The 57,671-nt window shown below is 48.7% G+C and carries 49 protein-coding genes and 2 pseudogenes (1 of these 51 running past the window's edge); 40 read left to right on the top strand and 11 right to left on the bottom strand.

The genetic code is table 11. The features are described from left to right. Positions 1-1,706 carry the 3' portion of an FAD/NAD(P)-binding protein gene (locus H6G21_RS26355; RefSeq protein WP_190575438.1) on the top strand. Its footprint begins 649 nt before the window's first position, so only the last 1,706 of its 2,355 coding nucleotides appear in the window; the start codon falls outside the window, past its left edge; its stop codon occupies positions 1,704-1,706. A 33-nt stretch (positions 1,707-1,739) separates the two neighbouring features. Here H6G21_RS26355 and H6G21_RS20625 read toward each other — a convergent pair whose 3' ends face one another. The 3 genes from H6G21_RS20625 to H6G21_RS20615 form a co-directional block, all read right to left on the bottom strand. After that, on the bottom strand, positions 1,740-2,213 hold the full coding sequence (locus H6G21_RS20625) for a MarR family transcriptional regulator (protein ID WP_190575436.1): 474 nt from the start codon (positions 2,211-2,213) through the stop codon (positions 1,740-1,742). A 239-nt stretch (positions 2,214-2,452) separates the two neighbouring features. Continuing rightward, positions 2,453-3,307: an ABC transporter permease gene (locus tag H6G21_RS20620; RefSeq protein ID WP_190575433.1), complete on the bottom strand. Its 855-nt coding sequence runs from the start codon at positions 3,305-3,307 to the stop codon at positions 2,453-2,455. Further along, positions 3,264-4,145 (bottom strand): ATP-binding cassette domain-containing protein, encoded by an 882-nt coding sequence (locus H6G21_RS20615; RefSeq protein ID WP_190575431.1) that lies wholly within the window; start codon positions 4,143-4,145, stop codon positions 3,264-3,266. Before H6G21_RS20615 ends, H6G21_RS20620 begins: the two co-directional genes overlap by 44 nt. A gap of 602 nt (positions 4,146-4,747) precedes the next feature. Here H6G21_RS20615 and H6G21_RS20610 point away from each other — a divergent pair. From H6G21_RS20610 to H6G21_RS20580, 7 genes are all read left to right on the top strand, one after another. Further along, positions 4,748-5,593: an NADPH-dependent oxidoreductase gene (locus H6G21_RS20610; RefSeq protein WP_190575429.1), complete on the top strand. Its 846-nt coding sequence runs from the start codon at positions 4,748-4,750 to the stop codon at positions 5,591-5,593. A 29-nt stretch (positions 5,594-5,622) separates the two neighbouring features. After that, positions 5,623-6,840 carry an aryl-sulfate sulfotransferase gene (locus tag H6G21_RS20605; protein WP_190575427.1) on the top strand — a complete coding sequence of 406 codons (1,218 nt, stop codon included), beginning with the start codon at positions 5,623-5,625 and terminating at the stop codon, positions 6,838-6,840. Between the two features lie 107 nt (positions 6,841-6,947). After that, positions 6,948-7,631, top strand: coding sequence for a glutathione S-transferase family protein (locus H6G21_RS20600; protein ID WP_190575425.1), 684 nt, complete (start codon positions 6,948-6,950; stop codon positions 7,629-7,631). A 640-nt stretch (positions 7,632-8,271) separates the two neighbouring features. After that, on the top strand, positions 8,272-9,045 hold the full coding sequence (locus H6G21_RS20595) for an ATP-binding cassette domain-containing protein (RefSeq protein ID WP_190575423.1): 774 nt from the start codon (positions 8,272-8,274) through the stop codon (positions 9,043-9,045). 141 nt (positions 9,046-9,186) lie between these two features. Continuing rightward, complete coding sequence (locus H6G21_RS20590) at positions 9,187-10,023, top strand: ABC transporter permease subunit (RefSeq protein WP_190575421.1); 837 nt, start codon at positions 9,187-9,189, stop codon at positions 10,021-10,023. A gap of 513 nt (positions 10,024-10,536) precedes the next feature. Beyond that, positions 10,537-11,901 (top strand): LLM class flavin-dependent oxidoreductase, encoded by a 1,365-nt coding sequence (locus H6G21_RS20585; RefSeq protein WP_190575419.1) that lies wholly within the window; start codon positions 10,537-10,539, stop codon positions 11,899-11,901. Positions 11,902-12,160: 259 nt separating this feature from the next. Then, entirely contained in the window at positions 12,161-13,699 is a 1,539-nt protein-coding gene (locus tag H6G21_RS20580; protein ID WP_190575417.1) for an amidohydrolase family protein, read from the top strand. A 20-nt stretch (positions 13,700-13,719) separates the two neighbouring features. On the opposite strand, the gene H6G21_RS20575 is transcribed toward H6G21_RS20580, so the two are convergent. Beyond that, positions 13,720-13,887: a hypothetical protein gene (locus tag H6G21_RS20575; protein WP_190575415.1), complete on the bottom strand. Its 168-nt coding sequence runs from the start codon at positions 13,885-13,887 to the stop codon at positions 13,720-13,722. Positions 13,888-13,921: 34 nt separating this feature from the next. Between H6G21_RS20575 and H6G21_RS20570 the strand changes: the two genes are divergently transcribed. Genes H6G21_RS20570 through H6G21_RS20560 form a run of 3 tightly spaced genes read left to right on the top strand, consistent with a single transcriptional unit; the run spans position 13,922 to position 17,499 of the window. Next, positions 13,922-14,920 (top strand): aldo/keto reductase, encoded by a 999-nt coding sequence (locus H6G21_RS20570; protein ID WP_190575413.1) that lies wholly within the window; start codon positions 13,922-13,924, stop codon positions 14,918-14,920. Then, positions 14,921-15,601, top strand: a complete 681-nt coding sequence (locus tag H6G21_RS20565) for an HAD-IA family hydrolase (protein ID WP_190575411.1) — start codon at positions 14,921-14,923, stop codon at positions 15,599-15,601. 29 nt (positions 15,602-15,630) lie between these two features. Next, complete coding sequence (locus H6G21_RS20560) at positions 15,631-17,499, top strand: ABC transporter ATP-binding protein (RefSeq protein ID WP_199307351.1); 1,869 nt, start codon at positions 15,631-15,633, stop codon at positions 17,497-17,499. A gap of 292 nt (positions 17,500-17,791) precedes the next feature. Here H6G21_RS20560 and H6G21_RS20555 read toward each other — a convergent pair whose 3' ends face one another. Both H6G21_RS20555 and H6G21_RS20550 read right to left on the bottom strand, forming a co-directional pair. After that, positions 17,792-19,633 carry an iron uptake porin gene (locus H6G21_RS20555; RefSeq protein ID WP_190575409.1) on the bottom strand — a complete coding sequence of 614 codons (1,842 nt, stop codon included), beginning with the start codon at positions 19,631-19,633 and terminating at the stop codon, positions 17,792-17,794. A gap of 1,641 nt (positions 19,634-21,274) precedes the next feature. Next, complete coding sequence (locus tag H6G21_RS20550; protein ID WP_190575407.1) at positions 21,275-21,625, bottom strand: hypothetical protein; 351 nt, start codon at positions 21,623-21,625, stop codon at positions 21,275-21,277. Between the two features lie 261 nt (positions 21,626-21,886). Here H6G21_RS20550 and H6G21_RS20545 point away from each other — a divergent pair, with 261 nt between their 5' ends. The 19 genes from H6G21_RS20545 (at position 21,887) to H6G21_RS20455 (ending at position 42,888) form a co-directional block, all read left to right on the top strand. Continuing rightward, a complete protein-coding gene (locus tag H6G21_RS20545; protein WP_190575405.1) occupies positions 21,887-22,699 on the top strand; it encodes an SDR family oxidoreductase in 813 nt (270 codons plus the stop codon). 387 nt (positions 22,700-23,086) lie between these two features. Further along, the gene (locus tag H6G21_RS20540) at positions 23,087-24,115 is read left to right on the top strand and encodes an aliphatic sulfonate ABC transporter substrate-binding protein (RefSeq protein WP_190575403.1); all 1,029 of its coding nucleotides are present in this window, start codon (positions 23,087-23,089) and stop codon (positions 24,113-24,115) included. A gap of 122 nt (positions 24,116-24,237) precedes the next feature. Beyond that, entirely contained in the window at positions 24,238-25,410 is a 1,173-nt protein-coding gene (locus H6G21_RS20535; RefSeq protein WP_190575401.1) for a hypothetical protein, read from the top strand. Between the two features lie 41 nt (positions 25,411-25,451). Then, positions 25,452-26,891 (top strand): amidase, encoded by a 1,440-nt coding sequence (locus H6G21_RS20530; RefSeq protein WP_190575399.1) that lies wholly within the window; start codon positions 25,452-25,454, stop codon positions 26,889-26,891. A gap of 2 nt (positions 26,892-26,893) precedes the next feature. Then, on the top strand, positions 26,894-27,724 hold the full coding sequence (locus H6G21_RS20525) for an ABC transporter permease subunit (protein ID WP_190575397.1): 831 nt from the start codon (positions 26,894-26,896) through the stop codon (positions 27,722-27,724). A 32-nt stretch (positions 27,725-27,756) separates the two neighbouring features. Further along, positions 27,757-28,827, top strand: coding sequence for an ABC transporter substrate-binding protein (locus tag H6G21_RS20520; RefSeq protein WP_190575395.1), 1,071 nt, complete (start codon positions 27,757-27,759; stop codon positions 28,825-28,827). 59 nt (positions 28,828-28,886) lie between these two features. Next, the gene (locus H6G21_RS20515; RefSeq protein ID WP_190575392.1) at positions 28,887-29,708 is read left to right on the top strand and encodes an ABC transporter ATP-binding protein; all 822 of its coding nucleotides are present in this window, start codon (positions 28,887-28,889) and stop codon (positions 29,706-29,708) included. A gap of 236 nt (positions 29,709-29,944) precedes the next feature. Continuing rightward, positions 29,945-31,666 (top strand): FAD-binding protein, encoded by a 1,722-nt coding sequence (locus H6G21_RS20510; RefSeq protein ID WP_190575466.1) that lies wholly within the window; start codon positions 29,945-29,947, stop codon positions 31,664-31,666. Continuing rightward, positions 31,663-32,010: a ferredoxin family protein gene (locus H6G21_RS20505; protein WP_190575390.1), complete on the top strand. Its 348-nt coding sequence runs from the start codon at positions 31,663-31,665 to the stop codon at positions 32,008-32,010. Before H6G21_RS20510 ends, H6G21_RS20505 begins: the two co-directional genes overlap by 4 nt. A gap of 9 nt (positions 32,011-32,019) precedes the next feature. Continuing rightward, on the top strand, positions 32,020-32,691 hold the full coding sequence (locus H6G21_RS20500; protein ID WP_190575388.1) for a GNAT family N-acetyltransferase: 672 nt from the start codon (positions 32,020-32,022) through the stop codon (positions 32,689-32,691). Positions 32,692-32,854: 163 nt separating this feature from the next. Further along, entirely contained in the window at positions 32,855-33,844 is a 990-nt protein-coding gene (locus H6G21_RS20495; protein ID WP_347278051.1) for a formylglycine-generating enzyme family protein, read from the top strand. Positions 33,845-33,994: 150 nt separating this feature from the next. Next, positions 33,995-36,328: an arylsulfatase gene (locus tag H6G21_RS20490; protein ID WP_347278050.1), complete on the top strand. Its 2,334-nt coding sequence runs from the start codon at positions 33,995-33,997 to the stop codon at positions 36,326-36,328. A gap of 153 nt (positions 36,329-36,481) precedes the next feature. Further along, positions 36,482-37,147 carry a class I SAM-dependent methyltransferase family protein gene (locus H6G21_RS20485; RefSeq protein WP_190575386.1) on the top strand — a complete coding sequence of 222 codons (666 nt, stop codon included), beginning with the start codon at positions 36,482-36,484 and terminating at the stop codon, positions 37,145-37,147. 7 nt (positions 37,148-37,154) lie between these two features. Then, positions 37,155-38,078 carry a bile acid:sodium symporter gene (locus H6G21_RS20480; protein ID WP_199307349.1) on the top strand — a complete coding sequence of 308 codons (924 nt, stop codon included), beginning with the start codon at positions 37,155-37,157 and terminating at the stop codon, positions 38,076-38,078. Positions 38,079-38,177: 99 nt separating this feature from the next. After that, the gene (locus H6G21_RS20475; RefSeq protein ID WP_190575384.1) at positions 38,178-38,729 is read left to right on the top strand and encodes a cupin domain-containing protein; all 552 of its coding nucleotides are present in this window, start codon (positions 38,178-38,180) and stop codon (positions 38,727-38,729) included. A 106-nt stretch (positions 38,730-38,835) separates the two neighbouring features. Continuing rightward, the gene (locus tag H6G21_RS20470) at positions 38,836-39,915 is read left to right on the top strand and encodes a sulfonate ABC transporter substrate-binding protein (protein WP_190575382.1); all 1,080 of its coding nucleotides are present in this window, start codon (positions 38,836-38,838) and stop codon (positions 39,913-39,915) included. A gap of 41 nt (positions 39,916-39,956) precedes the next feature. Beyond that, positions 39,957-41,660, top strand: a complete 1,704-nt coding sequence (locus H6G21_RS20465) for a fumarate reductase/succinate dehydrogenase flavoprotein subunit (protein ID WP_190575459.1) — start codon at positions 39,957-39,959, stop codon at positions 41,658-41,660. Positions 41,661-41,666: 6 nt separating this feature from the next. Next, entirely contained in the window at positions 41,667-41,894 is a 228-nt protein-coding gene (locus tag H6G21_RS20460) for a ferredoxin family protein (protein ID WP_190575380.1), read from the top strand. A gap of 7 nt (positions 41,895-41,901) precedes the next feature. Then, on the top strand, positions 41,902-42,888 hold the full coding sequence (locus H6G21_RS20455) for a HEAT repeat domain-containing protein (RefSeq protein ID WP_190575378.1): 987 nt from the start codon (positions 41,902-41,904) through the stop codon (positions 42,886-42,888). Positions 42,889-43,404: 516 nt separating this feature from the next. On the opposite strand, the gene H6G21_RS20450 is transcribed toward H6G21_RS20455, so the two are convergent. Together H6G21_RS20450 and H6G21_RS20445 are read right to left on the bottom strand one after the other, a co-directional pair. Further along, positions 43,405-43,851: a sulfur transferase domain-containing protein gene (locus H6G21_RS20450; RefSeq protein ID WP_190575376.1), complete on the bottom strand. Its 447-nt coding sequence runs from the start codon at positions 43,849-43,851 to the stop codon at positions 43,405-43,407. Positions 43,852-43,913: 62 nt separating this feature from the next. Then, complete coding sequence (locus tag H6G21_RS20445) at positions 43,914-44,957, bottom strand: aldo/keto reductase (protein ID WP_190575374.1); 1,044 nt, start codon at positions 44,955-44,957, stop codon at positions 43,914-43,916. Between the two features lie 987 nt (positions 44,958-45,944). Here H6G21_RS20445 and H6G21_RS20440 point away from each other — a divergent pair. After that, a complete protein-coding gene (locus tag H6G21_RS20440) occupies positions 45,945-46,811 on the top strand; it encodes a TauD/TfdA family dioxygenase (protein ID WP_190575372.1) in 867 nt (288 codons plus the stop codon). Positions 46,812-47,060: 249 nt separating this feature from the next. On the opposite strand, the gene H6G21_RS20435 is transcribed toward H6G21_RS20440, so the two are convergent. Together H6G21_RS20435 and H6G21_RS20430 are read right to left on the bottom strand one after the other, a co-directional pair. After that, on the bottom strand, positions 47,061-47,915 hold the full coding sequence (locus tag H6G21_RS20435; protein WP_190575370.1) for a dienelactone hydrolase family protein: 855 nt from the start codon (positions 47,913-47,915) through the stop codon (positions 47,061-47,063). A gap of 225 nt (positions 47,916-48,140) precedes the next feature. Further along, positions 48,141-48,833, bottom strand: a complete 693-nt coding sequence (locus H6G21_RS20430; protein ID WP_190575368.1) for a glutathione S-transferase family protein — start codon at positions 48,831-48,833, stop codon at positions 48,141-48,143. Positions 48,834-49,225: 392 nt separating this feature from the next. Here H6G21_RS20430 and H6G21_RS20425 point away from each other — a divergent pair, with 392 nt between their 5' ends. The 9 genes and pseudogenes from H6G21_RS20425 to H6G21_RS20385 form a co-directional block, all read left to right on the top strand. Beyond that, positions 49,226-49,849: an MBL fold metallo-hydrolase gene (locus tag H6G21_RS20425; RefSeq protein ID WP_190575366.1), complete on the top strand. Its 624-nt coding sequence runs from the start codon at positions 49,226-49,228 to the stop codon at positions 49,847-49,849. Between the two features lie 254 nt (positions 49,850-50,103). Then, complete coding sequence (locus H6G21_RS20420) at positions 50,104-50,634, top strand: DUF4242 domain-containing protein (protein WP_190575364.1); 531 nt, start codon at positions 50,104-50,106, stop codon at positions 50,632-50,634. 47 nt (positions 50,635-50,681) lie between these two features. Continuing rightward, positions 50,682-51,776 (top strand): acyl-CoA dehydrogenase family protein, encoded by a 1,095-nt coding sequence (locus H6G21_RS20415; RefSeq protein ID WP_190575362.1) that lies wholly within the window; start codon positions 50,682-50,684, stop codon positions 51,774-51,776. A gap of 109 nt (positions 51,777-51,885) precedes the next feature. Then, positions 51,886-52,746 (top strand): ABC transporter ATP-binding protein, encoded by an 861-nt coding sequence (locus H6G21_RS20410; RefSeq protein WP_242041968.1) that lies wholly within the window; start codon positions 51,886-51,888, stop codon positions 52,744-52,746. Further along, positions 52,746-54,005: an ABC transporter substrate-binding protein gene (locus H6G21_RS20405; RefSeq protein WP_190575360.1), complete on the top strand. Its 1,260-nt coding sequence runs from the start codon at positions 52,746-52,748 to the stop codon at positions 54,003-54,005. Before H6G21_RS20410 ends, H6G21_RS20405 begins: the two co-directional genes overlap by 1 nt. A gap of 93 nt (positions 54,006-54,098) precedes the next feature. Continuing rightward, complete coding sequence (locus tag H6G21_RS20400) at positions 54,099-54,680, top strand: carbonic anhydrase (protein ID WP_190575358.1); 582 nt, start codon at positions 54,099-54,101, stop codon at positions 54,678-54,680. Between the two features lie 38 nt (positions 54,681-54,718). Continuing rightward, complete coding sequence (locus H6G21_RS20395; protein ID WP_190575356.1) at positions 54,719-55,531, top strand: ABC transporter permease; 813 nt, start codon at positions 54,719-54,721, stop codon at positions 55,529-55,531. A gap of 552 nt (positions 55,532-56,083) precedes the next feature. Then, the gene (gene ssuD, locus H6G21_RS20390) at positions 56,084-57,268 is read left to right on the top strand and encodes an FMNH2-dependent alkanesulfonate monooxygenase (protein ID WP_190575354.1); all 1,185 of its coding nucleotides are present in this window, start codon (positions 56,084-56,086) and stop codon (positions 57,266-57,268) included. 127 nt (positions 57,269-57,395) lie between these two features. Continuing rightward, positions 57,396-57,545: pseudogene (locus H6G21_RS20385) on the top strand (NAD(P)H-dependent oxidoreductase); the annotation flags it as partial. Positions 57,546-57,561: 16 nt separating this feature from the next. On the opposite strand, the pseudogene H6G21_RS25820 reads toward H6G21_RS20385, so the two are convergent. Beyond that, positions 57,562-57,671: pseudogene (locus tag H6G21_RS25820) on the bottom strand (transposase); the annotation flags it as partial.

Raw genomic sequence — 57,671 nt, 5'->3', positions numbered from 1 at the left:
TGGTGGATATGGTGGTATCCCTCCACGAACGCCAACATCGTGGCAAAATTTATGCAGTCTCGCGCCGAGGGCTATTGCCGCTAGCCCATCAATCGACCAAACCCTATCCAACTTTCATCACCCAAGATAATGCTGCAAAAAGCATTCGCGGTCTATGGCAACAGGTTTGCGTCGAAATCACATCAGCCAAAACGCAGGATTACGATTGGCGATCGGTCATTGACTCTCTGCGTCCGATCACGCAACAACTTTGGCAACAATTGCCGCCGACAGAACAGCAACGCTTTTTGCGCCATGTCGTTCCCTATTGGGATGTGCATCGCCACCGCATTGCCCCGGAAATCGGTCAGCGGGTGCAAGCCATGCTGGATTCTGGGCAATTGACCATCGCAGCAGGTCGAATTCAGGACTATCAACGCAATCAGGATGGCATCGCAGTTACAATACGACCACGTTTCCAAACTAAGAATTGGATTTTGTCCGTTCAGCGGGTAGTGAATTGTACCGGGATTCAAACGGATTACCAACGATCGTTGCACCCCCTGATGATCAGTTTGCGTCAGCAGGGACTCATTGCCCCCAATCCCATGGGTTTAGGCTTAGAAACAGCGGATGACGGCGCAATACTAGACGCTCAGGGGCGATCCTCGCGCACCCTTTATACGTTAGGCACGCCACGCAAAGGAAATTTATGGGAAACGATAGCGGTTCCAGAGTTGCGAGAGCAGGCTCAGGCATTAGCCGCAACGGTTTTACAATCTCTCCCTGTACGTGTGCTTCCCGTTACACCTTATGTGTACGATGTGTACACGCCTATAGCAGAGCCAACCACTGCGGTGATTTCCAATCAAGCAGTAGCGACAACTTCAGCAAGACTCCCATCGACATTACTATCGACATTACTATTTCGCCAGTTCCTTGATCCAGAAACGAGTACCTACACTTACCTGATTGCCGACAGTCAAACTAAGGATGCAATTTTGGTCGATCCGGTTTTGGAACAAGTTGAGCGAGATTTAGAAACCCTCCATGATCTCGGGTTAAGTCTTCGCTACTGCTTGGAAACACATATTCACGCTGATCATATCACTGGAGCCGGAAGGCTACGACAGCAAACCGGGTGTCGCGTAATGGTCCCGCAAAACGCGACTGCTCAATCCGCAGATCACACTCTGGCCGATCGTGAGGTTTTGCTGGTGGGATCAATCCAAGTAGAAGCGATCGCTACACCGGGTCATACCCATAGCCATCTGGCTTATTTAGTCAATAATAACCATTTGTTAACGGGAGATGCTTTATTAATTCGGGGATGTGGGCGAACTGACCTGCAAGGAGGGGATGCCGGAAAACTCTATGATGCAGTCACGCAAAGACTATTCACCCTACCGGAGCCAACCCTAGTCTATCCCGGCCATGATTACAAAGGACGTTCAGTTTCGACGATCGGAGAAGAAAAGCGATTCAATCCAAGATTTGCCGATCGTAGCCGCGAACAATTCATTACAATCATGAGCCATTTAGGACTCAGTTATCCTAAAAAAATGAATGAAGCGATTCCAGCCAATGAGTCTTGTGGCGATTTTCTTTCCAACCACCAAGAGATCGATAGGACTGATCTTGCGATCGACTCCGATCATGAACAAGTAGAACTGACGCTATCAACCAATGCAGAGATCTACGAGAGTTATTTCGCCATGTATATTTAACTCACGGTATATCAGGAGTTTATCCCTAAAATCTTACTTTGTCCCTGGCTGTTGTTCAAAAACATCTCGCAGTAGAGTCAACCCCTCATCAATGGCCAAAATTTGTTCCTCTGTTAAGGAACTCAATAGATTCGCAATATATTTACGAGTCTGTTCACGATTCGCTTGGAGATGTTCCCGGCCAGCAGTCGTTAGCTTTAAGACCACCCGACGACGTTCTTCAGGATGATCACAACGATCGATGAATTGCCGTTGTACCAGCCTCTCAGTATTGGCAGAGGCTGTGGCTCGCGTTACTCCCAAATGTTCCGCTAATTCTGAAAGAGAAGCCCCTGGATTGCGATCGAGAAACGCGAGTGTACGAAACTGTGGTACCGATAGTTCCTCATAGGAACCTCGTGCACGCATATCCGCGCGGATAAAGCGCATCACCATTGGAACGGTTTCCATGACCTTGGCAGCACAGTTATTAGATACAGTTTTCTGAGCTGTTTTTCGCAATCCCATTGGCTAATAACGGTTCTAAAAACCCGTAAGAAGGTAGAGAAACTCCCAACCTATCCATAATTGGATCCGCCAATTTGTTAAATTAGGAGCTTACCTTATTGTCGTCGCAGAGGGATACTTTTGTGTAGGTATTCTTCTGGGTGCAGCCTTCTCGCTCGGAAAGTCGTTCTACCGGGAATCAGTGCCCTTAATAGACACCAAGATTCTGGAGGATACTAGGATTTAGCGGCTAGCCCAGACTATCTGCCTACATTCGGATACAGCCGCGCACAGATCACCGTCAACACCGCCACCGCAAAAAATAGGACTGCACAGTCCAACCCCAAGCCATAGGTGGTCTGACCGTTTGCCAGCATGACTCCCCGTAAAGCATCCACCTGATAGGTCAGCGGATTGAGGTGGGAGATAAACTGTAACCAGGGGGGCATGAGGCTGATGGGATAAATGGCATTGCTCGCGAAAAAGAGCGGCATGGTCATCAGTTGCCCCATCCCATTAAACCGTTCCCGCGACTTAACCAAGCAGGCAACAATCAGCGAAAAGATGGAAAAACAAGCGGCTCCCAGCAGAACGATTAAAATCACACCCGCGATCGCGAAGGGATGAAAATTCAACTTCACCCCCAACAGGAGCGAAAGGCCATAAATCACAATCACTTGGGATAGACTGCGAATCCCCGACGCCAAAGCCTTACCCAAAACCATCGCCGATCGGGGCGTGGGACTGACCAAAAACTTGTGAACAATCCCCAAGTCCCGTTCCCAAATAATAGTCATTCCGCCGTTAAAAATTGCCACAAATAGGACACTCTGGGCTAGGATTCCAGCGGCCATGAAATCCAAATAGGGTAAATTGCCCGTGGGGATGCCTCGCAGTCGGGTAAAGACTTGCCCAAAGATCAGTAACCAAAGGGTAGGTTGAGCAGCCCGTAGGAACAGATCACTGGGATCATGGCGCAGCTTCCGAATTTCCAGCTCATTAATCACCAGGGTTTTACGAACTAATTCCGCGATCGCCCGCCACCAAGTCTCTGGATGGCGTAAGGAAGGGTTAACCCAAGCGTTGTGCGGTTCGCCGAGTTCTTGAAGTTTCATGATAATTGACTCCTGAAGTCATTTGATTCCCGGTGTAGTGAATAAAAACGTCATCCAACGTGGCATTTGGCTGATCGAGGGATGCTTTCAAATCCGTTGGGGAACCCGTCACAATTACTTGCCCGCCATGCATGATCGCGACCCTTTGGCAGAGATGATCGGCTTCCTCCAGGAAGTGAGTGGTGAGAAAAATCGTTGTGCCATACTCCGCGCAGAGCTGGCGAACCAAGGCCCACACATAGCTACGAGCTAAGGGATCCAGTCCTACGGTAGGTTCATCCAGAAACAGCAACTTAGGACGATGCAAAATTGATTGCGCAACTTCTAAACGACGGATCATTCCCCCAGAATAGGTTCTAACTAAGCGATGGGCCGCGTCCTGTAGCCCCATAAAGGCCAACACATCATCAATGCGGTGTCGTTGCTGGGCGGTTGGAATATCGTACAACTTGGCAAAAATCAGCAGGTTTTCATAACCTGTTAGCGTGCCATCGGCGGAAAGGGCTTGAGGAACGTACCCAATTAACCGACGCACAGCTGATGCTTGGTGTACCACATCAAATCCGGCGATCGTTGCGCGACCTCTACTAGGTGGCAGTAACGTCGTGAGCATTTTAATGGCGGTACTTTTGCCTGCACCATTGGGGCCTAGCAAACCGAAGACTTCGCCAGGAGCAACTCTGATATTTAAATCATTGACGGCTGTTAAGGAGCCAAACTGGCGACTTAGGTTGTGAGTGGTCAAAATCGCCCCTGACAGGTGGTTATCCAAGGTTGTACTCTCCAAAGTTGTCGGTTCTGAGGCATCTTGCTTAAGCGATTGTCTGCGGTTGTTCATCCCTCTTGTTTATTAAGTCCTTGTCTATTGAGTCAATGTATCTTGGCTGTGGCGGAAAGTCAGATAGAAGGCGCTTGAGCTTTGAGCCAATCCCCGGCAACCAGTCATCATCAGAAAACTGCTGAAGCTAATTTACGTGACCTAAATTAAATGACTGTCAAAAATTAAATGACTGTCAAAAATTAAATGACTGGCAAGCTGTTGGAGCAGTGCCCAAGTTAGTTTCTATTAAGCTCCTAATCGACTCCTATATTTATTTGTAGCATATAGTTAGATATTCTAACTATACGATCAGCAGATAATTTGGTAACTCGATATACATGAGCTTGCAGATCATCTGTGCAAGACTGACACTATTCAATCTATTTGACTAACCTATTTGACTAAAAAAGCTTGTGGGTAATTGTGGGGATAGGCCAGTCAGCGGGCAATTAGTGGAATGGGAAGGTGGCTAGAATCCCACCTACACACATCTTGTTCTGCGTTGGCCCAGTGATAGCGGAATTAGCTACAGTACCCATTTTGCTGAAGATGGATCAGAATTATACGCTTCATTTTTGCAAGTTTTGCGCTCCTCTCCTTTGTAACGCCGATTGCCACCTATGACCTCAATTGCAGAGATGCCTTATCTCCAAGAAACATTGCTGAACCAGCGGTATGGGTATGCCCTAGACCTTGTGTTTGATGAGGCTTGGAATACGAGCCTTACTACTCTGTTGTCTCACTCTTCTGTGAGAGCCTATCTCAGTAAACCTTTACCTGTGGGAACCTTGGAGGTTCTCATTGCAGCAGCACAGTCCGCCGCAACGTCTTCTAACCTTCAGACTTGGAGTGTCATTGCAGTGGAAGATCCCGATCGCAAAGATCGGTTAGCCCAGCTCGCCAATGGTCAGGCCCATATTCGCCAAGTTCCCCTATTTTTAGTCTGGTTAGCGGATCTGGCTCGCCTCAATTCCATTGCTGAACAGCGAGGCTTACCCCATGAGGGATTAGACTACTTCGAAATGTTTTTAATGTCTGCGATCGATGCAAGCTTAGCGGCACAAAATGCGGCTATTGCGGCAGAATCCCTCGGGCTAGGAACTGTTTATATTGGTGCACTGCGCAATAGTGTTCAAGCAGTAGCTGACGAGCTTGGCCTTCCCCCTAAGGTGTTTCCTGTGTTTGGGCTATGTATTGGTTATCCCGATCCCAGCCAACCAACGGCCATTAAACCTCGCCTGCCTCAGTCCGTTGTGTTGCACCGAGAGCAATATAGTTTAGCCATCCAGGAATCTGCCATCAAAACCTACGATGAAATTATGCAGAAGTTTTACGCTGAACAGAATATGACCGCCCAAGGAGATTGGTCAGAACATTCGAGCGATCGAATTGCCACTGCCGACGCCCTCCGCAATCGCGCTCATTTACGAGACACCCTCAATGCTTTGGGTTTTAAACTCCGCTAACATCCTCTCTTAATCTTCTGACGTTTCCTATGACCCTTGGATTGCAACTCACCGTTCCATCAACCGTTCCACTGAGCATTCATCCCTCTTTTTCCACCGCTGATCAAAATACGATTCGTCGTCGTGGTGCTGGCCTACGGGCCTTCGATCACTACCGCCTATGTCCGGGTTATACCCTGTTTACCCCCGCTGGGTCGGCACAGGAGGTCTACTTAATTGATCTCAAAGGTCGGATGATTCAGGAATGGCAGCTTCCCTATCCGCCGATTTCCTGCGCCTCTCTCCTCCCCAATGGAAACCTTTTCTACAATGGGACCGTTAGGGCAGATAGAAACGTTGCAGCAGATGAGCTGCCAACCCCCAATTCCTCCGACTTGCAGGGGAGTCTAGGGGTGGAAAACAGTCGGTCTGAAGGGGTCGTTGCTGAAATCGATCGTAGGGGAAATGTTGTTTGGGAATATCGCCATCCCAATCATCACTATGATGCCTGTTGTTTACGCAACGGGAACTTTCTCATATTTTGCATTGAGAAATTACCACCTACCGTCAAGCTACCAAGCCAGGAGCAAGACACCTCCATCGCCGATGAAGCAATCTATGGGCATGTCCTGCACGAAGTCACACCGGAGGGGCATCGGGTCTGGAGTTGGTATGCCTATGAGCACCTTGATTCGGGCAGGGATTGGCTTCATAGTCACCAGGATTGTTTAGAATGGGTCGCTGGTAATTCTGTCCAGGAATTATCCGATGGCCATATTCTGATCAGCTCGGGTCAGCATTCTACGATGGCGATTATCGATCGCGCCACAGGTCAAGTGGTTTGGCAATTGGGGCAAGCAGTTTTGACCCACCAACAGCGCCCCCAGGAGCTACCCAATGGTCATTTCTTAATTCTTGATCATTGCATCCAAAACCAGTTTCCATTCCAGCATTATTCCCGGGTGATTGAAGTCGATCGCCTAACGCAAACCATTGTCTGGGAATATCACGATCGACGGCCCTCTTCCTTTTTTAGTCCTAATTTTGCTGGGGTTCAGCGCCTATCCAACGGCAATACACTCATTACGGAAGGAGATTGCGGTCGATTCTTTGAAATCACACCCGAGGGGGATATCGTTTGGGAGTATATTAACCCGCACTTTCACCCGCGATCGACGGCTGAAGGCGACCCACCCCACTCGGGAGATGAAGAGAATACCGTTTTTGGTGCCCTGCGCTATCTTCGGGAAGAAATTACTTGGTTATAACCTGGGCTGTTTGCACGAGGCGGTGTCTTAATGCTGCTTTTTAAATCAGACTGCTTCTTAACGGAGCCGTCTTTACCCCCATCCCACAACTTTAACCCCATCACACCATGAGCAAAGTTCATCTGTATAGTGCCACTGCTTGCCCCTACGCCCACCGAACTCGCTTAGTGCTCTTAGAAAAGCAGATTCCCTTTGAGTTAACTGAGATCGATCTTCAAAATAAGCCAGCTTGGTTTTCCCAAATTTCCCGCTATGGAAAGGTTCCGGCCCTTCAACACGGGGATGCAGAAATCTATGAATCTGCCATCATTAACGAGTACTTAGAGGAGGTTTTTCCAGAACCCCCATTACTCCCGAGTCATCCTAGTCAGCGGGCGATCGCTCGCATCTGGATTGATTATGCCAATACCCATTTCACCAGCGCCTTTGGCAAGTTACTCCGTGGTAAGGATACAGAGGAACAAGAGCAAGGCAGACAAGCATTAACTGAAGCATTACTCTCCATCGAATCTGAAGTCTTTGGGAAACGATCGGGGGATGGAACTTACTGGCTTGGGGATCAGCTTACTTTAGTGGATTTAGCGTTTTATCCTTGGTTTGAGCGCCTTCCAGCCCTTCAATCTTTACGTCAGTTTACAATTCCTCAAGATACCCCTCAATTACAGCATTGGTGGAAGACATTAGAAGCTCGTCCCGCTATTCAATCCATTGCCAATTCTGTAGATTTTTACATAGAACGGTATGCTAAGTTTGTGTCATCTTCGGTTGCGATCGGTTCAACCTCGAGATAAACTTTTTCCTAGGTAATCATCTTTGGGCAATCATCTTTGTGACTTCTAACTAGTAACCTCTAACTTTTGCTGTTTCTAGCTAAAGGTATGGTGACGACCCAAATATGTTGGTTAGACCAAATCAAACTTGATAGCAGGCATCGACTTCAGGTACTTGCTATTTGCTGATACTGATACCTCATCCAGTGTTGATGGGGTATTTTTTTAGAAAAATTTAATAAAACCAGCGTAACTAGGGGATGGGGGCGAACTCAGTATTTTGTATAAAAAGTACTTTTATTTAGTATTGAACGTACTTTGTGTTCGCAAAGTCATCCACCTATACTGAGAAGCATCGGGTAGAAATTGCCACTTTCTACTTGATTAGTCTTCTTGCTTTATTAGTAAAGACCACTTGATTAATAAAGTTTTTAGGAAAGGCTATGACAGTATTGTGAAAAATTTCTTGGTTATGGATTAAGAGTGATGCATCCTAATCAACGGGTGTCTAATCCGATAGAAACAGGCTCACAGTAAACGTACCCATTTATATTTTACTGTTAGCTTTTCTATTAGTGCTAGTGATTTAGATTGTATTTCTCTATAGCTAATCTATGACTAAGATAATTAATCACCTGGGGTTCTCACTAGAGGTTGCGGTATGAGCTATGAGCGTCTTGGAACACATCTGGTTATTGAAGGGTTAGGAAAGTCTTTTGGGACAAATAACGTTCTCAAAGAATTGAATTTGGAGGTAAAGCCAGGAGAATTTGTCGCGATCGTGGGTCGCAGTGGGTGTGGTAAAAGTACCCTACTACGCCTGATTGCTGGTCTAGAAACACCAAGTGCAGGTGGTGTTTTACTAGATGGACAACGAACCCAAAGACTGAACCCTACAGTACGGATGATGTTTCAGGATGCTCGACTGCTGCCCTGGCAACGGGTCTTGGCAAATGTTGAGTTGGGATTACTGGGCGCAGTTGGCAGCCAACCTCGGGCTTTGCAGGTTTTACAATCCGTTGGGCTTGAAGAAAAAGCTAATGAGTGGCCTGCTGCGCTCTCTGGGGGGCAGCGCCAACGAGTCGCCCTCGCTCGAGCTCTGGCTAGCCAACCTCACTTACTTTTGCTGGATGAACCCTTAGGGGCATTAGATGCGTTAACTCGGATTGAAATGCAGCAATTGCTAGAAGATCTGTGGCAGGAGCAACAATTTACTTCACTTCTGATTACCCATGACGTTGAAGAAGCTGTCGCCTTAGCCGATCGCGTGATTTTAATTGAGCATGGTGAAGTTGTGATGGATATTCCGGTTGACTTACCTCGTCCCAGACACCGAGCCAGTGCAGCTTTTGCAGCAACGGTTGAAATTATTTTGCAACGAGTGATGCGAAAGAATGATCTTTCAGTTGAGACTTTAGTGGGTGCTCAAGCATAGTTCCTATTTGGGGTTCATTGGGAAAGTATGTACGCCTACGAAAATAGATTCTTAGAGGGTGTATATCGCAAGCTGTCCCAGCAAGGAAACAAGTGGTTGTTCCCGAGCAATTTTACCGTTCTATGAGTTTCTTTTACTTCCATGAGTACCTTCAGAATCAAAGCTTCTTTAAGGAAGCATTACTCTCAGGAAAAGCCTCAAATTAACTTGGAGCACCCTAAGGTTAAAGTTTTCCTACCCTGGATATTTCCCATTACTGTTCTTTTGCTTTGGCAATTGCTTGCAGTCATGGGGGTTATTCCTCCACAGGTTCTTCCAGCCCCCCTTAGTGTTGTGACAGCAGCGATTAAGCTGACTCAATCTGGTGAACTGCCCAGAAATATAGGCATTAGTTCCCTACGGGCAATTAGTGGCTTTATTATTGGCGGCGGAATTGGGTTTACCCTAGGTATTATTAACGGAATCTCACGGGTTTCAGAGTCGCTGTTTGATACCACCCTGCAAATGTTGCGGACGATTCCTAACCTTGCACTTTTACCTTTGGTGATTCTATGGTTTGGAATCGGTGATGAAGCTCGGTTATTTCTAGTTTCCCTAGGGGTTATGTTCCCACTTTACCTAAACACCTTCCATGGCATTCGGCAAGTTGATCCTGGTTTGATTGAGATGGGTCGTGTTTATGGTTTAAATGCTTGGCAGTTATTCTGGAAAATTATTCTTCCAGGAGCTATGTCATCCATCCTTGTGGGTGTCAGGTTTTCCCTTGGCATTATGTGGCTTACTCTGATTGTAGCTGAAACGATCGCTGCAGATTCCGGCATCGGTTATATGGCAACTAATGCAAGGGAATTTATGCAAACGGATGTGATTGTTCTTGCGATCGTCATGTATGCTCTATTTGGAAAACTAGCAGATAGTGTTGCTAGATATTTGGAACGTTCTTGGTTACGTTGGCATCCTAACTACCAAAAGTCATAGACTTTATCCTGGTAGTAGACTAGTCAAAAGCTGGTTCAAGGATGTCGTAAAATCAAGATCAATTAAGTGCTTTCTTTAGCCTTACTATCCTCTCTCAGCCTCCAAATTTGGAGGCTTTTTTATTCGGATTTATATGTTAAATCGATCTTCCTTGACCCATCAATACAATATCGATTCAATAGAATCTAACACGTGCTAATTGCAATATAAAAAACATTTCTACAGATGTTAAAACTGCAAAAACTAAGCAACATAAACAAGTTTTTAATATCACTAAAATAAAATATTTAGGATTGACAAGGTGATTGGCTTTCTATAAAGTTAGACTATCTAATAATTAGTGTGTAGCTACTTAAGCGATCACTACAGAAATCAGCGTTACGAGAATCAGCGTTACGAGAATCAGTGTTACGAGAATCAGCACTACGAAAGTCATCGCTACAGGCTACAGATAGTTGACCAGGCTAGCGATTCTGTTTTTGTACAGCACCGTGAAAAATAACGTCAAAGAACATGAGTAAGCTACGTCAGTTGCGTTTAGGGGCATTTATTCAAGCCACAGGCCATCATGTTTCGGCATGGCGACATCCCGATGCCCAAATTGATGCTGGATTAAACTTTGCCCACTACAAACACATTGCTCAAACGGCTGAACGAGGGTTGTTTGATGCGGTGTTTCTGGCCGATAGTCCTGGTGTTTGGGGTGGGGCTCCTGAAAGCCAAAGTCGAAATGGTAAGATTGTCCATTTTGAACCCGTGACGCTCTTCTCGGCGCTTTCGGCAGTCACGGAGCGGATTGGGTTTATCGCCACGGCGTCCACTACCTATGAAGATCCCTATACCCTAGCCCGGAAGTTTGCTTCGTTGGACTATCTCAGCAACGGGCGCGCTGGGTGGAATGTGGTGACCACTGGGAATGAAAATGCGGCGGCCAACTTTGGACTCGCGCACCATCCAGAACATAGTCAGCGGTATGAGCGGGCTGAAGAGTTTGTGGAAGTGGTGAAAGGGCTCTGGGATAGTTGGGAAGATGATGCGTTCATTCGCGATCGGGAGTCAGGGATCTATTTTGAGCCGGAGAAACTCCACATCCTCAACCATCAAGGCAAACATTTTTCTGTCAAAGGGCCCCTGAACGTGGGTCGTCCCCCCCAGGGATATCCGGTAATTGTGCAAGCAGGAGCGTCCGAAGCAGGGCGAGATTTGGCGGCACGGACTGCTGAAGTGATTTTCACAGCCAATCAAACCCTAGAAGATGCCCAGGCATTTTATGCAGATGTTAAGGGTCGATTAGCCCAATATGGCCGATCGCCGGATGATCTGAAAATTATGCCCGGTGCTTTTCCAATCATTGGTCGCACGGAAGCAGAAGCCCAAGAGAAATACGAATTTCTGCAATCCTTAATCCATGATGAGGTTGCCTGGGGCATTTTGAGGCAGTATTACAAAGGGGTTAATTTAACCCAATATTCCCTAGATGATCCTGCACCAGAACTTCCCAACGACACTAACAACAATAAGAGTCGGCTGAAATTAGTCGCGGATCTAGCAACACGCGGAAATCTTACCCTGCGTCAGTTGTATCTGGCACTGGCTACCGCCCGAGGCCATCGTACTATTATCGGAACTCCTGAAGGGATTGCAGACCAGTTAGAAGAATGGTTTAACAACGGTGCAGCGGATGGATTTAACATCATGCCGCCGATCCTACCCACAGGCTTAGAGGATTTCGTTAACCTGGTGATTCCCGTGTTACAAAAGCGCGGCCTATTTCGGACTGAGTATGAAGGCAAGACGCTGCGGGAAAACCTCGGTCTACGGCGGCCAGACAATCAACTGGCAATTGCGCGATCGCAGAAGCAATTAGTCGCCGTATAGCAAAGGCTTTGGTATGGCTAGTCATGGGTGAAATCCAACCCCATCCTGTATTTCACTCTTTTGCACAAGCAGAAAACCTAACCATACCAAATGGTTCGCTCGTCACATTCGATGGCCACATTTGAGGGCTACATTCGATACCCCCGCTGGTCACCCCAGATCCAGATCGCCCCAGATCTAGATCACCCCAGATCAGAGCCCATCTAGTCCCTAGTCAATCTAGGTGCTGGGAAATACTGTACTTTTGGAGACACCTACCATGGTTGAATCTAGCCGCTTGAATACTTCCCGTTCTGCTGCTATCCGCACCAATCTTGATTATCCCGTGATTGATACGGATGTGCACACCAATGATTTTACGCCTGCGTTTGAGGACTATATTGCCCATTATGGCGGATCCCATCTGGTGGATGAATTACGCAAAGCTGAGAACTATCGCCTGAATTCTAAGGCAGATGGTAAAGATTGGTATCAGCAAACGCCAGAGGAACGCCAATACTATCGCACCCTCCGATCGCCCTGGTGGGCACGGGTAACCCGCAACACGTTGGATCTAGCAACCTATACGCTACCGGAGTTACTCTATGAACGTCAGGCAGAACAGGGTTCAGATTATTCCGTCCTGTTTCCCAACAACGCCTTAGCTGCCGGTGGCGCAAAACCCGAAAATCGTCAGGCGTTACAACGGGCGATCAATCACTACCATGCCGACATTTATCGCAAGTATAGCGATCGTTTAACCCCTGTGGCGGGCATCACCATGACCACGCCCCAAGAAGCGATCGAGGATTTAGAGTTCGCAGTAAACACCCTGGGATTGAAGGTCATCAACATTCCGGGGGGGGTACGGCGACCCATTAAATCGATCGCTGACAAATATCCCGCCGAACAGTTCCCCGAAATTGCTAAATACGCTTCCTACATCGACTTCTTTGGCCTAGATAGTGAATATGATTACGATCCCTTCTGGGCCAAGGTGGTGGAACTGGGTGTACCCATTACAACCCACTACGGCAGCCAAGGCTGGACAGGTCGTTCCTCCATTAGCAATTACATGAATAACCACATCGGTCACTTTGCCGATGGCTCCCAAGCCTTTGCCAAGGCCCTATTCTTTGGGGGAGTGACGAAGCGTTTCCCGAAACTGCGGGCAGCGTTTTTGGAAGGCGGTGCAGATTGGGGTGCCCATGTTTATATTCACTTGGTCGATCGCTACGGCAAACGCAATCTCAAGGCGCTGCAAAACTATAACCCAGCGCTAACCAACTCGAATGAACTGTACCAACTGTTTGAGCGCTTTGGTGGGGAAATCACAAAGGGCTATGACCTGAACCCTGAGGAACTGACTCGGACGGTCCTGGGAGCCTCATTTAACCGCTATAGCCGTGAACCCGTCGGCAGCGAACTGGAGGACTTTGCAGCGGCTGGAATTGAGCGTGTTGAAGATATTCGCGATCGCTGGGTGAATCCCTTCTTCTTTGGGTCTGAATCCGACGATCGTACGATCGCCGCCGCCTTCAACGACAAAGCGAATCCCTTGGGGGCCAAGATTAACGCCATCTATTCCTCGGATGTGGGTCACTGGGATGTGCCTGATATCACCTTGCCCCTGGCAGAAAGCTGGGAATTGGTGGAAGAAGGGGTCATTTCTGAAGCAGACTTCCAAGCTTACGTGTTTGAGAATCCCTACCGACTCTACACCGAAGCGAATCCTGACTTCTTCAAGGGAACGGCGATCGAATCTAAATTGCCCCGTGGGGAGTCAACGTTACCGAACAAAACACTGGCTAATGTTTAATTTGGCTAATGTTTAATTGGCTATGGCTTAAGGATGACTTGGTGAAGCGCCACGAAGTCCTGTCTTGCCAAAGCAACGGTTCCTGGAGCAACGACTAAAACGACTAAAACGACTAACAGTTTCCGGTGGGAGCAATAGGTTTCCACCGGAATCCTTGTCCAGATTTCCAACAGAATCAGAGTCCTCAACAGAATTCCTCAACAAAATTCCTCAACAGAATTTATGACACTACCAACCACTACATTCGGCAATACTGGATTAACCATCTCTCGTCTCGTTCTGGGGACAATGACCTTTGGCTTACAGACGGATGAAGCGACCTCCCAGCAAATTCTAGATACGGCTGCGGAAGCGGGTATCAACTTCCTCGATACGGCGGATGTTTACCCATTGGGAGGTAGCCTGGAAACGGTTGGACGGACAGAAGAAATTGTGGGGCGTTGGCTACAGGGCAAACGGGATCAGTTTATTCTGGCAACGAAAGCCGTTGGACGAGTGGGAACTGCACCTTGGGATCAGGGGGCTTCTCGTAAACATCTTCTCGATGCGATCGAAGCTTCTCTGCGTCGCTTGAACACCGATTATGTGGATCTGTACCAACTCCACTGGGATGATGTTTCAACACCCCTTGATGAAACTCTAGAGGCATTGGACATTATTGTTCGATCGGGAAAAGCACGCTACATCGGCGTTTCTAACTTTCTGGCGTATCGGTTGAGTCGCGCTTTGGGTCGGGCAGAGGTTCGCAATCTGACGCGCTTTGTTTCGATTCAGCCGCGCTATAACTTACTGTTTCGTGAAATTGAGCGAGAGTTGTTGCCGCTGGCTCAGGAAGAAGGCTTGGGCGTAATTCCCTACAATCCATTAGCAGGCGGACTTTTGACCGGTAAGCATCATCGAGCCGGTGCACCCACTCCAGGCACTCGATTTACGCTCGGTGCGGCAGCAGAACGCTATCAAGACCGCTATTGGCACGATCGTGAATTCAATACCGTGGAAGAACTCCGAACGGTTGCAGATGCGGCTGGTTTGTCGTTGACGACGCTTTCTCTAGCTTGGGTACTCGCAAATCCGGTGATTACGGCTCCGATTATTGGGGCGAGTCGTCCTGAGCAATTGACCGATAGTTTGAAAGCGATCGAAGTCAAATTGGATGAAAGCTTGAAACAAAAATTAGATGACATTACGGCTGAATACCGTCGAGGGGATGCTGTGCGGTAAATGGTGAAGGCAATTCTGTTTGATTTGGATGATACTTTGCTCGATCGCAATGCATCGATTCAGCGGTTCATTGCAAACCAGTACGATCGGCTTTCTAGCGCTTTTAGTCACGTCTCTAAAACGGATTATACGAGTCGATTTATTGAGCTAGACTGCCATGGTCGCGCTGGGAAAGATCAGGTTTATCAAGCGCTGGTGGCGGAATTTGGCATTGAGGCGATTCCTTGGCAAGCCTTGCTTGAGGATTACGAAACTCAGTTTCAGGGGCATTGTCTTCCGTTGCCCTTTCTCATCGAAACGTTGCATCAGTTGAAACAACAAGGATACTTGCTAGGGATTGTGACCAATGGGTTAGGGCATGTTCAGAATCGTTCGATCGATGGATTGGGCATTCGAGATTACTTTGATACCATCCTGATTTCGGAAGTGGAACAAGTCAGAAAACCGGAGCCGGAGATTTTTTGGCGAGCCTTAGAGCGATTGGGAACCACTGCCCAACACAGTGTTTTTATTGGGGATCATCCAAAAGCAGATATTGAGGGAGCAAAAGGGGTTGGGATGAAGACGATTTGGAAACGGGATTTCTATTGGCTGGAAACGTCAACCGCCGATGCCACGATTGACCATCTGCATGAGATTCCTGCCATTCTGCAACAGTTTGACAATAACTTTGGACAATAACTTTGGACAATAACGAGGGAGAGTCTGCCTTGATACGTCACGATCGTCGATTTCTAAACCGAACGTCTCGTTCTTTAGCGTCTTACCAACGAGCCGAGGGCGTCCAACCCTTGCCCAATACAACCTTTGGATTTATCTATTATTTTGTCAAACAATTTCGGGGTTGGTATGCAGCGATCGTTACATTGGAGATTTTCCATACCGTCTGCGGCATTATGTTGCCCTACGCGATCGGCGAAATTATCCGTAGTGTCACGAAATCTGCTGGGGATAGCAAACTGATTGTTGACGGACTCAGCCAACCTCTACTGTTGTTTATGAGTTTGAGTCTTGGGGAAGTCGTTTTTGGACGTTCTGCGGGTCTCTTACAAACGATTCGCCATCCCATCCATCGTCAACAGATTGTGCGATCGCTCTATGCTTACTTGCAGCACCATTCCCACCGCTATTTGAGCAGCAGTTTTGCAGGAGCCTTAGCCCACCGCATTAGTGAAACGTCCCTCGGCGTAACTCAGACGCTACAGATGCTGATTTCTGAGTTTATGCCCGTCATCATTGGATACATCGTTTCAACGACCTTACTATACCGGGCCTATCCCCCCCTCGCAGCCTTTGTGGGCACCTGGGCCGTTTTGTTTATCACCATTTCCTTTTGGTTGGCTATGCGCTGCCGGATCTATGCCCGCAAAGCCGCCGCCGCCCGCAGTGATACCACGGGGATCATTGTAGATGCTGTCACTAACTTGATGAATACAAAGCTATTTGCCCGCCTTGGGTTTGAACGGCGTTACTTGAACGAACAACTCCGGCGTGAATTGAAGGAAGTCAGAAAATCCAATGGGTATTCCGAGCGAATTCGTTGGTTTCAGTTTATTTCCGCCGCCATCCTCAAAATTGGCACGGTGTATTACTCACTGTCGCTGTGGAGTCAGGGAAAGATTGTAGCAGCGGATTTTGTGGTGGCAACTAGTCTCTCGCTACTCCTGATTAGTGAGGCCCGGAACTTAAGTAAACGCTTTCTCGAATTTTTTGAACATGTGGGTAACGTCAGTAATGGGGTCGGTACGATTATCCAGCCCCACGAAATTATCGATCGAGAGGCCGCGATCGACCATCCCATCACCCAAGGCAGTATTGAGTTTCGTCAAGTTAATTTCGGCTACTCCCCTGAAAAACAGGTCTTTAAAAACCTATCCGTTACCATTCACCCCGGTCAGCGCGTTGGATTGGTAGGCTTTTCCGGTTCTGGCAAGTCCAGTTTTGTTAATCTGATTTTGCGATTATTTGATCCCCTCTCAGGCCAAATTTTAATTGACGGGGTCGATATCCGCGACATGTCCCAGGATGCCCTCCACGGCCAGATTAGCCTCATTCCTCAAGATCCCTCACTGTTTCACCGGACCCTGTGGGACAACATCCGCTACGGACGTTTGGATGCCACGGAAGCAGAAATCATTGAGGCAACCCGCAAAGCCTACGCCCATGATTTTATTGTGCCCATGTCCGAGGGTTACGATTCCTTGGTGGGGGAACGGGGCGTTAAATTGTCCGGTGGCCAACGGCAGCGCATTGCGATCGCCCGCGTGATTCTCAAAGATGCACCGATCTTGATTTTGGATGAAGCAACTTCGAGCCTAGATTCGATTACAGAAAAAGCCATCCAAGAAACGCTGGATGTCGCAATGGCCAATAAAACGGTGATTGTTGTAGCCCATCGGCTATCTACGATCGCCCATCTCGATCGGATTCTTGTGTTTGACCAAGGCCAGATTATTGAAGATGGAACCCATGCCCAATTATTAGCCCTTGGGGGGGCTTACCATCGCCTATGGATGATGCAGGCCGGTGGGTTCTTGCCCGAGGAAGACAACCAGAAAGCGGTGATCTCCATCCGGTAAGCAGTTGCCCCGCAGGAAAGAGTAGGACAGACCGTAGGAACTCTACTAGCAACACAGGTCAGCATTAAACCAGCATTAAACTCAGCATTAAACATAGGCAAAAATCCCCACAGAAAAATCCGCACCGTTAGATCAAATTAGATCAAAAAAGACCCCTTCCTTTCCGCCCGACTCAGATTAGTTCAGAAGTTAATTCAACAACTAATTCAGAGATCTGGGAAAGGAAGGGGTAAACACTAGAAGGGAAAAATCAAACGACCTGCTAGAGACCCATTAGCCTGCTAGGTAGCCATTAGAAGGAGAAGTTGGTACGGAGAGCTCCCACCCAAATGGCATCATTGGCAGCATTATGCTCTGGATTGGTGATCACGTACACGCTGGGAGTCACCGTCACTCCATTGGTGACCCGGAAGGTGTAGAACGCCTCTAAATGCAGAGAGGTATCCACATCCTGACGTCTAGCTGCACCTGCTCGGGGCCGGTATTCATTGCTCGTGACTTTGGGCGGAACCCCAATAATAAATCCACCCAAGTTCCCCTTAGCAAACAGATCAGGAAACGCTAGGAAGACAGCTCCATGCACGATCGTGGCATCATTGCTCCGACCTCTCACTTGATGGGCTTGGGTATACCCGAACCATCCACCTAACTGAAAAGTAGGACTGGTACGCCAATTGAATTGCAAACCAAAGTTATCTGAAACCGTTGCATTTTGCTCAAAGGGGTTTCTCGCAAAGGTGCTACCAGTCCCCCCAGTCAGGTTAAACCCGGTGTTGGAACCAAAGTACTTGCGGCTATAGGTAAAGGCAACGTCCAGAGCTTTAGATGGGGAATAGGTGATTTGGCCAAGGACAAAATTATTGCTCCCGAATAACCCACGACCCTGTTCTGGTGAATTGGCTTGGGTACCGTCAGCAATATAGGAAAAATTCAAGCGTAGCTGCGGATTCAACTGATAGGCTAAGGCGGCTCCCGCCCCATCAAAGCCCGGTCGATACACAGTGTGGTTGAAAATTGCAAAGCGGGAAGTCGCTCCATTCGCCCCACCCACCAAGGGATTGAGCGTTGGCACAGAAACCGCTGGTTGCAATGCACGCGGGCCCACCCAGACGGTCAACTTATCCCCAACTGGAAATCGATAATAAAGTCGCGCTAAATAAAACGCATTATCCCCAAAGGATCCTGAACCATCGAAACTCGATCGTGTCATTTGGGTTCCAGCGAGGTTCGCAATGCCGGGTTCAGGGACATTGGTTGCCCGAAAACCTGTATTCAGCAAATCTTTGCCCGTAAAGCTAGTCTGCAAATCTAGGCGAACATCATAGGCAGCGAAGGTATTGGTTTGATCGCTAGTATCCTTGGCAGGTGTATTGTTTGCCCGATCGCCAAAGGTATCCCCAACCAGAAAAGTTGCACTCCCACGCAGCTTCGTTGTTGTGCTAAATTGTTGCTTCTCTAAGGTTGCCGTCTTTGCTTCAAGCTTATCAATTCGGCCTCGCAAAGTACTCAGTTCCGCTGCAAATTCTTCCTGCAACTTCTGTAAGGTTACCAAGTCTTCCTTCCGCACCAAATCCTTAGTTGTTGCTGATAGCAACTCATTGATGCGATCTAAGGTTGCATTGAGTCCAGCGGCAAACTCATAGCGCGTGAGGGCTCGATTGCCTCGGTAGGTTCTATCGGGGTATCCAGCAATCACCCCATACCGCTCGACCAAGGACTGTAATGCCTGAAATGCCCAATCCGTTGGTTTGACATCTGACAATTGGGAAACAGACGTGACTTGTCCTAAGCCCTCATTTCCCAACGTCCCATCCCCTGGGCCTCCGATCGAATCTGCATTGGTGAGGGCAGATAGCAGGGATTGCGGAGGCTGGGTTTGGGGAATTCTAGATGAGTCAGCTTTCAGAGAGTCCGAGTCCTGGGGAGCTTGACCGGAGGGGGGAAGTGAGGAAGGCAGGGCTGACTCTGGCTTACCTGAAACGATCTTATCTGAGGCGATCTTGTCTGAGGCGATCTTGTCTGAGGCGATCGCAAAGGAGTCAGATACCACAACGGACAGTGCCGTTGACAAGACTGTTGACAAGACTGTTGACAATGTTGTGATCAGTAGGCTCAACCCAAGGGAGGTGGTCATGCCACGCCCTAGGCGAACTTTTTTCAAAGGAAATGGTGAACGATGACTAACGGACGACTGAAGATTCATTACGATGCCTCACAACACGGATTCACATACAAAAGGATGTCCAACTAGCTTTTAAGTTAAGAGCTAGCAATTTTCAACAACGGTTTCAGCAACTGTCAGCAGTTTTAAGTGACTTCAAAAGTTTTAAGTGATTTCGAAGTTTTAAGTGACTTCCAATGACTTCTCCGGGCAATCACCTTCACAGGTGTCACATTTCAATCCTTGCAATTTTTCAAAAGTCCATCTTGCAATTTTGAAGATTGTCTAGTCTGATGTAGAGCACAATATTGATAGCGAGCAATACCCTGTCGATCGCAGTGGATCGCCATTTAATAGCAAGTTGATATCATTACTAAATGGCCATTGAATTACCGTCTACGAATTACCGTCTACGGTACGAACTACCTGCCATCTACGAATTGTCATCTCAATATTGCTATCTACTGATTACTGTCTGCTAATTACTGTCTACTGGGTGTCATCTACCCATTACCATCCATCAGCCTGCCAGTCTGTCGTACCCTACAGATTCTCAGCAGCCTAATGATGGATCACAATGACGGGTTAGTTATTCGCTCAATGCACAGGGCGATCGAGGCTGAATTGGGGAAGGACAAATCTACACTAAACCGATAGGATTACCGAGGTAACCGTAGAGTTCATCGTTGCATAGGGTCTTGAAAAAGGCAAGATTAATCGCGAAGAAAGATTTAATTTGATAACAATTGACAATTAGCCACCAAAAACAACAATTTTTGAGAAAAACTTCTGACTAAAAGTAATTTTTGAACTTGACGCCCATGGACTCGATCGGTGACTCAGCCATAGGCTCAGCTGTCAAATAATGTGATTTAGAATACACGTTTTATGTTAACGGCAAGGCTTGTCTTCACAAGTAATGTGTGGGACATTATCCTAAGTCTACTAATCCGATAGATAAACCGTGGATTCCAGCCGTGGATTCCAGCCGTGGATTCCATTGTGGTTCTCCGCCCTGAACCTTTTGCGCTAGACATTCTGCCCTGGACTTGCTGGACTCAGTTTTTGTACTAAGCTCTTGTACTAAACTCTTGTACTAAACTCTTGTACTCAGTCTCTGTACTAGTTGTCTGGATTGTAGGAAGGTTCATGCTAATCCACGCAGGAAACTTTTACTCTGTTAGGTTTCTTGCAGGTATCTAGGGTCTCGATAGGTATGGGATTGGATTATACAGTCTGGACTGTTAGCCCGGACTGTTAGCTTGGACTGTTACACAGTTTGTACATTGTTCATTTTGTCCCTGCACCGGATAGGCGATCGTACAAGCCTCGTATCCATTTATGTCGTGTAAACTTACTAGGATCTACCGCTACTTGTCAGACCACTCAAAAATCAGACTACTCAAAGATCGAACCACTCACAAAAAAGTGAGTCAATCATTTGGATCAACTCACTCAAATGGATTAACTCACTCAAAGATTGGCATGAATCTACCTTAGCGCTATTCATCACACGCTGACGTAGATTGAATGGGCGACGTTAAATGGGTAACATTGCCCGGTCTTGAGACTTGGATCTTTATACTTGAGGTCTTTATCCAGTGAGCATTATCCCTAGGGGGCAATATTTTTGCTCAAGGTCATAGAAATCAAGTCTCGGAGCTGTTCTCGAACAACATTCAGATAGGCTTCATTTTGCAACGTATCCGATGGAACTTGTCCTGCTTGAATCCCTGCTTGTACAAGGGTCTCTGGAGTAATTCGACCGATTTGCACTGCATAAACCAGATCTCCATTGGAGGGAATCCCTTGCTGAGTCAGGTAGCCTTGTTGTGCCAATTGAACCAGGGTCACAGGAGGGGTGACTTGGCTCGTTACAGCTGAGGGTTCTCCAGTAGCCAAGGCAGTCGGAACGATCGCCAACAGCAAAGCAGCCGACAGAGTTGTAGAGGTTAACAGTTTCATTTCGGTTCTCTCAGTTTTGAATTGTTGAAACAGTAGTTAGGAACTTGCCAGATCCCTACTACTAGTTTCAACAATTTTTCCTAATTTTTCATCCCTAAATTTAGGGAATTTAATCAGGTTCTAGGACTTTTGGGAAAATTTTTAATTTCTCAATATTCGCAGGAGTTTATGGAGATTACCCCGTCACTTCAAAGTAGTTGGAATCTCCTGAGAACCTGTCAAACAATTTTTCCAACAATATTGCGAAGAAGGTCAAAGCTAATGGTGGAATTTGGGTTAAATGGTAAAACCGCAATTGTCACAGGTGGGAGTGCAGGGATTGGCTTGGCAACCGCGAAGGCTCTCTACCGCGAAGGAGTCAAAGTCGCGATCGCCGCACGCAATCCAGAACGGTTAGAGCAAGCGGTGAATAGTATTCGTGAACTTTCGCCAACCTCAGCCAGTCAGCCGATCGGGGATGTGATTGCTATCTCAGCGGACGTGAGCCAAGCAGAAGGCATCGAGAAGATTGTCAGTCAGACCCTCTCACACTTCGGGCAAGTTGATATCTTGGTCAATAATGCAGGCTCCGCTCGGGCTGGATCCTTTCTAGACCTGGGGGATGATGCGTTTGTAGAGGCATGGAATCTGAAATTGCTGGGATATATTCGCCTCGTCCGGGCGATCGTTCCCGATTTGATTGAGCGTCGGAACGGACAAATTATTAACATTGTTGGCGGCGCTGGACGAACACCTCGGGCTAATTTTCTTCCCGGTGGCACCACCAATGCAGCCTTACTGAATTTTACTCGCGGAATTTCCAAGGAATTGGCACAGTACAACATTCGCATTAATGCCATTTCCCCAGGACTCACCGCGACAGAACGGGCAGAACACTTGGCAGAGCAAACCTCTCAATCCTTAGGAATTTCGGTAGAGCAGTACAAGGCTGAGATTCTCCGTAGCATTCCCCTGGGGCGCATTATCCCACCTGAAGAAATTGCCAACCTGGTTTTATTTCTCGTGTCAGATTTAGCGGCTTCAATTACAGGGGCCGAAATCCTCGTAGATGGGGGGACAACACCGGGAGTGTAATACGGAGCCAAATTGTATTTAAAGTACAAAATTATTGCTGCTGAATATACTGAGAGAATCTCCAGGAAGTACGATAATAAGCTTGAAAGCTCTGCAATCGTGTGATTGAAAAGCCTCTGTTTGCGAAGAGTTGTGATGAGTTTTCTAATCAAAATATGTGACATCTTGACTCATTTGTAGTTGATTCGAATTTTGTAGCTGATCAGAGCTGATCAGAATTGCATTGGTTCAGAATTGCGTTGGCTCAGAATTGCGTTAGTTCACAGTCAATTTTTCCTAGTCTCTCTTGGTTTGTTTTGCTCAATCACGTTCAAGTTATACGTTCAAGTTACTTTTTGGCTCAGTCATTTTTGACAGCAATTTGTGTATTTTGAGGTTAGATGAATCATGGGTTCCCAATTCAACATTTCCCGGCGTAAGTTTAATCATCTAATTGTGCCAGGCGCGATCGGGTTTTCCACAGTATTGGCATCGAAGGGTCTCGCTCAAGGGGGGGCTAAGAACTTTAAAGCAAATGTGCTGCGAGTTGGATTTCAGACCTCCGGTGATATTCTCAAGATTTCCCGTGCACTCGAAAAGAAGCTAGAACCCCTAGGCGTGAAAGTAGAGTGGTCACAGTTTGCCCAAGGGCCTCAACTGATGGAGGCCCTGAAAATTGGCAGGATTGACATTGGCTCAGTGGGTGAAACGCCTCCCATTTTTACCCAAGCATCTGGCGGGCCGATCGTTTACATTGTCGGTGCAAAAACCACACCGGAAACCGGAAGAGGGAGTGTGATTGCTGTACCCCCGGATTCGCCAATTAAATCGGTGCGGGATATTAAAGGCAAGGATGTCGTGTTCCAAGCCGCCTCTGCCTCCCATTATCTGATTCTCCGTGCGTTAGAAGAGGCTGGTTTAGGGATTAAAGACATTAATATCAAGAGCTTGTCGAATGTGGAAGCTCGGGGAGCGTTCTTGGCCGATAAGATTGGAGTTTGGGCGACGGGAGATCCCCATTATGCGATCGCTGAGAAATTCAACAAAATTCGGGTGATCCGAGATTCAGTTGGGATTCAGTCTCCAGGGGGCTATTACGTTGCATACAAACCTTGGGCCCAGGAAAATATTGGGCTCTTGAAACACATCGTCCAAGAAATTGAGAATGTTGATCAGTGGGCCGAGCGAAATCGAGATGAGTTCATCAAGATTTATGCTGAGGCTCAAAAGGTGGATTTAGATGTGGCAAAACGCATTGTCGATCGACGCACCTTTGGACGGAGAGCCATTAGCCCAGATCTGATCAAGGAACAGCAACGCGTCGCTGATTACTTCTTTAAGAATGGTGTGATTCCTAAGCAGGTCAATGTGAGTGAGGCCTTACTCACTCCGGAGCAATACGCTGAAATTACACCGGCTAATATCAGCCAAAAGTAAATATGCACTTGAGTCAATCAGTGACCTATCCATTTGTGCCTACTGAGGTCGAGGGAGGAGGTAATATCCTCCTCTATTGGTCATTGTTGGGTAATTGATCGATGATTTAGGCAGGAAATTCTATGCACCCGAATCAGCCCGAATCGGCAGTTTTAGACAGCGTTTTAGACAGCAATGTGGCAGTGATTGATCGCCCAGCCGCTCAATCTTTGACGATCGTGCCGGAACAAACGGTCTCGGATGATTTTGCACCTAAATTCTGCCTCACCACGAGCAAAACGAGTCCTGCTTCTAAATGGGTAGGGCTGGCATTCCTCGTGTCGTTTGCTCTCCATAGTGTTTTGTTATTTGTTCCCACCCAGTATGAGGCGAAGTCACCACCCAAGACTGAAGCCAAGGAAAAGCAAATTAGAATTACAAAAATACCGAAGCTGAAACGCATCAAGCCACCTACAAAGTTGGTTCAGCCACCCGCGCCCAAACCAGTGATTCCAAGCCCTACGGTCATTCCCCCCATTTCGCAACTTGAACCCAAGCCCCAGCCCAAACCGGAAGAGCCTCCCGCGCTTAAACCAGAGGCCAAGCCTGAAGAAGCTGCACCCACAAGTCCTGCATCTGGGGATGAATCAACTTCTTCCTGGGACGACTTTCCTAATTATCCTGGAGCACAGCCAAATTGTTTTGGATTAGCGGCCTGTTTACACACCGCTGATCCCCTCACACAAATCGCACAGTACTACACCAAGGAATTACCCACTAAACAATATGCAATCAAGCTCGCTGAACAAGATCCACTGCGCCAAGTATTTCAGGTGTCACGCAAGGGAGAAACGCAGTTTTTGAGCATTTTGCAAACCGAGAATGGGCAGGCGATCGTGCTATCGGATGCCCCCCGCACCTTGGATGACCTACGGAAAGCTGTGGAAGTCCCACCAGAAGTGGCGGCGCTATTGAATGGTTTGGCGGTTGAAAAAGCGGACCCGAGCAACTTGGTACAGCCTGCGTTAGCCTATGCCCCCTCCAAGGAAAAGGGGTTTGCTGCGGGTGCCGCTGTACCCAAGCCGGAAGTGGTCAATATCAGTTTGGGCACTGGCTATACTGACAACATGATGAGCGAGTTCTTTGGTGAACAGCTAAAAAGTAATGGCTATACGGTCATTGATTTGCCAGATTTTGGTGGGGGCAAACTTTATCGCATTGAAAAATCAGGCAATACCCCCCTGTTTCTTAGTTTATTACCCTCAAAGGCCGGGGATGGTGTGGTGATTATTACCTGGCAAAAGCAACCCTCCTAGGCTCTAGCATTTTCGCGTTCATTCAGTATCTGGCTCAACTTATGAACCTTCAGGCGGCGGCACCTCAAACCAGCTCATCTTCTACACCCACGGATGTTCAAAACCTCAATGCGATCGATTTACTGCATCATTATAGAAATCGATCGCTCTCACCCGTAGAAGTGACGCAGGCGGTACTCCGCCAGATTCGACTCACCAATCGCTCAGTGAATGCCTTTGTTCTAGTTGATGAAGCCCGTGCATTAACCGCAGCAAGAGCTTCAGAAGCCCGTTGGCAGCGGGGTGAGCCGTTGGGCTTAGTGGATGGTATTCCCACCACCGTTAAGGATTTACTGCTCACAAAAAACTGGCCAACCCTGCGAGGCAGTCGGGCCATTTCCCTTCAGCAATCATGGCAGGAAGATGCACCAGCCGTAGCTCAGTTACGATCGCAGGGTGCAATTTTTTTAGGCAAAACAACCACTTCCGAATTTGGCTGGAAAGGGGTAACGGAATCCCCTTTGAGCGGAATTACGCGCAATCCTTGGAACCTAGAACTGACACCCGGTGGTAGCAGTGGCGGTGCAGCGGTTGCAGCGGCCTTAAACCTAGGCATGTTGCACATTAGTACCGATGGGGGTGGCTCGACTCGCCAACCGGCTGCATTTACAGGCGTTTTTGGGTTCAAACCCACCTTTGGGCGGGTTGCGGGCTATCCGTCCGCCCATACGGGAACCCTGTTTCACATTGGGGTAATAACGCGCCATGTTGAGGATGCGGCGCTGGGGTTAACGGCGATCGCCCATCCCGATCCCCGTGACTGGTATGCACTGCCGGAATCTGGCCAAGACTATCGCCTGAATTTAGGGCGAGGTGTGAAAGGGTTGCGAATTGCCTATAGTCCAAATTTGGGTTATGCCGCAGTGGAGCCAGAGGTGGCGGCGCTGGTGGAAAAGGCAGTGCAGGTATTTGCCACATTAGGGGCGATCGTGGAGCCAGTTGATCCAGGATTTGAGAATCCCTATCCTATTTTTCGGACGTTCTGGATTACGGGGGCAGCCAAGTTACTGCGATCGTTCACAGCGGAACAACGGGCGTTAGTTGAAGATGGCCTGCAAGCTTCAGCCGCAGCCGGAGAAGCCGTGACCCTCGCCGAATATCAGCAGGCTCTGGAGGCGCGGGAAGCACTCGGACGACAACTCAGCCTGTTTCATCAGAACTATGATTTATTGCTCACGCCGACTTTACCGATCGTGGCTTTTCCCGTGGGCCAAGGGGGGCCACAATCCGCTTTGTATCCCCCAGGATTACACTGGACACCCTTTACCTATCCCTTTAATTTGACCCAACAACCCGCTGCCTCGGTGCCGATCGGATTTACCGCAGCCGGTTTACCCGTTGGCTTACAAATTGTTGGGGCCAAATATAACGATGCTCTAGTACTACAAGCGGCAAAGGCATACGAAACAGTGCATCCCTTTACAACCCCAACACTACGATAGTCATGAACCTCAGGACGAAGCAAATCGATAATGCGGTGAATTGGGTTCAGTTGAATCGGCGATTCTGGACTTCAGAACGATTGATTTCCATTACCTCGGTTCTGGTAATCTTAGTCTTGTGGACGATCGCGACATCCTTCAAGTGGGTCAGCCCGCTATTCTTACCCTCACCGATCGCTGTATGGTCAGCCTTCCTGAGAATTTTGAGTGAGGGCTACAAAGGTAACTCGTTAGGGTATCACATTTTCCAAAGTATGTATCGGCTATTTGCCGCCCTAGTATTCGCGATCGTGACCGCGATTCCGTTGGGTATGCTGTGTGGTTTCTTCAAACCAGCACGAGCGGCCCTTGATCCCCTGATTGAATTTTACCGGCCCCTACCTCCCCTAGCCTATTACACCTTACTGGTCATTTGGCTGGGAATTGAAAATCCCTCGAAGATTGCGCTGTTATTTCTCGCTGCGTTTGCACCCTTATTTCTGGCGGTTGTCTCGGGGGTGCAGCGGATTTCCATCGATCGCATCAATGGCGCACGATCGCTGGGAGCATCGGGCTGGCAGCTATTTGTCTATGTCATCTTGCCCTCCTGTCTACCAGAAATTTTTACGGGGTTACGAACCGCGATCGGCGTTGCCTATTCCACACTAGTGGCAGCGGAAATGGTCGCTGCCGTTTCCGGGATCGGCTGGATGGTCTTAGATGCGAGTAAATTTCTCCGAAGTGATGTAATTTTTGTTGGCATTATCATCATGGGAACGATTGCAATCTTGATCGACACCGTGATTCGTTGGGTCGAGAAAAGTCAGCTTCCCTGGATTGGTCGCGATGCGTAGTTGATAAGAGTTTGAGCGAGGAGTGAGTGATTGTGAATTTGAAACGTCGAAATCTGTTGTTGGGTTTGGTGGGTGCTACAGTACCAGTCATTTTGTCCAGTTGCGCTAGTGAGCAAACGGGTCGATCGAGTTCTAGCAGCTCACCTACGGCTAGCGGCAATCCTTCTACTGTGAATAGCTCCGGTGGCTCCGTGCCGGATAAGATTCGGATTGGCTACCAAGTGATTCCCAACGGAGAGCTCTTAGTGAAAGCCTTGGGCCTAGCAGCGAAAGCCTTTCCAAACTCCCAAGTTCAATACACCAGTTTTGACTCTGGACGCGATGTGAATACGGCGATCGCGGCCAATGGCATTGACTTTGGTTTAGTCGGATCGGTACCAGCGAGTGTAGGGATTGCCCAGGGCTTGGCCTACCAGGTTTACTTTATTCACGACATTATTGGTTCAGCGGAGGCTCTGATTGGCAAAAATGGAGTGCAATCGATCGCCGATCTCAAGGGTAAGAAAGTCGCAACCCCCTTTGGTTCAACCGCCCACTTCTCCCTAGAATCCCTATTACTCCAGGAAAAAATTGATCAGAAGGATGTGACCATCCTCGATCTGCAACCGCCGGATATTGTGGCTGCATGGCAACGGGGGGACATTGATGCGAGTTATGTGTGGGAACCAAATCTTGGCAAGCTGAAAAAAGATGGCGGCCAGATTATCACCACCTCCGCCGATGTTGCCAAGAAAGGCATTATCACCGCTGATGTCGGGGTGGTGCGCAAGGAGTTTGCTGAGAAATATCCAGACGTGGTGAAACAGTACATCAGCCTCCTCGATGAAGCAGTCAAACTCTATCGCACCGATCCAAAAACTGCGATCGCGGCCCTAGCCAAGGAAATTAACATCACCCCAGCGGACACAGAAGCTGGGAGTAACGGCGTCATTTGGCTGGATTCATCGGAACAAAAAGAGGCTAAATACCTAGGTGCAGCCAGTCAGCCGGGGGATTTTGCCAAAATCCTCAAGAGTTCAGCTGATTTTGCCGTAACCCAGAAAAAGATCAATAGCGCTCCGGATTTGGCGACCTATCAACAGGCCATTTATACCAACAAATAGCCATCGCTCATTGAGCGACCTCTCATTTCTAACCCGTCTCGCATCGAGGAACCTAGAGGATGACAGTCCAAAGTAGCAGACCCGTTACATCAGCACAGATCACCCCTAGTGTTGCCAAGCTTGTGAATGTTAGCGTTAGCTTTGGTAATGGCACTGATCGTAACGAAGTTTTACAGGATATTAATCTAGCCTTAGCCACTGGTGATTTTGTCTGTGTTCTGGGTTCCTCCGGTTGTGGCAAAACCACCCTACTGCGGGTACTTGCAGCTTATCAAAAACCAACTCAAGGCTCCATTTGGGTGGCAGGCAAACCCCATACCGCACCGAATGCCGATGTTGGCGTGGTATTTCAGCGACCCAATTTGTTTCCTTGGCTCTCGATCGCCCGCAATGTTGAATTCGGCCTACAGATGAAACGGGTTGCCAAACTAGAGCGCAAACAGCGGGCCTCAGCCGTACTGGACATGGTGGATCTGGCCCATGCAGCCCATTTGTTGCCCTATCAACTGTCTGGCGGTATGCAGCAACGAGCCGCGATCGCTCGCACCTTAGCCGCCGAGCCCCAAATCATCCTCATGGATGAACCCTTTGGGGCATTAGATGCCCTAACCCGCGAGTCAATGCAAACTCACCTGCGGGGGATTTGGCAAAAAACCCAGAAAACTATCTTTTTTATCACCCACGATGTCGAGGAGGCATTGCTCCTATCCACCCGGATTCTCGTGATGCACGCTCGTCCTGGTCGGATTGTCAAGGAAATTGCTAATCCATTTGCCCAGCGATCGCTCGATGAATCCGCCTCGACCCTGCGACTTTCCCAAGACTTTATCGCAATGCGAGAACTGCTGGTTAATAGCATCCGGACTGATCAGATGGAATAGTTAGATACACGAATAGTATGGGATACATAAAATTTGTATTACAGACAACTCCCTCGATCGGATGCCATTTCTATAATATTGAGGGACTGTTAGGCTTTTTATATCTGGTATGTTGCTGCTCTAACACGCATCTAGCTTTGCGAACTTCAATGGAATCGGGTAAATAGTATTACTCTATTTGACTCTGCTGACATGTCCCTTTCCATTGTTTAGCGTTTGTTTGTAATAAGGGAATGATGTCCGTGTCTACTCATGTATCGATTCAGGCTGAAACGGAATTGCAACTCACTGCCGATGTCCTAGTTGTGGGCGGGGGGCCTGCTGCGGCTTGGGCGGCTTGGTCTGCGGCCAGCCAAGGCGCAAGAGTGGTTGTAGTGGATAAGGGATTTTTAGGCACGAGTGGAGCCGCCGCCGCCAGTGGCAATGGCATTATGGCTCCGAGCCCCGAGCATTGGGAACGGATTAGCCAGGAGCGTTATCGCCTGGGAAAAGACCTCGCCAATCGTCGTTGGATTGAGCGTGTCATTGAAAAAACCTGGCTTAGTTTGCCCCTCGTAGAAAGTTGGGGGTATCGCTTTCCTAAGGAAAATGGGAAATCGGTGCGGCAGAGTTACTACGGCCCTGAATATATGCGGATTCTGCGCAAGACCTTGCTGCGCGCTGGGGTGCAAATTCTCGATCAAAGCCCCGCCTTAGAGCTGTTACTCACCCAGGATGGGGCCGTGGCCGGTGCACGGGGTATCCAGCGACAACACGATCGGGCCTATACCGTTCGGGCTGGAGCCGTGGTGTTAGCCAATGGGGGCTGTGCTTTTCTAAGTAAAGCCTTGGGTTGCAATACCAATACGGGGGATGGGCTCCTGATGGCCGCAGAGGTGGGGGGCGAACTGTCCAGTATGGAGGCATCCAATCACTATGCCATTTCGACGGCCTTTAATGCCACGGTGACGCGGGGAGTGCCCTTTGGTTGGGCCACCTTTACCGATGAAGCGGGCAATGATTTGGGCGGTTATATCAATGGTCGTCGTGACCCAAGCTTTTTGCCCAAGGCGCTGCTGCAAGGCCCAGTCTATGCCCAGTTGGATCGAGCCACCCCCGAAGTCAAAGCAGTGATTGAGAAATCGCACTTTATTGCCTTCTTGCCCTACAAAAAAGCAGAGATTGATCCCTACACAGAACGGGTACCTGTGACAATGCTGTTGGAGGGAACTGTGCGGGGGACGGGAGGCATTCGGCTTGTGGCTGATGACTGCGCGACGACGGTTCCCGGTTTGTATGCAGCGGGGGATGCGGCTTCCCGAGAATTTTTAGCAGGACTCAGCTCTGGGGGTGGAGGTCCCAATGCCGCTTGGGCCATCTCCACAGGGCAATGGGCGGGGGCGGGGGCAGCGACCTTTGCCAAGGGTCTGGGGGATCAAATTCATGCCAGGGAGGTTTTTCCCGCAGGACAGGCCGGATTACGATCGACCCATCAGGACTCCTTTGATAGTGCGGCGATCGTTGAAGGGGTACAGGCGGAGGTCTTTCCTTTAGAAAAAAATCACTTCCGATCTGAGGCCGGTTTGGTTCATTCCTTAGCCCAATTGGAAACCCTATGGCGACAGGTTCAGGGAACCCCCAAACAAGATACCGTACGGGATGTGGAATTTTCGCGCCGTGCCGCTGCCCTCACTGCGGTGGCCCGCTGGGGTTACTTTAGTGCGCTCCATCGCACCGAAAGTCGGGGGGAACATCTGCGCGTCGATTATCCCGATACCGATCCCCAGCAGCGTTATTACCAAGCATCGGGCGGCTTAGATCGGCTCTGGGTGCGGCGCGACTGGATTCGCGATCGAGAAGATACGAGAGAAAACGCTATCGCTGCTACCATCACTTCCTCTAATCCAACCCCCATTGCAACGATTAATCCAGCGGGCAATCAGTCTGAACTCACCATCGCTGCCGGAGGATCCCTATGATCGAGCTAGTCAGCCATCATCGTTGCATTAATTGTGATGTTTGCGTTCAGGTCTGTCCAACCAATGTGTTTGATGCAGTGCCTGACCAACCGCCAGTGATTGCTCGCCAAGAAGATTGTCAAACCTGTTTCATGTGTGAAGCCTATTGTCCAGCGGATGCCCTCTATGTAGCACCGCAGTCCCACACCCAGATTCCCGTGGATGAAGCGGCACTCATCGATCGTGGCATCCTAGGGGAGTATCGCCGGATTTTGGGGTGGGGCTATGGCAGAAAAAATAATAGCGACCAAGACACAGCCCATCAACTCCGACAATTGCCCCGTCCCTACCAAAGTCAGGCATAACCCGCGCCTATGCATACAATCTCTGATCATCCTGGGGTCCTTGATTCGGAATTCCCGTCCCAGAAAATCCCCTTCATCCTTCGTCCCTACCAGTCCCAGGATGCCCCAGCCGTTGTCGATCTTTGGCATCGTACTTGGCATCAAACCTTCCCCGATCTACAACATCCCCAATCCTACGCCGGTTGGCAAACCAAATTTCAGCAGGAGCTTCTGGCCCAAGCTGTTATCTGGGTCGCCACGATCGCCGAGCAAGCCAATAATCTAATTAATGATCCAATTAATGACCCAATTAATGATTCGATTGGGAATTTAATGGGTACTCCTGTTAGCAACTCCATTGGCAATCCTACTGGGGATCCTATTGGGGATCAGCTTCATCATCAAACGATCGGGATCCCTCAGCAGGCAGCCAGCGATCGAATTATTGGATTTGTTGCCGTTGTACTAGAAACGCAATTTGTGGATCAGCTATTTGTTGATTCTCGTTACCACAACCAGGGCATTGGCGCTGCTTTGCTCAATCGGGCTAAGCAACTCTGCCCCCAAGGACTAACGCTGGATACCTTGCAGATCAATCTCAAAGCCCGCAAATTTTACGAACACCATGGGTTTAAACCAGGGCAATTGTCCGTGAATGCATTTAATGGTCAACCCAATGTGAAATACCATTGGCAACCTTGAGTTTCCGCCCTCGAATGCGCGCCCTTGAAGGCTCTCTCTTGTATTTCTCCCTTGTATTTCTCCCTTGAATCCCCTGTTTGACCGGGCTCCCATGCAAACCCTGATCATGGCCATCACTTCCCTGAGCAAAACCCAATGGTTCCCTTGTCTACTCACGATCGGGATGCTGTGGGTTGGTTCTCTGTGGCTCAGTCCTAATGCCTGGGCGGATCTCCCCTGTCCAGCGGGAATGCAATGGATTGCAGGGGGAAGCTTTCAAATGGGTTCAGAGGATCCGCGCTTTCCAGAGGAGCGATCGGCGGATCAGGTCACGCTAGATAGCTTTTGTATTGATCAAACCGAAGTCACCAATTCCCAATTTGCGGAATTTGTCCAAGCAACGGGATACCGAACTGTCGCAGAACGGCCACTCTCTCCAGCACAGTTTCCTGACTTGCCCGATGATCAACGATCGCCCGGTTCCTTAGTGTTTCGTCCCCCCGCCGCCGATGCAAAATCCGTGCCCCTTTTGAGTTGGTGGTATTGGACAGTCGGCGCTAACTGGCGACATCCCTCTGGCCCAGACAGCACGATCGTGGGTCAAGAGAACTATCCCGTCGTGCATATCGCCTACGAAGATGCGGTTGCCTATGCCCAATGGGCCGGAAAATCCCTGCCGACGGAAGCCCAATGGGAATTCGCGGCGAGGGGTGGCTTGGACGGTGCCACCTACAGTTGGGGTAACCAGTATGCAGCCGACAAAGCCAATACTTGGCAAGGGTTGTTTCCGATCTTGAATACCCAAGCCGATGGCTACAGCGGCACGGCTCCCGTTGGTTCTTTTCCTGCGAACGGCTATGGACTGTATGACATGACCGGGAATGTGTGGGAATGGACAGCGGATTGGTATCACCCAGGACACGCTAGCCACGCCCACCAACACAATCCCACCGGCCCCCAAGCCTCCCAGAGTTTTGATCCCAATAAACCCAGGGATGGGGCGCTGCACGTCATCAAAGGAGGCTCTTACCTCTGTGCGCTGAATTATTGCAGTCGGTTCCGTCCGGCGGCGCGGGAGTCCGAATCCCCCGACACTGGCACGACCCACATTGGATTTCGCTTAGTCAAGAATCTTCCTTCAAGCCACGCACCCACGATCGGCCAGGCAGGTTGATTTCCAGTTCAAACAACCATTCTACATCCAGTTCGATATCCAGAAAGATAAACCATGAAAATAGTTCGTTTCATTCAAGGGTTCCAGACTCAGCACCGGACTCGCTGGCGGTGGCTAGCCATGCTGCAATTACGATCGCTCCTGGGACGCATGACAAAATTTTTGACGATCGCGGTGCTCAGCCTCACGAGCTTGCTGCCGTTACCCGCCTGGGCCGCAACCTCCAAAGTCCTCCCCATTCCTGAGCCCCCGTTCCAAGGCAAAATTGGCCTCACCTACAAAGACTCCCAGCCGGACTTTCCCAAACCCATCACCGCCCCGGCCAAAGCCCCCAACGTTTTGCTCGTGCTGCTGGATGACGAAGGCTTTGGGCAAACCAGCACCTTTGGGGGCCCGATCGCGACCCCGGAACTGACCGCCCTCGCCGATCGGGGATTGCGCTACAACCAATTCCACGTCACGGCCCTCTGTTCCCCCACCCGAGCGGCCTTACTCACCGGGCGGAACCACCATTCCGTCGGCACAGGGGTCGTCCAGGAAATCGCCTCAGGCTATCCCGGCTATAACAGCATTTTGCCGAGGAGTGCCGCCACCGTGGCAGAGGTGCTCCAACAAAATGGGTACAGTACTGCCGCCTTTGGCAAATGGCATAACACCCCGGATTATGAAACCAGTGCCGCTGGGCCCTTCGATCGTTGGCCAACCCATCTCGGCTTTGATTACTTCTACGGCTTTTTAGGCGGTGATACAAACCAGTGGAGTCCTGCTTTAGTCGAAAATACGAAGCACATTCAAGCACCCCTCAACGACCCCAACTATCACCTTACCCACGACCTCGCCGATCACGCCATTCATTGGATTCAGACCCAGCAATCGATCGCCCCAGATAAGCCCTTCTTCGCCTACTTTGCGACGGGTGCAACCCACGCCCCCCACCATGCCCCCAAGGAGTGGATTGAACGGTACAAAGGGAAATTTGATCAGGGTTGGGATAAATTGCGTGAGGAAACCTTTGCCCGCCAGAAACAGTTAGGGGTGATTCCTGCCAATGCACAGTTAACGCCGCGCCCCGCTGAACTGCCCGCATGGGATTCCCTGTCCAAAGAAGACCAAAAGCTATTTGCCCATCAAGCGGAAGTTTTTGCGGGATTTACCGCCCATACCGATGCCCAAGTGGGACGGGTCATTCACGCGATCGATCAGTTAGGTGAATTAGATAACACCCTCGTGATCTACATTGCTGGGGATAACGGAGCCAGTGCAGAAGGAGGCTTAACAGGTAGCGTTAACGAATTGAAGGTGTTCAACGGGGTGCCCGAAGATCGCCAACAGGTCCTAGCAGCCTTGGATGATTTAGGCAGCCCCAAAACCTTTAATCATTTCCATGCGGCTTGGGCCTGGGCCGTCAACACGCCCTTCCAATGGACGAAACAAATTGCCTCCCACTTTGGCGGTACCCGCGATCCCTTGGTGATTGCCTGGGGCGATCGGATTCAGGAACGGGGGGGACTGCGCACACAATTTCACCATGTGATTGACATTGCACCCACGATTTTGGAAGCCGCTGGAATTACCGCTCCCACGGTGGTCAATGGGGTAGAACAACAACCGATCGAAGGCACCAGCCTAGTTTATACCTTTGACCATCCAGAGGAACCCTCCCACCGCACCACCCAGTACTTTGAAATGTTTGGGAATCGGGCAATCTACGATCGGGGTTGGGTGGCGGCGGCACGCCATGGTCGGTTACCTTGGGAAGCCGTTTCCAAAACCACCTTTGATCAAGATACCTGGGAGCTATACAACATTGCTGAAGACTTCAGTGAAGCGAACAATCTAGCGGCACAAAATCCAACCAAATTGCAGCAATTGCAAAAACTCTTTCTGACGGAGGCGCAGAAGCATAAAGTCTTGCCGTTAGACGATCGTCTTCTCAAGCGGTTTGATGTTAGCACCCGACCAAGCCTAGTTCAGGGACGAACCCATTTTGTTTATTATCCCGGTACGGAGGGAGTCCCCGAAGCCAGCGCACCGGATATTAAAAATAAATCCTTTAGCATTACCGCGGATGTGGAGCTTCAGGATGATGACGCAGAAGGCGTATTAGTCTCCCAGGGGGGACGGTTTGCGGGATGGAGCTTCTTTTTGGACGAGGGCAAACCCACCTTTGCGTACAACTTCCTAGGCAACGATCGCACCGTCATCCAAGCCTCGGAAAAAGTGAGTCAAGGAACAACTCAATTGAAATTTGAGTTCCAGTCCGATGGGGGTAAGCCCGGAGCCGGGGGCATTGGCAAATTATGGATCAACGGCCAGCAGGTTGGAGAAGGCCGCATTCCCCACACCGTTGCCTACCGTTGGGGCTTGGATGAAACCTTTGATATTGGTCGGGATTTGGGAACCCCTGTCCTTGAGAACTACAAGGTACCCTTTGCCTTCACCGGCAACTTACAGAAAGTCACCCTTGATCTCAAACAGGCTTAACATTCCTATCACAATTCCCATCAACATTCCTATCATCGAACCTACCCGTCAGTTTGCCAGACTGATACCAGCGCAATTAGCAAGGCAATCAGTCTGGTTGACAACAGCAAATCACAATAACCACTTCACAACGACTACGCAGGAGCAATCAAGATGCCTAAGGATTGGTTTGAATGGCATAACCTCTATCAGCGCGAGGAACGCCTCCAACAACGCCTTGAAATCGTGCAGGGGTATATTACCCGATCGCTGGATGCCCAGCCCCCTGGCCCGATTCAGATCGTGAGTGCCTGCGCGGGGGACGGGCGCGATTTACGGGGGGCATTGCTCAACCATCCCCGCCGCGCTGAGGTTTCTGCCCGATTAATTGAACTCAATCCGCAATTGGTGGAACAGGGTCAATCCGCGATCGGGCAGACCGGTTTAGCCAACCAAATTGAGTTACTTCAGGGCGATGCCACCCTCTCGGATAACTACGCAGGGGCGGTTCCTGCGGATATCGTGCTCGTGTGCGGAATTTTTGGCAACTTGGCCGATGAAGCGGCCCTACAGCAACTCATTGGCAACCTAAAATTCTTGGCGAAAACGGGTGCCTTGGTCGCTTGGACGCGAGGACATCGGGATGGCATCGCCTATTCCGACCTTGTGCGGCAGACCTTCCAATCCGCTCAGTTTGAAGAAGTGGACTTCCAGTTAACCGCCACGGGCGATATGGGGGTTGGGTTGCATCGCTATGTAGGCACCCCCGCTCCCCTACCGGCCAATCAGCACCTCTTCGTTTTTTCTGGCAGTCCCGATCGAGCGGTTGCTCCTACCTGAAAACCCCATGCATGACACTTTCCACGAACTCTTGAGAACGATCGAAGGCGCTATTGATCTGCGCCTAGTCAATAAGCTCACCTTCCTCGTTCTCATTTTGTCCATGCTCCTGGACACCGGCTTTAGCCTCACGCTCCAGCAAATCTGGGAACCCCTGCGGAATGTGCGACTCATCCTGAAGTCACTGCTCGCTAACTTTATCCTGGTTCCGCTCTTTGTGTATGGGCTCTTGCAGGTTGCCCCCTTAGATCATTCCGTTCAGATTGGTTTAACGATTTTGGCAGTGGCCGCAGGCCCGCCCGTTTTGCCCAAGCTGGCCCAGCTCGTGCAAGGGAATTTAGCCTATGCCGCTGGTGTGATGTTATTGATGATGGGGCTGACGGCAATTTATATGCCCTTTGCCTTTTCCTTTGTCCTCCAGGATGTGCAGGTCAGCCCCTGGGATATTGTCAAACCCCTCTTGACCCTAATGCTAATTCCGCTGGCCTTGGGCTTGGTTATCCGGGCCACCAATGCGTCGATCGCTGCAACCCTACAACCCTGGATGCGGAAAATTTCTAGCATTGGTTTAGTGGTTGGGTTGACGAGTTCGTTTCTGCTCCAAGTGGATAGCTTAATCCTTATGATCAAAACAGGTGCAATTTTAGCGATCGCGGGATTTATTCTGGTATCCTTTTTAATTGGTTATCTGCTGGGTGGCCCAGAAGAAGACACCAAACGCACTCTCGCCGTTGGAACGGCCCAGCGTAACATTGCTGCCGCGTTGCTGGTTGCAGGGACAAATTTTGATGATCCCACCGTCGTCAGTGTAATTGTAGTAACGAGTTTTTCACTGTTTATCATCATCCGTCTGATTGCTAAGCAAGTCTTTAGCAACGCTGAAACGATCAAAGCTGAAACGATCAAAGTTGAGCAAGCGGAGGCTTCTTAATGACAAATGGGTGGATGAATGCATTGATTAGCTCGCTACCGGGGGATGGGGGAATCAACTTAGTTCTCGAATGAATTTCAATCATTTCTGGAGGCTATTGTGGCAAGACTCAGGCTAGAAAATGGTCAAGTGCTCACAGAGTTAGATCGCATTACGGAGGTTCTGCAACCTCTAGATATTCAGTTACACCATTGGCCGATCGAAGATAATCCTGAACTCAAGGCGCTTTTGGCCCAGGATAGCCTCAACGATACAGAAAAAGAAGCGGTATTAGTGACTTTGGATCACTATTTTCAACAACTTCAACAATCTGATGGTTATCAGAATCGGGATTTGGTGGTTTTGCATCCAAAGGTTCCCAATCTCAATGAATTGTTGGCAAAATTTGATAAAATTCATACTCATGCTGATGATGAAATCCGCTACATCATTGATGGAGAAGGCATTTTTGGCTTTGTTTTACCCGATGAGAGTCAAGTTGAGCTGACGGTTTATCCTGAAGAATATATCAACGTTCCAGCGGGTACTGAACATTGGTTTGTTTTGACGGAAACTCTTCAAATTAAGGCTATCCGTTACTTTACTGGGACGGATGGTTGGGTACCAGAATATACAGGCCGGGACGTGAACTTTCAACCCGTTTCTCTTTAGGGTTGCCCATGATGAGTCCTTTGTGAGTCCTTTGTGAGTCCTTTTCCAATGCTGGTGAGTAATTTTCTGATTGATGACTTGATTTGTGTGTGTGAGGTTTAAGTTTATGGCATTACAACCACATGTTTTTTTTACAGCGTTTTGGCAGCGCATTCAGACTCGCTTTACCCGATCGTCGTCGCAAGCCTTTTTATCATTCATGGCGATCGGGTTGAGCCTCAGTTTAGTTGTCTCAGCCTGTTCTTCTGGGAATCAAAGTAATCAGGCTGCTTCCCCCGGCAATTTGCCGAACAACAATGCTACTCCCCCTGCCAGCGGCTTAGTTGTCAAAATTGGCTATCAAAAGGCGGCCACCATTCTGAGTTTGCTAAAGGAAAACAAGGATTTGGAAACAGCCCTTGCAGCTTCTGGAGGAACAGTCCAGTGGGCTGAATTTCCAGCAGGGCCGCCGCTGTTGGAAGCCATGAATTCGGGTTCCGTTGATTTTGGCTATACCGGAGAAGCCCCCCCCATTTTTGCCCAGGCTGCGGGGACGCCTGTGCGCTATGTGGCCTACGATCCCCTATCCACCAAAGCCGAAGCGATCGTAGTTCCCAAGGATTCATCCATTCAAAAATTAGAGGATTTGAAAGGGAAGAAACTGGCCTTTGCGAAAGGATCAAATACCAATTATTTGGTAGTCAAGGCGTTGGAGTCCGTTGGCTTAAGTTTAAGCGATGTGGAAGTGGTGCATTTAACCCCGGCTGATGCCCGTGCTGCCTTTGAAACTGGCAAAGTGGATGCCTGGGCCATCTGGGATCCCTATTTGGCTGTGGCAGAAACCAAGATCGGAGCTAAGCAGATAGCTGATGCAACAGGATTGGCCCCGAACAAGGGCTACTATCTGGCTTCGCAAACTTTTATTGATAAGAATCCTGCGGCCTTGAAAATTGTCTTGGATGAAGTGAGGAAACGCAGCGATTGGGCTAAGAGTAATCCTTCGGAAGTGACAAAGTTTTTGGCACCAAGTTTGGGTATTGATCCGGCTCCCCTAGAACTGGCGGAAAAGCGGCGTGAATATGGCGTATTACCGCTGACTGATGAAGTGATTGCGAAGCAGCAGGAAATTGCTGATACCTTTAGCAAGATTAAGCTGATTCCTAAGGAAATCAAAGTTCAAGAAGCCGTTTGGAAGGGGAATTCGTAATGCAAACTACTGGGGCGGATGTTGCTTTTGATGTCCAAAATATGACGACCGATCGCCTGATTACTGATGTTTTGGTAATTGGTGGGGGAACGGCGGGCACCATGGCTGGGATTAAGGCAAAACAAGCCAATCCCGATGCGGATGTGTTGATTCTGGAAAAGGCTAATATTCGCCGCAGTGGCGCGATCGCGATGGGCATGGATGGGGTCAATACTGCGGTGATTCCCGGCCATGCCACTCCGGAAAAATATGTGCGGGAAGTGACGATCGCCAATGATGGCATCGTTCAACAGAAAGCCGTTTTGCAAACCGCAACCCTGGGCTACGAAACCATTCAAGAACTCGAAGGTTGGGGCGTCCAATTCCAAAAGGATCCCGACGGGAACTACGACGTTAAGCAGGTGCATCGGGTAGGTAAATATGTGCTGCCGATGCCCCAGGGCAAAGACCTCAAACCGATTCTGACGCGCCAGGTTAAACGCCATAAAGTGCGGGTTCTGAATCGGGTGATGGCGACGCGGGTCATCGTGCAGGAGGGGCGGGCGATCGGCGCGATCGGCTTTGATGTGCGCAATGGCAATTTTGTAGTGATTCAGGCGAAGGCAGTCATTCTGTCTACGGGTGCTTGTGGCCGTTTGGGACTGCCCGCTTCGGGTTATCTCTACGGCACCTACGAAAACCCCACCAACGCGGGGGATGGCTATTCCATGGCCTACCATGCCGGAGCTGAGTTATCCAACATCGAATGCTTTCAAATTAACCCGCTGATTAAGGATTACAACGGCCCTGCTTGCGCCTATGTGGCGGGCCCCTTTGGGGCCTATACAACCAATGCTGAGGGCCACCGCTTCATTAATTGTGATTATTGGAGTGGCCAAATGATGCTGGAAATTTGGAAGGAGCTGAACTCCGGCAAAGGCCCGATCCAATTGCAGATGACCCATTTGGATGAAGCTACCATTGCCGAAATTGAGTCGATTCTTTGGAGCAATGAACGGCCTAGCCGCGATCGTTTCCATGCAGGCCGTGGGGAAAATTACCGTACCCATGGCATTGAGATGAATATTTCGGAAATTGGGCTATGCAGTGGCCACAGTGCGTCTGGCGTTTGGGTGAATGAGCGGGCGGAAACGACCATTCCGGGGTTGTATGCGGCGGGGGATATGGCCAGTGTGCCGCATAATTACATGATTGGCGCTTTTGTTTACGGTCGGATTGCGGGAGAACAGGCAGCGCAATATGCCCGATCGGTTCCTCATTTAGAGCCAGATGGGGATGTCTTAGCTACAGAACGCAACCGAGTTTATGCCCCCTTAACCCGTCCCAATGGGATTCCCCATACCCAGGTGGAATACAAACTACGGCGTTTGGTGAATGATTACCTACAGCCGCCCAAGGTCACGAATAAGATGGAAATAGGCTTGCAGCATTTTGTCCGCTACCACGACACCTTAGAGCAAATGGGGGCGCGTGATCCCCATGAACTAATGCGGTGTATGGAGGTACATTTTATTCGGGATTGTGCGGAAATGGCCGCTAGGGCTTCGCTCTATCGTCGTGAAAGCCGTTGGGGATTGTATCATTACCGCGTAGATTATCCCGATCGTAATGACGCAGAATGGTTTTGTCATGTTAATTTGAAACAAGTTGCACCCAACGAAATGCAATTGTTTAAGCGATCGATTGATCCCTACATCATTGATGTGGATGTGCAAACAGAAGTTTACGATGTCGCTATGAGGTAAGGTGTTATGGCATTAACCAATCAACGGGTAGATGTTCCGGTGGTGGTGGATGAATCGAAGTGTTTGGAAAAATGTACCGTGTGCATTGATGTTTGTCCATTGGATGTGTTGGCTAAAAATCCTGAGACAGGTAAGGCTTACATGAAATATGACGAATGTTGGTTCTGTCTTCCCTGCGAAAAGGAATGTCCAACGAAGGCAATTACGGTGCAGATTCCGTTTCTCTTAAGGTAATTGAGTGATGCTAGGTCATGGTGGGCTAGAAAGCGATCCAGACGTTCTAGAAGCGCTGGAACAATTACGATCGCCGGAAGTGAGCGATCGTTTGGTCGCGATTAAAACCCTGCAACATTTGGGCGATGAAGTGGCTGTAGCACCCTTGATTCAGGCTTTGCAGGATGAATACGAGATCGTGCAGCAATTAGCGGTAACAGCGCTTTGGGAATTGGCTAATCCGATCGCGGTTCCAGCCTTACTGGATGTCCTGCAATCGCCCGATGCTGAGGTGCGGCAAGAGGCGCAGTCGGCTTTGGGTGAATTGGTGAGGCCCGATCATTTGTTATTACTATTGGACAGATTGCAACAGAATCAGCCAACTGTGCAATTGAGTGTGTTGTATTTGTTGCGCAAGATCCATGATGTGCAGGCGCTGCCCTACATTTTGCCCTTTTTGTCAGCCCCGAATTGGGAGCTGCGGGAAGCGGCAGTGATTACCCTGCGGTATTTAAATCAACTCGATCGCTGTCCACCCATTTTGCCACTGATCCAGGATCCCGTGGATGCCGTCCGACGGGAAGTCGCATTAACTTTAGGGCATTTAGCCAGTGATGAAGCCGTGCCCTGGTTAATCCAGGCATTGGGCCAGGATCAAGATTGGCAGGTGCGCCGTAATGCGGCGAAGTCGCTGGCCTTGCATCCCGCTCCCGAAGCGATTCCCGGATTGCTCATAGCAATTCAGGATCAAGATTGGCAGGTGCGGAGGTTTGCGATTCAGGCATTGCAAGCCCAAGTCGTTCCCAGCGAGTCGATCGCACAAACCCTCGAAATTCTGATTCATGCACTAACTGATGCAGTGTCCGATGTCCGCAAGGAAGCTGCGATCGGTCTAGGCAAACTGGGCGATCCCCTAGCTCTACAAGCCCTCCAACAGGCTTTAGATGATCCCGATCGGGAAGTCAGTATCCGAGCGGAACGGGCTATCGGTCAGTTGGCAATCGTTACAGTTTAACGAACTGTTGCAAAACCAAAATGATCCGACCGATTTTACCGTTGTACAGGAGTGGGCTACCGTGGCACAATGGCAGACTCCTATGCAAACGGCACGTATTCAGGCAGCGATCGCCCAAGTTGATGCATCAATTGTAATTCCCGGCGATATTCGGAAATACAATCTATTGAATTAACAATCTGAGGATTTTTCATCCAATCACCCCATGCAAATCATTTTTCTGCATTGAAGGCGCAGGGGGGCGCGTTCACTTTGTTGAAATCGCTTGCCCCTGGCAGATTATAGAAGAAAGGATCGGGCAAAAATCTCGAACAGAATTCAATAAACTAACATCATTAGAACTACTGAAGAGTTTGATAGAGGAAAGCGCATTTGACTATCCTGAGATTCCTTCAGAGTTAACGATCGATTCTTCATACTATGAAGCTACTGAAGCAGCATCACTGATCATTCGACACTGCAATTTATTGGAAATCTAACGAGACAATCTCCAGCGACCAAACCAAAAATTGATTGTTAAGTTGCAACTTTTTCTCGCTGTTCAATTACAGCTTCTAGCAACTGCTTTAACTTGGGGTTGGCGTTGAGATCAAAACCTGCTTCTGTGGCTTGGGCGATCGCTTGTTCTGGGGTTAGATCGCCGCGTTGGGCAATACTCAAAAGGGCGATCGCTGTTGCCCGCAATCCTCCTGCACAGTGAATCAACGTTGGTTTGGGCAAGCGATCGAGTTCAGCGACAATTTCTAGTAATCTGGCTTCATCTACACTGGCAGTTACTAAAGGTGCATTTCCATAGCTCAAACCAAAAGTTGCGGCAATATCCGCTTCATCTGCCACAAAGCCCTGTTCATCCGGTGCACGCAGATTAAAAACTGACTTAAACCCATCCTGTGCAGCAGCTTGTAAATCATGGGGGGTGACTTGCCCTGCAACACTAAACTCATGATTAATTCGCTTAACCATCACATATCTGCTCCTAAATCAACTACTCAAGTCGAACCGGTTAAAAAAATAACCCTGCAAAACTATGGTGCGGGATTGGGAATTTTTTCATGGACCGCTTCAATCTCAGCCAGAATAGCGTCATCTAGATGGACATTGATAGCATCAATGTTTTCCTGAAGTTGTGCCAGCGTAGTTGCGCCAATGATCGTACTGGAAACAAACCAACGACTCCGGACAAAGGCGATCGCGAGTTGGGCGGGACTCAGGTTATGACGTTTGGCAATTTCAACGTACTCGGCCACAGCAGCCGTCACTCGAGGTTTGAAATATCGCTGACCGAAATTCTCAAACAGAGAAATGCGGGTTGCACCGGGATCCGTAGCCCCAGGCAAATGCTTCCCCGTTAAAAAGCCAAAGGCTAAGGGACTATAGGCTAACAAGCCAACCTTTTCTCGATAGCTGGCTTCCGCTAAGGCTGAATCAAAGACTCGGTTGAGTAAATTGTAGGCGTTCTGAATCGAGATGATTTTGGGTAGGTTGAGTTGCTGCGCGACTTGGCTAAAGGTTGCAATTCCCCAGGGGGTTTCGTTGCTGACACCAATGTAGCGGACTTTGCCTGCTTTAATAATGTCTGCAAACACTTCAAGCTGTTCGGCAATGGGAACGGTATCCCGATCGTGTTCTGGATGAAAAACCGTTTGCCCAAAGGTCGGAACATAGCGATCGGGCCAGTGAATTTGATAGAGATCGACATAGTCAGTTTGCAGGCGCTTTAAACTGGCATCAATGGCTGCTTCAATGTTGCTACGATTCACCTGATTGGAGCCGCCCCGCACCCAGGTAAATGGTCGGCCTGCACCCACCAGTTTGGTTGCTACGATGACTCGATCGCGCTGCTGATGTTTTAACCACTCGCCTACAAAGGTTTCCGTAATCCCGTAGGTTTTCTCCTGGGGAGGCACGGGATACATTTCAGCGGTATCTAGGAAATTAATACCGCGACCAAAGGCATAATCGAGTTGTTGGCGTGCTTCGTCGATCGTATTTTGATTGCCGAAGGTCATAGTTCCCAGACAAATTTCTGAGACCTTCAAATCACTATTGCCAAGCTGGTTATATTTCATGGATCAATTAAAGGGTGGTGAAGTCAAATAACACAGAGAGAGGTCGCTGGATAGTAGCTGGATCAAAGTCGATCGGACAATGCAAGAATTCCAATACAAGAATTCTAATTTGTAGAATTCTAATTTGTAGGCAGAAATTGCAGGCAGAAATTCTTTAAGGATCAACGATCCTGTCTAAAGGCACCTTATCATATCAGCATCATATCAGCCGAATTATATAACTCAAGCGTGCGGAAAACTACACCTCGTTGATGAGGCTATCATCTATCATACAAAAAATTATACAAAAACTAGAACTCAGGTGCTTCTTCAATTGGACGTTTAGCCTGGTAAACATTCATGCTGTTCCTTCTGCAATTATCTGTCCTCTCTACGATCGTTTTATATGTCACAGTCAATACGTTCTTGATCCTGTGGGTTATTTTACGCTCTCATAATATTTTGTAATTTTGATTGATAATCACTAGATGAATAATTATTTTGTGAGGATCGAGTAATGCTATGGGCTGACGACAGAAGTTCGTCAAGCTGACGGTGAGAAACAAATTATGAATCACTCTAAAGGATGATTAAAGAATTCGCAAAATTGAAAAAATGTATATCCTGTTACTTGTCTTTTGGGGGGGAGTATGGAACTGTTATTCATGGTAATTCTAAAAATTATTTCTTCTCTAAAAAGATTGGAAAGAAGAATTGAGTGTTTGATGTTTTGCTATAACTAATAACTTGAGTCTAAATAGTTGGCAAAATTTACAGCCCTTTGCTTGACTGATCGATACAGCAACCCACAGCAGAAAAGGCTTCAGGCGTTGCATCTGTTTCTTGTCGTTACGCAAGCCGCTGTACCATTGCATTCGCAACAATAGAGCTTGCAGTTGATGAAATACTCCTGCGGCTCAATTTTGCTGGGCTGTTCAGTACTTAAGCCCTGCAAGTCTCCCTGTAAGTCTGAGATTTGTGTTAGAAAATCATTCAGGATTGAAAACTATGACGACGACATTAATTCGTGATGAACTCCAGATTCAGCCCTTAGAAGCTCCCCTAGGTGCAGTGATCAGAGGATTAGATGTGAGTCGTCCCGTGCCGCCCGAGGTGATTCTGCAACTCAAGCAAGCCCTGCGCGATCGACATATTCTGATCTTTAAAGATCAAAAACTCACCGATGATCAGCTCTTTAATTTTGCAACCTATTTTGGTGATCTCTTTGTTCCCTCTGATGAAACCCCCGTTTTGGCTTCTGCACCTGGTGTAACCCCCCGCGTTATTCCGGTGGCTAACATTGAAGGCGGCTATACAGGAACCGGTGAATTATCTTTTCATGCCGATCATCATTGGACGCCCTATCCGTCGAGTGGCTCCCTCTTGTATGCGGAAGAAATTCCTCCCGTGGGGGGTAATACCTACTGGTTGAATTTAAATCTAGCCTATGAAACTCTGGATGATGCAACCAAAGAGCAGATTGCTGAGTTGAAGCTCATCACCTATAACCCTTTTGTGCGCGATCGGAGCCAGCCTGCACCGTTATATCGACACGATCGTAGTATTCCGCTGATTAGCCCAGTGTTTCCCCATCCCCTAGTCCGCACCCACCCAGAAAGTGGCAAAAAAATTCTGTTCTTGGGGGCTGAGACGGAGGTGGAAGTCGTTGGGCTAGAACCCGAGGAAGGCGCTGCATTGATTGCGAAGTTGCGCAAACACCTCAATCAACCACAGTTTTATTACCAGCATCAATGGTCGGTAGGGGATATCGTTTACTGGGATAATCAAGCAACCCTACATTACCGTGAACCCTTCGATTCGCATTATCGTCGAGTGTTGAAGCGGGTGAGTCTCGCAGGCAGCCGCCCATTTTAACTGCTAGCAAAAAGTTCAAGCCATTAGAAATCCTAAGAATTAGCGTTTCTAATCGCCGTGGGCTCTTAACTGCGAACTTCATAGTTGTGCGAACTTCATCGTTGATAGTGCGATCGTAATTCCGCCCAGAGATTGGGAGTAGTTGGTTTTACGATCGTACTATTTTTACTATTCTCGCTATTCTCGGGGAGCATTAGTTGAGCATTAGTTTCAATCCAAAGTTTAAATCAAAAGTTTAAATCAAACAGATCAAACTCCATGCTGCTTAAACCATGCCTGTAGCCGCTTCCAGCCATCCTGCGCATCAGCTTTACGGTAGGAGGAACGATAATCAGCAAAAAAGGCATGGGGCGCATCAGGATAGACCACAACCTCCGATCTACTCTGGCTCGATTTCAGTTGCTCACGGAGTTGCTCCACAGTCTCTAATGGAATGCCTGTATCCTGCCCCCCATAAAGCCCTAGTACAGGAACTGTTAGGTTGGCAGCAACATCCACTGGATGTTTAGGAGTCAGTTCTGTGGCGTTCCCCACCAAGCGGCCATACCAAGCAACCCCTGCTTTGATTTTGGGATTATGAGCTGCATATAGCCAGGTAATCCGTCCTCCCCAGCAGAAACCCGTAATGCCAACTCGGTTGCCATCACCTTTGGCCGATCGAAGGGCCCAATCCACGGTCGAATCCAGATCAGTCAAGACCTGGTTATCAGGGACCGTACTCACAATTTTACGAATGTCATCAATATTGCTAAGTTTAGAAACATCTCCTTGCCGTGCAAATAGTTCTGGAGCGATCGCTAAATAGCCTAACTTTGCCAACCGACGGGTAATATCCTGAATATGTTCATGTACCCCAAAAATTTCTTGAATCACTAACACGATCGGAAAATTGTTGCCTTCGGTAGGAACAGATCGATAAGCAGGAATCGTGCCCCCTTTGACTGGAATCGTCACAGGTCCTGCTACTATGCCCTTCGCATCAGTTTTAATCACTTCGGCAGAAATGGGTTGCACGGCTAGGGTAAATCCTGTTGCCACTGTAGCTGTTGCAAAAAAATTACGGCGACTGATAGGACGTTCGAAGGGAAAGTAGCTGAGCTGCATGGGGAGGGCTCCTAAGACGGTGTAAGAGGAAGTAAACAGGTGTAAGAGGAAGTAAACAATAGGGAAGCAAAAATGCTACTCAATCCAGCGAAAAAGTTTCTTTATTTCTGGGTTCTTCCTCGTGGAAGAGCCCAGAATTCAGTGATGCACTAGCCTGAATGCACTAGCCTGAATGTGCTAGTCTAAATGTACCAGCCTAAATGTACTAGCCTGAATGCACTAGCTTTAGTGCGGATTATTAGGGACTGGAACCGTCGGTATGGCATTCCCCAAAATCTTAGTAAATCGCTCAATATACAAGCTAGCTGGATTAGCGACGGCTTGAATGGAAGGGCGTTTTTGTAATTCCTGCCACCACGATTGTAAATGAGGAGTTTCATCTGGCAGGCTAAACTGACGAAAATGTTCCAACACAGGTAGTCGCTCAAACCAAGGATAGAGGCTGATATCAATCAAGCTAAGGTGCTCGCCCAACCAATAAGGCCCATGACCTGACAGTTTAGCAAACCCTTCCTGCTCTAAATAGAGCAGCGATTCGAGTAGTTCTCGCCGCCCTTGTTCCTGTTCTTCGCTGTTCTTTCCCCGCAGCAACTTAGTAAAAGCGGGCACAAAACGAGTGTTGGCATAGTCGATCCAAATCCGCGCGATCGCTCTCTGGGCAGGGGATTTCGGAAGCAGTGCTGGGTCTGGAAATACTTCTTCTAGGTACTCATTAATGATTGAAGATTCATAGAGCCTAACTTCTCCATGCTGAATAGCTGGCACTTTGCCATACCGAGAAATCTGTAAAAACTCTGGTGATTTATTTTGAAAATCCACCTCAATGGGAGTAAAGGCAATCCCCTTTTCCAGGAGAACGACGCGCGTACGTTGAGAAAACGTTGAAACCTTTGCAAAGTAGAGTTCTAATGTTGCCATGGTGAATTTTCCTTTAGAAACTAAGGTAATTGAACGAATACTGATACGGCTGTGAGTGAAGAGGGCTAAAAGCCTAACTGAAGAGGCTAAATTTGCAGCAGAGGTCTACTCGGCAAATCGATCGGGAGACTCTGAAATAAAAAATAACTGAATTTTTACACTCACTCCATAAGCATTGGAAATAGTTACAGGTGAATTGAATGGGAGTATTTCATAGTCTTACTCCCAATACAAGTATTTAAGATACAAATTTGAATAAAAAACTAACTCTAGAATCTGTCACTTGCTCTAAAATGGTACAAAAGCTAGTTGAAAGCGCTCCTCTACCGATGCATTAGGATCTTAGAAAGAGCACTTTAAAGTTTACGCCTCCTAGATGTTATGAAGATGTTATGAAGTCTCTTCATCGCCCAGATCTGTATGGTTGGTCAATTTTTGACTCAAATCGAAATATAGACTTTAATGGCATTGCCTGGATACGCCCCAGTGACAATATTTTGATTGATCCAGTACCTTTAAGTGCGCATGATTGGAGGCATCTACAATCCTTGGGCGGAGCAGATTGGATTGTGATCACAAATTCTGATCACCTGCGGGATACCATCGCGATCGCGCAGCAAACGGGAGCCCAAGTAGCAGCCCCCCAAGCCGAACGGACAGCTTTGATCACAATTGAGGATAGCTTAGGGTCTAAGATTCGCTGGTTGGGCGATGGCGATGAATTGGTTCCTCAACTGCAAGTGATGGAACTATCCGGCTCTAAAACCCCTGGTGAATTAGCCCTATTGTTAGGGGGCCATACGCTGATTACTGGGGATTTAATCCGTGCCCCTCGTGCAGGGGATTTAACGCTGTTACCCGATGCTAAATTGCAGAACCGAGCCGCCGCGATCGCATCGGTACAGCGTCTAGCCAGCTTGGAGGGAATTGAAGCGGTTTTGGTGGGAGATGGGTGGTCTATTTTTCGAGATGGCCACGATCGGCTTCAGGAATTGCTCCAGACGTTAATTACCTAAAATTCTGAAATTGCCTAAAATTCTGAGTCACTGAAATTTCTGAGTTGCTAAAAATCCTGATCAGAATATTTGTCAAAATTGACTCTAATTGTATCGATTGTACTAGCCAACCCTTCAGCTTGACCCATAGACGAGAATTATTACAACTCATTGTAATTGTATCCATTGTACTATTTCTCCATGGACTCCTGCCCATAGGCTTATAACCAGCGGAATGTCATCCATTCTGCAAGTCTGTTCTGGAGTCGTTGTGTATGACCTTATATTTAATTGAAAGCAAGCTTGACGAAACTCACAGCCCTGATGCTCTCACAGCCTCATTGGATCAGCTTGCAGCGAATGCACTTCAGCAATCTAGTCACCTGATTGAAGCACAGGTCAGTCAAGATTTGCGGCAACTATTTATTATCTTAAAAGCCCCTAGCCCAGAACAGGCTCAAGCAAGTTTTCGAGACATTGGCTGGACGGTGGAGTCCCTGCAACCCGTTCGGTTAGTTGGTCAGGATCTACAAACTGTGCACGATCGCAAAGCACAGGCCAATTACTTAGTGGAATGGAATCTGCCTGCGGGGTTAACCATGGAGGCTTACCTGCAACGCAAGGCTGAGAAATCACCTCTCTATGCCCAGGTGCCAGCGGTGAAATTTGAGCGAACTTACGTGTGCGAAGACCTTAGCAAATGCCTCTGTTTTTACGATAGCCCTGATGCAGAAACCGTTGAAGCTGCGCGGGAAGTCGTTGGGGCACCGATCGATCGTTTAACTGAAATTCGGAATGTGCACTAGGCATCCCTTTACAGCTTAATGTCTCTTAATTCAGGGAATGGAAGAGAATGCTGAAGACTCAACAAGTGGAATCATTACTTGAACAACAGGCTAATGCATTAGATGAAGGGCTAGCCACAGCGAGTGTGGGTCGTTCGCTGTCACTCATTGCAGATGCAGGATGGCTGGGCTATGGAGTGCCAGAATCCCTAGGCGGCAGCGGCGGAACCTTGCTAGATACCATTGAAGCGATCGCCACGGTTTCCGGGTGTTGTTTGACCAGTGGTTTCGTATTTTGGTGCCAGCGAGCCTTTATTGAATATTTAGTACGCACTCAGAATTCTTGGTTGCAATCGGAAATTTTGCCAAAGGTGCTCCGAACCGAGATTTCTGGCGCAACGGGTTTATCCAATGCGATGAAACATTTAGCGGGAATTGAGCCCCTACGGTTACAAGCGCAACTGACGGCTCAATCGGTTACCTTAACGGGCTTTCTTCCTTGGGTGTCTAATCTACAGCCGAACAACTTTTTGGTGGCAGTCGCGGCTCAAATCAGTCCAGCGGATACGATCGTGGTTGCGATACCATCCCACACTCCGGGCTTGCAGCGGGGCGAAGATCTCCAGTTATTAGGTCTACAGGCGTCATGGACAAGCACCCTTAAGTTGAATAATGTAGAACTCTCGTCACAATGGATTATTAGTGAGGATGCGCAATCATTTTTGCCCCAAGTTCGATCGGCCTTTATTCTGTTGCAATGTGGTCTCAGCTTAGGGCTGGTTCGCCGTGCCCTCCAAGAAATTAAAACGCATCTCCACCCCAATATTGCTATCCTGCAACCTCGGATTCAATACATTCAAATTACCTTAGAGCAACTGGAGGCGCAACTACGATCGCTCAGTCAATTGCCCGATCGATCCCTATTACAAGAACGTCAAATTTTTGAGTTGCGAATCGCGTTCACTCGCCTTGCGATTGATGCAGTGGGCTTAGAACTAGAAGCCAAGGGCGGTATGGCCTACTTTAAATCCAGTGGTACTGCTCGACGATTGCGAGAAGTTGGATTTCTGGCAGTTTTAACCCCGAGTTTAGTTCAGCTCGAAACAGAATTACAGCGAACTAGTTCAGGAGAACAGAAAGTTACTTTCAATGTCTCGGTCTAGTCAAAGTTATCTAATGAGTAATTAATCTGAATTTCCAAAGAAATGATCTATCTAATCCACAAAAATATCTAGCAAATTCATTCCCGTAGAATATCTGGGAGTACTTCCGTTGGAACCCTCACATTTCGAGCTGAATCAGTTGGGATTAGTCGATATATCACAATCGTCACAATCACACTCATCCTTACACCTTCGCCAGCGCTCTACGAGTCTTTTAAGAGTAGAAAATTTATCTAAACAATATCTAGTTCGCGGACGGGCTCTGACGGCTTTTACCGATATTAATTTAACGGTTCAAGCCCAGGAAGTGGTTTGCTTAGTAGGGTTAAGTGGTTGTGGCAAATCATCATTACTGTCTACGATCGCGGGTTTACAATCCGCCGATCGGGGCGAGATTTACCTCAAAGGTCAGCTCATTCACCAACCCCAACCCCAAGTGGGTTTAGTGTTTCAAGATGCAGCTCTCTTGCCTTGGTTGACCGTCAGTCAAAATATTGTCTGGGGTTTGCAACTCAAACATATGCCTCGCCTTTCTCGGCGGGACGTGAAAACACGCCTTGCAGAAGTGATTCATAGCGTCAATTTAGAGGGGTTTGAATCTGCCTATCCCCATCAACTGTCTGGGGGCATGGCTCAGCGGGTTGCCTTAGCCAGAACTCTCATCCGTCATCCTAAACTCCTACTGCTTGACGAACCGTTTAGTGCATTGGATGCCATGACCCGCTTGGAAATGCAGACATTGCTCTTAAAAGTGATTGAACAGCATCACAGTACAGTCGTGATGGTGACCCATGACCTTGATGAGGCACTTCTCTTGGGCGATCGGATTATTTTAATGAACCATCGGCCTGGACGCATTCACCGAGAATGGTCAATTCCGCCCCCCAAACCGCGATTCCACCAAACCCAAGCCCTTGCAGCTTTACGTTTGTCCATTTTGACTGAACTTTCCACCCTAGTAGATCACTGATGTATAGACCGAATCGATCTTTTCTCCATCCCCTCAATTGCGCTTGCTGTGGCATGAGTCGCCGTGATTTCCTTCGCTTTAGTGGCCTACTAGGCACTTCTGCATTAACCACCGCTGCGATCGGGGGGTGTCAATCGAATACCGCATCCAAGCAAGGAACGCTAAATTCACCATCACCAGAAAATGCAAATCCCGCCGTCAAGATTGGTTATTTACCCATTACAGATGCGGCCCCCTTACTGGTTGCCCACTCCCAGAAGCTCTATGAAGCCGAAGGGTTAACTGCTGACCAGCCAACCCTATTCCGTTCTTGGGCACAGATTGTAGAAGCGTTTCTGGCTCGACAGGTAAATGTGATTCACGTTCTCATGCCAGCAACCATTTGGATTCGCTACGGGAAAAAATTTCCTGGGAAAGTGGTGGCGTGGAATCATACAAATGGTTCTGCATTAACGGTGCTACCCAGCATTTCCACAGTGGCAGATTTGGGCGGACGATCGATCGCGGTTCCTTTTTGGTATTCAATTCATAACGTAGTTCTGCAACAAGTACTCAAACAAGCGGGATTGCAAGTGGTGCGGAAACCCAAGGACGCTCCCCTGGCCGCCAATGAAGTGAATCTGCTGGTACTCCCCCCGCCTGAAATGGTGTCCGCCTTAGCCAATCAGAGTATTGGTGGGTATATTGTGGCGGAACCCTTTAATGCAGCGGCAGAAACCCAGGAAAAAGGAAAAATTTTGCGCTTCACTGGAGATATTTGGAAAGATCATGCCTGCTGTGTTGTCTTTATGCATGAAGACGATTTAACGCAGCGCAAAGATTGGTCACAGAAAGTGGTCAACGCTTTAGTCAAAGCGCAGCATTGGATGCGGGAACACCGTGGAGAAGTTGCCCAAATCCTATCAAAGGATGGGGGGAAATATACCCCTCACCCCTTGCCAATTTTGCAACGCACCCTGAGTTATTACGATAAGGAGGTCTATGGGAAACAAGGGGCCATTATCCATCCTGATTGGCCTGGAAGCCGCATTGATTTCCAACCCTATCCCTTTCCTTCCTACACAGAGTCTTTAGTGAAGTTGTTACAAGAAACCCAACTAGAAGGGGAGAATAGCTTCTTGCAAGCCCTGCAACCCAGTCAAGTTGCCCAGGATCTGGTGGATGCTTCGTTTGTCAGAAATGCATTGCCGTTAGTGGGTGGGCCCTCTGCATTCGGTTTAGACGACAGTTTAACCCGCACAGAGACGTTTGCAGTTTAATTTGATCGCTTGAGCGATCGCGGAAAATCTCCACTGAAGGTTGACAACGGCACTCCGCTAGGGGTCTGAAATTATCCATTCACATCAATTCCCATGAGCCAACTTCTGCAAGAAGTCCTTGCTGCTAACCAAACCTACGCTGAACAATTTGGCGAAAAGGGGCAACTGCCCTTACCACCAGGTCGCCAATTTGCGATTTTGACCTGTATGGACGCACGCCTTGACCCGGCACGCTACGCTGGCCTCGCAGAAGGGGATGCCCATGTGATTCGGAATGCGGGGGGGCGAGCGAGTGATGATGCCATTCGATCGCTGGTGATTTCCTACAAATTGTTGGGAACCCGTGAATGGTTTGTTATTCACCATACGGACTGCGGGATGCAATTATTCACCGATCAAATTATTCGTGATTTGTTAGGCCAGAGTTTAGTGACCGCTGTTGTGGATGATCAAGGCTGGAAAGACGTGGGCAGTGGGCCAGGATCAACGGAAGCAGAATTTGTCGATTGGCTGACATTCCAAGACTTAGCCCAGAGTGTCGTGGTGGATGTGCAACGGATTCGATCGCATCCTTTAGTCCCTGTGACTATCCCAATTTATGGCTATATCTATGATGTCAAAACAGGGCGATTAATTGAAGTCCCTGAAGCAACGCAAGCTGGCCAGACTGCCTAGTTCAAGTTGGCCAGACCGCCTAGTGAAACCAGAAATCTATGGCTTTAGCACCCTCTTCCAACAACCCATCCGCTTCTCAAAAATTATTCGATTGGCGCTGGCTCCGACCCATTCTTGGTTTGGGTGTAGGAGGGCTGATTTGGTGGCTGTGGACGAGTCCACTCTTCCAGGGATTACCCTGGCAACAGGGGATGATTTTCAGTGATTTTTCTCCTGAAAAAACCTTAGGCACATTATTAGAGTTACTACGATCGGGAGCCCTTTTCCCCCACTTGATGACTAGTCTCCGCCGTGTTTTTGTTGGATTGCTGGGTGCCACTCTGATAGGGATTCCCCTAGGAATTTTCATCGGTCTTTCCCGTGCTTTGGATCAAATCACCTCAGCATTGTTTCAGTTCATTCGGATGATTTCTCCCCTTTCTTGGATGCCATTGGCAGTGATGGTTCTTGGAGTGGGCGATCGTCCAGTTTATTTCCTGCTGACCATCGCAGCGGTTTGGCCGATTTTACTCAATACCGCCGCAGGGGTAGCAGCCGTCGATCGACGCTGGCTATTGCTGTCTCGCAGTCTTTGTGCAACATCCTGGGAAACCCTGATTCGGGTGATTTTTCCAGCGATTGTGCCGCATATTTTGACGGGGATCCGGTTAGCCATTGGCATTATTTGGGTGGTTTTAGTTCCTGCGGAAATGCTAGGTGTGAGCGCTGGCTTGGGATACTACATTCTAGATACGCGCGATCGCTTGGCCTATTCTGAATTGCTGGCAGTGATTTTAGTAATTGGTGCGCTGGGCTATGGCTTGGATGCTACAGTGCGATCGCTCCAAAGGATTCACCATGCTAGGCTCTAGGAATTAAGACCTAGGAATATTTTGCTTTTCGGCTTCTCTTAGCTACAAGCTATTTGCTTCGATTTTTTCCTCAACCTTGCTTTTCTGTAACCCGGCTTTTCTGCAACCTTGCTTTTCTGCCAAATTTCTGAGATATTGAACTATGGAAACTACGGTATATCGATCAAGTTACCGTGGTTTGCTTGAAGTTTATTAAGCTTTCACTGCGTTTTACTAGGTTTCACTGATTTTCACTGCGATCGTAGATTTTCCTAGTGGCTGTTATCCCTTGGGGAGTCTCGTCAGGCCCCTCCATCTGAGCCTTCTGTCTTTTTCAGCAGCCGTACTTTTGGGATTTTAGTTTGGGATTTTAGTTTGGGATTTTAGTTGAGAATTTCAGTCGCCTGAAACGCTTGAAATGCTCGCTTGAAACTCTGTGTCATGGTTTGCCTCATCTTTGCTGACCTTGACATATTCAATTGGATTCCCATTCAATTGGATTCCCATTCACGTTCTCTGCTTCCCATTTCGGTTCTCTGCCCTCGGCAAAAAAAAGGAGTTTAGATTTAAGCAATGCAATTACTTTGGTTTATTCCCACCCATGGTGATGGACGATATCTAGCAACTGCCCAGGGGGGACGATCGACCGACTTGCCCTATTTAAAACAAATTGCTCAAGCAGTGGACAATTTGGGATTTACAGGTGCGTTACTGCCCACGGGCCGATCGTGTGAAGATGCCTGGGTTTTGGCCTCAGCCCTCGCTTCTGTAACCCAGCGCATGAAGTTTTTGGTGGCCATTCGTCCCGGCTTGATGTCACCGGGATTGGCGGCTCGGATGGCGGCTACCTTCGATCGCCTGTCCGCAGGACGGTTGCTGATTAATGTGGTGGCGGGTGGCAGTGCCAGTGAGTTAGCAGGAGATGGGGTTCATCTTGACCATGACGCGCGCTATGATCTCACCGACGAGTTTTTGACGGTATGGCGACAGTTGGAAGCTGGAGAAACGGTCAATTTTAAAGGCGAATACATTGATATCCAGAATGGGAAGCTGATGTTTCCGCCTGTACAAGCGCCCTATCCTCCGCTGTGGTTTGGGGGATCCTCCGATGCGGCATTGCAAGTGGCAGCCAAGCATGTGGATGTTTACTTAACCTGGGGAGAACCCCCCGCTCAAGTAGCCGAAAAAATTGCCGCCGTCCGCAAACTAGCCGAAGCCCAAGGACGAACTCTGCGGTTTGGCATTCGCCTCCATGTGATTGTACGAGAAACCAATGCTGAAGCGTGGGATGCGGCCAATCAACTCATTCGCTATGTGGATGATGAGGCGATCGCTAAAGCCCAAAAAGCCTATGCCAGTATGGATTCCGTCGGTCAACAGCGGATGGCGCAGTTGCACAATGGCAGCCGTGACTCCTTGGAAGTCAGCCCAAATCTATGGGCAGGGGTGGGCTTAGTGCGGGGTGGTGCTGGGACTGCCTTGGTGGGGGATGCGGATACCGTAGCCGCCAGAATGTTGGAATATGCGGAACTTGGCGTTGAGACCTTTATTTTGTCGGGGTATCCCCACCTAGAGGAAGCCTATCGTGTCGCAGAACTGTTGTTCCCCCGTTTGCCCTTGGAGAATCAAGCCCGCTTGCAGACGCAGGCAGTCTTAAGTCCCTTTGGTGAAATTGTGGCGAATGAGAGTTTCCCAAACTCGATCGCGAATCAGTCGGGTGGAAAAGTTCAGTGGCCTGAGTTAACGAGTCCTAGTTAAGGCGCTGCTCGTCAGTTGTTAGTTACACAGTGGTTAATTACTTGTTAATTACACAGTTGTTAGTTACATAGCTATTAGTTACATAGCTATTAGTTACACAGTCATTATCGTATTAGGAGTTGCATCAATGGCAAATGTATTAGCGATCGCAGGGAGTCCCACCCATCCATCGAGAACCTATGGATTGTTATCCTTAGCGGCGCAGCGCTTGCAGCAGGAAGGGATCAACGTAGATATTATTTCCGTTCGGGATTTGCCTGCTGAGGATTTGGTCTTCAATGGTCCGGACAGATTTATGGAGCCAAAGCCCCGTAGTGGAGCAGGCTAGGGTAGTTGGGGTGTGATTTAATCAAAGTTGGGTCAAGGTCTAACCTTGCAATAAAGCGCTCCAGGCAATGCTGAT

Origin of the sequence: Alkalinema sp. FACHB-956, from assembly GCF_014697025.1 — a bacterium.
Classification (GTDB): domain Bacteria; phylum Cyanobacteriota; class Cyanobacteriia; order Leptolyngbyales; family Leptolyngbyaceae; genus Alkalinema.
This window is presented reverse-complemented; position numbering and strand designations above follow the sequence as displayed.

Coding starts and splice junctions, on each gene's coding strand:
- H6G21_RS20585 (WP_190575419.1), top strand. CDS start 10,537: ATGAGTAAGCTACGTCAGTTGCGTTTAGGGGCATTTATTCAAGCCACA.
- H6G21_RS20450 (WP_190575376.1), bottom strand. CDS start 43,851: ATGGTTAAGCGAATTAATCATGAGTTTAGTGTTGCAGGGCAAGTCACC.
- H6G21_RS20440 (WP_190575372.1), top strand. CDS start 45,945: ATGACGACGACATTAATTCGTGATGAACTCCAGATTCAGCCCTTAGAA.
- H6G21_RS20415 (WP_190575362.1), top strand. CDS start 50,682: ATGCTGAAGACTCAACAAGTGGAATCATTACTTGAACAACAGGCTAAT.
- H6G21_RS20605 (WP_190575427.1), top strand. CDS start 5,623: ATGACCCTTGGATTGCAACTCACCGTTCCATCAACCGTTCCACTGAGC.
- H6G21_RS20570 (WP_190575413.1), top strand. CDS start 13,922: ATGACACTACCAACCACTACATTCGGCAATACTGGATTAACCATCTCT.
- H6G21_RS20550 (WP_190575407.1), bottom strand. CDS start 21,625: ATGAAACTGTTAACCTCTACAACTCTGTCGGCTGCTTTGCTGTTGGCG.
- H6G21_RS20445 (WP_190575374.1), bottom strand. CDS start 44,957: ATGAAATATAACCAGCTTGGCAATAGTGATTTGAAGGTCTCAGAAATT.
- H6G21_RS20430 (WP_190575368.1), bottom strand. CDS start 48,833: ATGGCAACATTAGAACTCTACTTTGCAAAGGTTTCAACGTTTTCTCAA.
- H6G21_RS20495 (WP_347278051.1), top strand. CDS start 32,855: ATGCTGTGGGTTGGTTCTCTGTGGCTCAGTCCTAATGCCTGGGCGGAT.
- H6G21_RS20505 (WP_190575390.1), top strand. CDS start 31,663: ATGATCGAGCTAGTCAGCCATCATCGTTGCATTAATTGTGATGTTTGC.
- H6G21_RS20600 (WP_190575425.1), top strand. CDS start 6,948: ATGAGCAAAGTTCATCTGTATAGTGCCACTGCTTGCCCCTACGCCCAC.
- H6G21_RS20515 (WP_190575392.1), top strand. CDS start 28,887: ATGACAGTCCAAAGTAGCAGACCCGTTACATCAGCACAGATCACCCCT.
- H6G21_RS20595 (WP_190575423.1), top strand. CDS start 8,272: ATGAGCTATGAGCGTCTTGGAACACATCTGGTTATTGAAGGGTTAGGA.
- H6G21_RS20500 (WP_190575388.1), top strand. CDS start 32,020: ATGCATACAATCTCTGATCATCCTGGGGTCCTTGATTCGGAATTCCCG.
- H6G21_RS20480 (WP_199307349.1), top strand. CDS start 37,155: ATGCATGACACTTTCCACGAACTCTTGAGAACGATCGAAGGCGCTATT.
- H6G21_RS20625 (WP_190575436.1), bottom strand. CDS start 2,213: ATGGGATTGCGAAAAACAGCTCAGAAAACTGTATCTAATAACTGTGCT.
- H6G21_RS20580 (WP_190575417.1), top strand. CDS start 12,161: ATGGTTGAATCTAGCCGCTTGAATACTTCCCGTTCTGCTGCTATCCGC.
- H6G21_RS20400 (WP_190575358.1), top strand. CDS start 54,099: ATGAGCCAACTTCTGCAAGAAGTCCTTGCTGCTAACCAAACCTACGCT.
- ssuD (WP_190575354.1), top strand. CDS start 56,084: ATGCAATTACTTTGGTTTATTCCCACCCATGGTGATGGACGATATCTA.
- H6G21_RS20420 (WP_190575364.1), top strand. CDS start 50,104: ATGACCTTATATTTAATTGAAAGCAAGCTTGACGAAACTCACAGCCCT.
- H6G21_RS20465 (WP_190575459.1), top strand. CDS start 39,957: ATGACGACCGATCGCCTGATTACTGATGTTTTGGTAATTGGTGGGGGA.
- H6G21_RS20545 (WP_190575405.1), top strand. CDS start 21,887: ATGGTGGAATTTGGGTTAAATGGTAAAACCGCAATTGTCACAGGTGGG.
- H6G21_RS20510 (WP_190575466.1), top strand. CDS start 29,945: ATGTCCGTGTCTACTCATGTATCGATTCAGGCTGAAACGGAATTGCAA.
- H6G21_RS20565 (WP_190575411.1), top strand. CDS start 14,921: ATGGTGAAGGCAATTCTGTTTGATTTGGATGATACTTTGCTCGATCGC.
- H6G21_RS20485 (WP_190575386.1), top strand. CDS start 36,482: ATGCCTAAGGATTGGTTTGAATGGCATAACCTCTATCAGCGCGAGGAA.
- H6G21_RS20610 (WP_190575429.1), top strand. CDS start 4,748: ATGACCTCAATTGCAGAGATGCCTTATCTCCAAGAAACATTGCTGAAC.
- H6G21_RS20615 (WP_190575431.1), bottom strand. CDS start 4,145: ATGAACAACCGCAGACAATCGCTTAAGCAAGATGCCTCAGAACCGACA.
- H6G21_RS20455 (WP_190575378.1), top strand. CDS start 41,902: ATGCTAGGTCATGGTGGGCTAGAAAGCGATCCAGACGTTCTAGAAGCG.
- H6G21_RS20490 (WP_347278050.1), top strand. CDS start 33,995: ATGACAAAATTTTTGACGATCGCGGTGCTCAGCCTCACGAGCTTGCTG.
- H6G21_RS20540 (WP_190575403.1), top strand. CDS start 23,087: ATGGGTTCCCAATTCAACATTTCCCGGCGTAAGTTTAATCATCTAATT.
- H6G21_RS20535 (WP_190575401.1), top strand. CDS start 24,238: ATGCACCCGAATCAGCCCGAATCGGCAGTTTTAGACAGCGTTTTAGAC.
- H6G21_RS20460 (WP_190575380.1), top strand. CDS start 41,667: ATGGCATTAACCAATCAACGGGTAGATGTTCCGGTGGTGGTGGATGAA.
- H6G21_RS20555 (WP_190575409.1), bottom strand. CDS start 19,633: ATGACCACCTCCCTTGGGTTGAGCCTACTGATCACAACATTGTCAACA.
- H6G21_RS20590 (WP_190575421.1), top strand. CDS start 9,187: ATGAGTACCTTCAGAATCAAAGCTTCTTTAAGGAAGCATTACTCTCAG.
- H6G21_RS20395 (WP_190575356.1), top strand. CDS start 54,719: ATGGCTTTAGCACCCTCTTCCAACAACCCATCCGCTTCTCAAAAATTA.
- H6G21_RS20530 (WP_190575399.1), top strand. CDS start 25,452: ATGAACCTTCAGGCGGCGGCACCTCAAACCAGCTCATCTTCTACACCC.
- H6G21_RS20525 (WP_190575397.1), top strand. CDS start 26,894: ATGAACCTCAGGACGAAGCAAATCGATAATGCGGTGAATTGGGTTCAG.
- H6G21_RS20470 (WP_190575382.1), top strand. CDS start 38,836: ATGGCATTACAACCACATGTTTTTTTTACAGCGTTTTGGCAGCGCATT.
- H6G21_RS20435 (WP_190575370.1), bottom strand. CDS start 47,915: ATGCAGCTCAGCTACTTTCCCTTCGAACGTCCTATCAGTCGCCGTAAT.
- H6G21_RS20425 (WP_190575366.1), top strand. CDS start 49,226: ATGAAGTCTCTTCATCGCCCAGATCTGTATGGTTGGTCAATTTTTGAC.
- H6G21_RS20405 (WP_190575360.1), top strand. CDS start 52,746: ATGTATAGACCGAATCGATCTTTTCTCCATCCCCTCAATTGCGCTTGC.
- H6G21_RS20620 (WP_190575433.1), bottom strand. CDS start 3,307: ATGAAACTTCAAGAACTCGGCGAACCGCACAACGCTTGGGTTAACCCT.